Source organism: Nocardiopsis sp. NPDC057823, from assembly GCF_042797335.1.
GTDB lineage: Bacteria > Actinomycetota > Actinomycetes > Streptosporangiales > Streptosporangiaceae > Nocardiopsis > Nocardiopsis changdeensis.
The window spans coordinates 113,446-167,502 of the sequence record NZ_JBHVLR010000014.1 but is presented as its reverse complement, the minus strand read 5'-3'; the positions used below and the strand labels follow the sequence as shown (position 1 = coordinate 167,502).

Sequence of the window (54,057 nt, the reverse complement as noted above, 5' to 3'; positions counted from 1 at the left end):
ACCGTGTACAGCCAGGCCCGGACGGCGCCCTCCTCGCGCGCCATGACCTCGGGACGGCGCCAGGCGCGCAGCAGGGTCTCCTGGACCACGTCCTGGGTCAGGGGGACGTCGCCGGTCAGCCGCAGCACGTACCGGTGCAGCCTGTCGGCGTGCGCCGCGTGCAGCGCGGTGAGCAGGTCCTCCCGGGGACCCGCCCGCCCGCCGGGGCCGTGCGGGTCCATGGTCACGGATTCTGCACGAGGTCGAGCAGGAACTCGACCTCGCCGGCCTCCTCCACGGACACGAAGCCGAGGTCGGGGGCCTGGACGCCGAAGTCGGCGAAGGTGACGGGGACGCTCCCGGCGACCCGCGCCCCGGTCTCGGTGAGGCCGACCTCGGCATCGACGGTCACCGGCAGGGTGACCCCGTGGACGGTGAGGTCCCCGACCAGTGCCACGGACTCGGTGCCCGGCTCCACGGCCGCCGGCTCGGTCAGCGCGAACGTCGCGGTCGGGAACTCGTCGGTGTTCAGGGCGTTGTCGCGGAAGTACGCGTCGCGGGCGTCGCTGTCGGTGGCGACCGTGGCCATGTCCACGGTGATCTCGGCGGCGGTGACCGACCCGTCCGCGACGGAGACGGTGCCCGTCACGTCCGGGGTGCGGCCGGTGACGGTGACGTCCTCGCCCTGGAGCACCTCGTCCACCCGGTACCCGGCGTAGGACTCGCCCCCGGCCACGGTCCAGTCGCCGTCGAACTCGGACACATCGGTCACGTCGGCCACCCCGGGGGAGTCGACGGCGGGCTCCTCGGCGGCCCGGTCGGCGTTCATCCCCGCGTACAGGCCGGGGCCGAACACCAGGGCCGCCCCGCCCAGCACCACGACGGCCGCGCCCGCCCCGACCGCGATCTTCGTTCCGGTTCGCATGGTCCCCCTCGGGTTCGTGGATCACCGGTCGTCCGCACCCGGTGCGTCCGACTCCTCACCCCGGGAAACGGGGGAGGGGGTCCTCCGGTTCAACGCCGGGGGGTATGAACGGCGTCACTCGGCGGCGGGCTCCCTGCGCAGCAGGTCGCCGGGCTGGCAGTCGAGGGCCTCGCAGAGGGCGTCCAGGGTCGTGAAGCGCACGGCCTTGGCCCGGCCGTTCTTGAGGACGGCGAGGTTGGCTGGGGTGATGCCGACACGCTCGGCCAGCTCGCCCACGGACATCTTGCGCCGGGCCAGCATCACGTCGATGTCGACGACGATCGGCATCACACGACCTCTTTCGGTTCGGCCTGCGTCCGGGGGGCCTCGGCGCTGCCGACGATACCGAACACCGTCCCGGGAGCGGCGCACGGCGGCGCGGCCGGGTCTTCCATGGACTCCCCTCCATCGGACAACGATAGGAATCTATCGAAATTCGATAAGTAGGGCAAGGGGGGCGGGGCCTCGTACGTGCTCAGGGCCGGTCCGGGGCCGCGGCGAGGTCCTCCAGGAGGAGGTCCGCCGCGCGCTCGCCGATCATGAAGGTCGGGCCGGCGGTGTTGCCCGCCGGGGTGAACGGCATGACCGAGGCGTCCGCGACCCGCAGCCCCGCCACACCCCGCACCCGCAGCCGCGGGTCGACCACCGCGAGGGCGTCGGTCCCCATGCGCGCGGTGCCCACCTGGTGGTGCCCGGCGTCGGCCGCCGCGTGCACGTAGGCCCGCAGGTCCGCCTCGCCGGGGTGCACCTCGGCGGCCACGTGGGCGGCCAGCTCCGGACGGCGCACCAGCTCCCGCAGCACCGCGACCTCCTCGATCAGGGCCTCCACGTCCCTGGGGTCGGACAGCGTGGCGGGGTCGATCCGCGGCGGGTCGGCGGGATCGGCCGAGCGCAGCCGCACCGTGCCCGTGCTGTACGGGTGCAGCACGACCGCCACCGTCGTGAACCCCGAGTCCGGCAGGCCCTCCTGCACGGTCGAGTAGACGTAGGGGATGACGATGCCCTGCCGGTCCGGGCGGATCATCGAGTTCTCGGTGCCCTCGCGGACCAGCTGTGCCTGCACCCCCATGCCCGGGACCCCGGGCGCCGCGCCGGCCCGCTCCCAGACCACCGGGACGACCGCGTGGTCGCGCAGGTTCTCGCCGACCCCGGGCAGGTCGACGACCCGGGTGATGCCGTGCTCGTGCAGGTGCCCGGCGGGCCCCACCCCCGAGAGCAGGAGGATCTGCGGTGTGCCGAACACGCCCGCGGCCAGGACCACCTCGCGCCGGGCCCGCACGGTCCGGGCCTCCCCGTCCGGGCCGCGGTACTCCACGCCGACGGCGCGGCCGTCCTCGACCAGGACGCGGGTCACGTGCGCCTCGGTGACCACGGTCAGCAGCGGGGAGCCCAGGACCGGGGCCACGTAGGCGCGCCAGGCGGTGACCCGGCCGCCGTCCACGAGGGTGGCCTGGACGAGGCTCGCCCCGAGGGGGCCGCCGTCGTCGTTGTAGTCGTCGTTGCGCGGGTACCCCGCCCCCTCGGCCGCCGCGACGAACGCCGCGGCCACCGGGTCGGGGTCGTCGTTGCGCCGGACCGGCAGCGGCCCGCCGGTCCCGCGCCCGGCGCCCGGCCCGGGGCCGAAGTCCTCCAGCCTGCGGAAGTACGGTTCCACGTCCCGCCACGCCCAGCCGGCGGCCCCGGCGGCCTCCCAGGCGTCGAAGTCGGCGGCCGCGCCGCGGACGTAGGCCATCCCGTTGATCGCGCTGGTCCCGCCCAGGACCCTGCCGCGCGGCAGGTAGAGGGCGCGCCCGCCCAGGTGCTCCTGCGGCTCGGTGAGCAGACCCCAGTCGATCTCCGTGCCGAAGAGGGAGAACGCCGCGCGCGGGTCCTCGATGCCGGGCCGGGCGTCGGTGGGGCCCGCCTCCAGGACGGTCACCCGGTGCCCGGCGTCGATCAGCCGCCGGATCACCGGGGAGCCGCCCGGGCCCGTGCCGACCACGATGTAGTCGGCTCCCTCGCCGGTTCCGGTGCCGGTGTGAGTGGGGGTGTTCTCGTGGTGCATGGTCTCTTCCCAGTGGCCGGGGCGCCGCAGGGGAAACCCGGGGCGCCGGGAATGTACCCGATTCCGGGGAGGGTTCACCCCTCCCGGAGGTACGCGCGAGCCGGGAAAACGGCGGGCGGGGCGGCCGCACGGGGGAGTAACGTGCGGGCATGGTGCCTCCCGAACAACTCCTCGCCTTCGTCCCCGTCGCCCTTCTGCTGGTCCTCGTGCCCGGCCCCAGCGTCCTCTTCGTGGTCGGGCGCTCCCTCTCCCTCGGCCGCCGCGGCGGCCTGCTCAGCGTGCTCGGCAACGCCCTGGGCAACCTCCCCCTCATCGTCGCGGTCGCCTGCGGGGTCGGGGCGGTCGTCGCCGCCTCCGCGACGGCGTTCACCGTCCTGAAGCTGGCCGGGGCCGCCTACCTCGTCTGGCTCGGCGTCTCGGCGATCCGCCACCGCCACCGGGCGGCCGAGCCGGAGCCGGCGGACGGCACGGCCACCCGGCTGCTGGCCCAGGGCTTCGTCGTCGGGGCGACCAACCCCAAGACCCTGGTGTTCTTCGCGGCGGTCCTGCCGCAGTTCACGGACCCGGCCGCCGGCTCGGTGCCCGTGCAGATCCTCCTGCTCGGCGCGGTCTTCGTCGCCATCGCCCTGGTGTGCGACGCCCTGTGGGCGCTGGGGGCGGGGCGGGCCCGCCACTGGTTCGACCGCTCCCCGCGGCGCCTGGCCGACCTGTCCGCCGGCGGCGGCGTGGCGATGATCGGCCTGGGCGGCGTCGTCGCCCTGTCGGGCCGCCACGCCTGAGGGCTCCGGCCCCCGGCCGCCGCAGCGGTCGGGGGCCGGGCCCGTGTTCCCGTCGGGTCAGGCGAACATGCCGGGGCGGTAGCCGCCCGCGGGCTGGCGCGTCATGACGTTCAGGCGGTTGGCGGCGTTGATGACGGCGATGGCCGTCACCAGCGCCGTCAGCTCCTCCTCGTCGTAGTGCGCGGCGGCGTTGTCCCACACCTCGTCGGGCACGCCCCCGGCGGCGTCCGCGATGCGGGTGGCGTGCTCGGTCAGCTCCAGGGCGGCCCGCTCGGCGTCGGTGAACACCGTCGCCTCGCGCCAGGCCGAGACCAGGTGCAGGCGCGTGGAGGTCTCGCCCGCGTGCTCGGCGTCCTTGGTGTGCATGTCGACGCAGACACCGCAGCCGTTGATCTGGCTGGCCCGGAGCAGCACCAGCTCCCGGGTGACGCCGGACAGCGGCGATTCGTCGAGGGCCCGGCCGACCGCGGCGAGGTGCTTGAGGGCCTTCTCCGCGGCCGGGTTGCCGAGGAGCTTGAGACGGGCTTCCATGGAGGGCACTCCTTGTCATCGGTGGTGATGCACTGGTGCCCTTGAAGACACGGCGGACCCGCGTTCTGTGACACCTCCGGGAAAGGAGTCCGCCGATCAGCCCCGGACCAGGCAGAACGGGTGGCCGGCGGGGTCCAGCAGCACCCGCCACCGCTCCGCGTTCGGCTGCCCGGCGGGCGCGGTAGCGCCCAGGGCCAGGAGCTCGGCCTGCGCGGCGTCCGGGTCCCCGACCGCGAAGTCGAGGTGGATCTGCTGGGGGACCTCCTGCCCGGGCCAGCGCGGCGGCCGGTACCCGTCGACCCGCTGGAAGGCCAGGGCGATGCCGTCCCCGGGCTCCAGCGCGGCGAAGTCGGCGGTGGACCGCGGGTCCAGGGGCAGGCAGGTGGCCCGCGAGTAGAACGCGGCCAGCTCCAGGGGGTCGGCGCAGTCGAGGGTGACGGCGGTGGGGCGCATGCGCACGGGCACTCCGGTTTCCAATTCGGGGACCGTTCCCTTGTACACCACGGGACGACGGGGCGGGTCGCCCGACCGGCGTGTCCGTATTGATCTACATTGTCCAGGTGGTGCTTCCTTAGGTCCCGGACCTCGGCGGCCCGGTCCACTACGCACCCCGTTCCGGTGTCTCCGTCGGCTGCGGGGCCGTCCAACCAGTGAGGAGCCGCAGGGCCCGGGCGGTTTCGGAGCCGGGTTCGACGTTGTAGACGCACAGCGTCTGGTCCCTGTCACCGGGCACCTGGAACGACTCGTAGGAGAAGTGCAGGTCGCCGACGAGGGGGTGGTGGTAGTGCTTCGCGCCGTGGGTCCGGCGCAGCACCCGGTGGTCGTTCCACCACGCGGAGAACTCCGGTGACTTCAACGTGAGTTCGCCGACGAGGTCGGCGAGTCGGCGGTCCTGTGGGCTTCGGCCGGCTTCCAGACGGAGGATCGCGACGGTTTCGGCGGCGATCCGCTCCCAGTCGCCGACCCGTTCGCGGGCCTCGGGGTCCAGGAGGTAGTAGCGGGCCAGGTTCCGGCGGGGCGCGGGCAGGGCGTCGAAGTCGGTGAGGACCTCGCGGGCCAGGCGGTTGGAGGCCAGGACGTCGGTGCGCCGACCGAGGACGAACGCGGGAACGTGGTCGAGGGTCTGCAGCATCAGGTGCAGCCCGGGTCGCACGCGCTGGGGTGCGGCCGGGGCGCGGCGGGCCGGCGCGGGCCGTGCCAGGAGGTCGGTGAGGTGCTCTCGCTCGGAGGGGTCCAGCCGCAGGGCGACGGCGAGGGCTTCGACGACTTCGGGGGAGGGGTTCTGCGCCCGGCCCTGCTCGATGCGGGTGTAATACTCGGTGCTGACCCCGGACAGCCTGGCGACCTCGTCGCGGCGCAGGCCGGGCACGCGGCGGGCCCGGCCGTCGTCGGGCAGCCCCGCCTGGTCGGGGGTGACCCGGGCGCGGCGGGTGCGCAGGAAGTCGGCGAGTTCGTTGCCACGGTCGTCCATGTCCCCAGTGTGGCGGGCGGGAACGGGCCGCGCCCCGGCCCGGGTGGCACTGTCGGTACCTTCCTTGTGGATACCTGCCTGGTCAGGGCCTTTTCCGGCGCCCCGTGAGGCGTCCCGGGGTGGTGTTCTGGTGGAGGAGCCGGCGGCGACAGGCCGCGGCCCCGACCCCATCCCACCCACCCCGAAAGGTGTGCCCCATGACCACGCAGACCTCCGCCCGCCCCCTGACCGGCCGTGTCGCGGTCGTCACCGGCGCCTCCAGCGGTATCGGCGAGGCGTCGGCCGAGCACCTGGCGGGACTCGGCGCCCGCGTCGTCGTCCTGGCCCGGCGTGCGGACCGGTTGGAACGGCTGGCGGCCCGGATCGAGAAGGACGGCGGCCAGGCCCGCCCCCTGGCCCTGGACGTGACCGACGCGGCGGCGGTACGGGCGGCGGCAGACCGGGTCGCGGCCGAGTCCGGCGGGGCCGACCTGCTGTTCAACAACGCGGGCGTGATGCTGCCCGCCCCGATCGAGGAGCTGGCCACCGGCCAGTGGCGGCACCAGATCGACCTCAACATCACCGGCCTGATGAACGTCATCGGTGCGTTCACGCCGCAGCTGGTGAGGGCCGCCGAGGAGCGCGGTGTCGCCGACCTGGTCAACACGTCGTCGATCGCGGCGCAGAACATCTTCCCGGACTTCGCCGTCTACTCCGCGACGAAGGCGTACGTCACCCACCTCTCCCGGCACCTGCGGGCCGAGCTGGGGGCGAAGGGGGTGCGGGTCTCGGCGATCGAGCCCGGCATCGTCGGTACAGAGCTGCAGAGCCATGTCACCGACGAGGGCGCTCGCGCGTGGCTGGAGGGCTCCAAGGAGACCATGGAGTGGCTCACGCCCGAGGACATCGCGCGGAGCGTCGGGTTCCTCGCCTCTCTCCCGCCGCGGGTCAACCTCCAGCAGGTCACGATCATGCCGACCGGCCAGGCCGGCTGACCGCCGGAGACCGCGTCCCGCCGCGGTGCCGCGGTCAGCGGCGGGCGCGGCGGTCCAGCCAGGCGGTGACCAGCTCCAGGGTCCGCGCCCCGTCGATGTCGTGCAGGAGCTCGTGGTAGCCGCCCTCCACCGGGTGGAACTCCTTGTCCTCGACGGGCAGGGACTCCACGAACGCGCGGCTCTGCCCGGCGTCGGTGACGTTGTCCCCGGTGCCGTGCACCACCAGGCACGGGGTGCGCCAGTGCGGGACCCTGCGGCGGACGCCCGCGTTGACCTCCAGCACGCTCGCCGCAGTCCGCAGGGGCATGCGCCCCCGGAAGACCCGTGTGTCCCGCTCGCCCGCCTCGACGTACTCCGCGACGCGGGTGAGCCGGGCGGGTCCGCGCCGGGGGATCGGCGCGGGCAGCCGGGGGAACAGCAGCCCCGCCAGCTTCACGGCCTCGAGTACCGGTGGCGGCGGGAGCGGGATCAGGGCCGGGGAGGTCAGCACCACGCCCGCAACGTCCTGCGGGTCGACGGTGACCGAGCCCGCCGTCACCAGCCCGCCCAGGGAGTGCCCGAAGAGCAGGACCGGCAGGCCCCGTTCGCGCATGCGCCGCCGCGTCAGCACGTGGTCGACCACGGACCGGCGCACGTCCGGCGACCCGGGGCGGCCGGGGGAGTCGCCGTGTCCCTCCAGGTCCTGGGCCCACACCTCGAAGCCGAGTTCCACCAGGTGCGGGATGAGGCCGCCGTAGAGGGTGACGTACCGCTCGGAGTACTCGGAGTACCCGTGCTGGAGCTGGACCAGGGCCCGGGGCGGCCCGGCGGTCTCCCACACGTGGACGCCCTCGGGGGTGGTGGTGTGCGCGGTCACGGGTGCTCCTGTCGTTCGGGGAGGGCGCTGAGCCGGGACGCCTGCATGGCCCCCGGCCTGCGCACGAACAGGACGGTGGCCACGACGGTCGGGACGACCGGCAGGTGCAGGGCCATACTGCCCCAGACGGCCGGGGTGAACTCGGAGGTGTACGGCGGGCCGCTGTGGTCCCTCACGACCGGTTCCGCCCAGGGGAACCGGACGGGCCGTGCCCGAGGACGGCGGCGTGCAGGGACGGGTCGGCCACGATGATCGCAGAAACCGTGTCGGGACAGGGGGTCCATGCCGGTTCCGGCCACGACCGCCCCGCTCCGGACTCCCTCCGCCTGAGTGCCCCCTTCCCGTTCCCACGGGCGACGGGGGCCTCGGGTGTTCCCGGCAGCCCAGCTTTGTGGAACACGGGCGCGGCGGGCGGATGCCGACCGCCCTCCGCCGCGAGGACGGAGGGGCCGCCCGTGTGCGGTCGTCGCACACGGGCGGGGGAGGGCCCGTCAGGCCCGGGGCGGTCCCTGGATCATGGCGAGCGTCAGCACGTCACCGCCGATCCCCCAGCCGCCGTCGGCGACCTCCTCGACGAGGACCATGGTGTTGGGGCGGACCCGGTCGCCGTAGATCTCCGCGTACAGGTCCGTCGTGCGGTGGACGATGACCTCCTTCTGCTCCTCGGTCAGCGTGCCCGCGGGGACCTTGAAGTTGGCGTAGGGCATGGTCGTTCCTCCTGGTGATGCCGTGGTGCCGCCGGCGCTCATGGCCGGCCCCTCTTCGTGTCGGCACCAGACTCGCCGTGCCGGCGCCGCGGTTCCAGTGGCCGTTCACCCGGGGGGTGCCACCCCCTGGATCAGCGCACGCGCCTGCCGGAGACTTGGAAGATGAACCTGACCGAACTCGGTGTCTTCCTGAGGTCGCGGCGCGACCGGATCCGCCCGGCGGACGTCGGCCTGCCCGGCGGGCCCCGGCGGCGGGTGCCGGGGCTGCGCCGGGAGGAGGTGGCCCAGCTGGCCGGGGCGTCCGTCGACTACTACATCGAGCTCGAACGCGGTAGCGCGCAGCCCTCCGAGCAGATGGCGGTGGCGCTCGCCCGCGCACTACGCCTGGACGCGGACGAGCGGGACCACCTGTACCACCTGGCCGGACGCCCGGTCCCGCCCTCCGGAGGTCCGTCCTCGCACGTCCACCCCGGCATGCTGGACCTGCTCGACCGGTTGACCACCACACCCGCCCAGGTCATCACCGACCTGCACGTCACGCTCGTGCAGAACCGCCTCGCCGTCGCCCTGTTCGGGGCGGCCCCGCCCGCCACCGGCATGGGGGCGAGCTTCGTCCACCGGTGGTTCACCGACCCCTCGGCGCGGTCCCTCTACCCGGTGGAGGACCACCCGCGCCAGTCGTGGACGTTCGTCGCGGACCTGCGCGCGGCGATCGCCCGCCGCAGCGGTCGCGAACGGGAGGAGGCCGATGCCCTGGTGACCGACCTGCTGCGGCGCAGCGCCGAGTTCGCGGCCCTGTGGGAACGGCACGACATCGCCGTGCGCCGCGGTGACCGGAAGCGGATCCTGCATCCGCGCCTGGGCGCCGTCGATGTGAACTGTCTGACCTTGTTCGGTGAGGACGGCCGACAGCGGCTGCTGTGGTTCAGCCCGGTCATCGGCACCGGGGCGGCGGAGCAGCTGGACCTGCTCTCGGTCCTGGGCACCCAGGACCTCGGGCCGGACACCCGGCCCGGGAACGATCACGCCTTCTCGTAGCCCAGGGCGGTGATGCCCGGGGGCGGGGTGCGCGTCCGCCAGGTCGAACCGGGCGAACGCCCGGGGCGCAGCGGGCGAAGGGGCGCACCCACAGGGCAGGCCGCTCCGGCGGCCCGTGCTCCGGTATCACGGGGCACCCGGAGGCGCGGACAGCGCACGCCGACCACCTGGACCGGGTGCGGGGCCTTCGCCCGGCCGGAGTCGGCGGTGTCGTGCTCGGGGCACCCGGGGCGGCGCGGCCGTCGGCGGGGTGCTGCGGCGGGGTGTCGGGGCGGCGTCCTAGGCTCGGCCCATGGATCGTGAACCCCCCTTGGTGCGCGAGGTCCACCCGGAGCTGGTCGCCGAGCTCGCCGCCCTGCTGGAGGCGGAGGGCGAGCGGGACCTGGCGATCGTCGCCCACGACATCCGGCTGGTGCGTGCGTGCGAGTGCGTTGACGACTTCTGCCAGAGCTTCTACACGGCGGACCATCCCCGGGGGACGAAGTTCGGGGAGGGGCACCGGACGGTGGCGCTGCTGCCGGAGGTCGGCATGCTCAACCTGGACGTGGTGTTCGGCCGGATCGTGTACGTCGAGGTGCTGGGGCGGCCGCCGCTGCGGACCCGCTGAGCGGTGTCCCGGGCGTCCCCGGCGGCCGGGGCGCGGGCGGTTTTCTTCTTTTTCGACCGGACCGTGACGCGTCCCCCGGCGCGGGAACCCCGGTGGGGTCGGCGTTCTCGGGCACGGGGAGAGCCACATCCATCCGTGTTCGCTGTGCGAACCTTTGTGCGTTCTGCGAAACAGTGGCAATATGCGTGATTGTGTCGCGCTTCACGCAGTGGACCGCCCTGCGTCACATCCACGACACGTACGTCGAGGCGCCCCCGTGCGCCCGGAACGCCGAGGAGGCGCACCGTGAACCAGACCGCCCGCAGTGCCGGGTGGCTCATGCCCCTGTGCTGGACCGCCGTCATGCTCGACGGCTTCGACATGGTGGTGCTCGGCACCACGCTCCCCACCCTGCTCGACGAGGGCCAGTGGGGCATCACCCCCAACAGCGGATCCGCCGTGTCGACCGCGGGCCTGGCCGGGATGGCGATCGGCGCCCTGTCCATCGGCACCGTCACCGACGTCATCGGCCGCCGCAAGGTGCTGATCTTCGCCGTCGCGAGCTTCTCCCTCTTCACCGCGCTGTGCGCGGTGGCCCCCACCCTGTTCGTCTTCGGGCTGCTGCGCTTCCTGGCCGGCGTGGGCCTGGGCGGCTGCCTGCCCACCGCGATCGCCCTGGCCACCGAGTACGCCCGCAACGGCAAGGGCGGCAGCGCCACCACCACGCTGATGACCGGCTACCACGTGGGCGCCGTCCTCACCGCCCTGCTCGGCATCATCGTGCTGCCCTCCCTGGGGTGGCGGGCCATGTACGTCATCGGCGCGCTGCCCGCCCTGGTGCTGGTGCCGCTGATGATCCGCCACCTGCCCGAGTCGCAGTCCTTCGGGACCCCCACCGCCAGGACCGGGACCGGCGGTGTGGGCGCGGGCCTGGCCTCGGTGAAGTCGCTGTTCCAGAACGGGTTCGCGCGCTCCACCCTGGCGTTCTGGCTGGCGTCCTTCACCGGCCTGCTGCTGGTGTACGGCCTGAACACGTGGCTGCCGCAGATCATGCGCGAGGCCGGGTACGAGCTGGACGCGGCCCTGGGCCTGCTGCTGGCGCTGAACGCGGGCGCGGTCGCGGGCCTGCTGGTCGCCGGGTCCGTGGCCGACCGGGTCGGCCCGCGCCGGGCGGCGCTGGTGTGGTTCGGGGTCTCGGCGCTGATGCTGGCGGCGCTGAGCATCAAGCTGCCGGGCGTCGGCGCGTACGTGGCGGTGTTCCTGGCGGGCTGCTTCGTGTTCAGCTCCCAGGTGCTGGTCTACGCCTACATCGGCCGCATGTTCCCGCCCGCGAATCGGGCGACGGCGCTGGGCTGGTCGGCGGGCGTGGGGCGCCTGGGCGCGATCACCGGCCCGATCATCGGCGGCGTGCTGCTGACGGCGGGGCTGGCCTACCCGTGGGGGTTCTACATCTTCGCGGTGGTCGGCCTGGTCGGCGGGCTCGCGGTGTTCGCGGCCAAGCGCCCGGCCGCCGCGGGCGACCCGGCGGCCGGGACCGAGGCCGGAACCCGCGCCTGACCCCCGCCCGCACGGCCCGTCCCGGCCCCGCCGGGACGGGCCGTGCCCGGCCGCCCGGGCCTCCCCGGCCCGCGGGTCAGGGGAGGGGGCGGGACAGGGCCGTGAGGTCGGCGTCCAGGAGGGGGCGCAGGAAGGCGCGCAGCCGGTCGGCACGGTCGGCCGGGACGCCGCGGGTGGCGGGTTCGATGTACATGATCAGGTGCAGGTAGACCCGGTACAGGGCCAGGCGGCGCAGCAGGTCCGGGGTGAACTCCAGGGTCCCGCCGGCCTCGCGGTACCCGTCCAGGAACGCGGTGTCCTCCCGGATGTCCCCGAACAGGGCGAGGGAGACCAGGTCGGCGGCCGGGTCGCCGAAGAAGGCGCGCTCGGCGTCGATGATCCCGCTCAGCGCGGGCGCGTCGGGGGCCCCGTCCACGAGGATGTTGCCGTCCCACAGGTCGAAGTGCACCGGGACCGGGGTGTCCACCGCCCCCAGCAGGCCGCGGTGGTCGTCGACCGCGCCGCGGATGCGGTCCGGGCCCCAGGGGAGCGCCACCCCGGTGCGGTCGGCGTCGGCCAGCAGCGCCCCGACCATCGCCGCGAACGCGTCGGGCCAGGTGGCGGCCGCCAGGGCCGGGCGGTCCGGGTAGCCGAACCCGGTGCCGGTGAGCGTGTGCAGTTCGGCCAGGGCCCCGCCCAGCGCGCGGCGGACGGCGGCCAGACCGGCCGGGGACAGCCCTGCGCGCACCTCCTCCAGCGGGACTCCCGGCAGCCGGGTCAGGAGCAGCCGGTACCGCTCCGGTTCGCCGGGCAGGGATTCCAGGCGCAGGGGGTCGGGGAGCAGCGCTCCCAGCAGGGGCCGGGCCAGGGTGTAGAAGCGCGCCTCGGTGTGCAGCAGCCGGTGCTCGTAGGACAGGCGCGGCTGCGCGGCCGGCGGCTCGGTCTTGAGCACGGTCTCGGTGCCGTCGGTGTGGGCGAGCAGGTGCACCGTGTTGTAGGTGCCGCCCGACAGCGGGGTGCTCCGGTGGACGGGCGCGGTCATGAGATGCCGTACCTGTCGGGGACGCCGTGCGGGGTCGGCTCGCCCGGGGAGGTCTCCAGGCCCAGGGCCTTCTCGATCCCCTCCAGGGCGGCGGCCAGCCGCGGGGCGTTGCGGCGGTACACCTGCGGGTGGGGCCGGCCGGAGAAGTCGGCGCGCAGCCAGACGTCGTGCCGCACCCCCACGGTGACCTCCAGGAACCAGGGCGCCAGGTACACGGTGGCTTCCACCAGGCCGTGGGCGCGGCGCTCCTCGCCCGCGGCGTCGATCCAGATGCCCGGCCCCGCCAGGGTGAGCGCCTGGGGCTCGGCGTCCGGGATCCCCGCCGGGCGGCCCACCGGCACCCGTTCGGCCAGGTCGGCGGCGGTGGCCCCGGTCGCCGGGTCCAGGTCCATGAGCGAGGCGAAGCCGGAGTAGCCCTCGCCGGGGCGCAGCCAGGACACCCGCAGGGTGCGCGGGGCGCACAGGCCCTCGCCGGCCAGCACGTCGGCGGCGGTGTGCAGCCGGTCGCAGGCGTCGGCGAGGGTGAGGTCGTCGGTGTCGGAGGAGACCTCCCAGGACCAGGAGGCGATGGGCGCGGGTGCGGCGGGCAGCATCGGTGCTCTCGTGTCGGGCGGCGGCCCCGGACCGGGCCCGCCGCGGCGGGTCACAGCCCGCTGTCGGGCTCGAAACGCACCACCACCGACTTGGAGGTGGGCGTGTTGCTGATGTCGGCGGTGGAGTCCAGGGGCACCAGGACGTTGGTCTCGGGGAAGTAGGAGGCGGCGCAGCCGCGGGCGGTCGGGTAGTGGACCACCCGGAAGTGCGGCGCGCGGCGTTCGCGCCCGTCGGACCACTCGCCCACCAGGTCGGTGTAGGAGCCGTCGGCCAGGCCGAGCTCGGCGGCGTCCTCGGGGTTGACCAGGACCACGCGGCGCCCGTCGGTGATGCCCCGGTAGCGGTCGTCCAGGCCGTACACCGTGGTGTTGTACTGGTCGTGCGAGCGCAGGGTCTGCAGCAGCAGGCGCCCCTGCGGCACCCGGGGCGCGTAGGTGCCGTTGACGGTGAAGTTGGCCCTGCCGGTGGCGGTGGGGAAGCGCCGGTGGTCGCGCGGCGCGTGCGGCAGGGTGAACCCGTTGCGCTGCCGGGCCCTGGCGTTGAAGTCGTCGAAGCCGGGCACGACGGCGGCGATGTGGTCGCGGATCCGGTCGTAGTCGGCGAACGCGTCCCAGGCCACCGGGCTCTGGCCGAACAGGCGGGCGCCCAGGTCGCGGACGATGTCCACCTCCGAGCGCATGTCCTCCGACAGCGGCCGCAGCACGCCGTGCGAGGCGTGGACGCGGCTCATGGAGTCCTCGACGGTGACCCAGCGCTCCCGCCCGCCGTGGACGTCGCGGTCGCTGCGGGCCAGCGCGGGCAGGATGAGCGCGCGGGTGCCGGTGACCACGTGGGAGCGGTTGAGCTTGGTCGACACGTGGACGGTCAGCCCCACCCGGCGCATGGCGTCCTCGGTGACATGGGTGTCGGGGGTGGCGGCGACGAAGTTGCCGCCCATGGCGAAGAAGACGCGCACGTCGCCCCGGGCCATGGCGCGGATGGCGTTGACGGTGTCGTGGCCGTGCTCGCGGGGCGGCGAGAACCCGAACTCGGCGCCCAGGGCGTCCAGGAAGGCGTCGGAGGGCCGCTCGAAGATGCCCATGGTGCGGTCGCCCTGCACGTTGGAGTGGCCGCGCACCGGGCACACCCCGGCGCCGGGGCGGCCGACGTTGCCGCGCAGCAGCAGGAAGTTGACGACCTCGCGGATGGTGGGGACGGAGTGCTTGTGCTGGGTCAGGCCCATGGCCCAGCACACGACGGTGCGCTCGGAGGCGATGGCCATGGCGGCGATCTCCTCGATGAGCGGGCGCTCCAGGCCGGTGTCGCGCTCCACCCGGGCCCAGAAGGCGTCGGCGGGCTCGTCCAGGAGCTCCTTGGCGAACAGGTCGAAGCCGTGGGTGTGGGCGTCGATGAAGTCGTGGTCCAGGACGCGGGACCCGTCGCGGTCGGTCTCCAGCAGGATGCGGTTGACCGCGGAGAACAGGGCGAGGTCGCCGCCCAGGCGGATCTGCGCGAACACGTCGGTGAGCTGCGTTCCGCGGCCCAGCAGTCCGCCGGGGTGCTGGGGGTTGCGGAATTCGCGCATCCCGGCCTCGGGCAGGGGGTTGACCGTGACGATGCGGGCGCCGTTCCTCTTGGCGCGCTCCAGGGCGGTCAGCATGCGGGGGTGGTTGGTGCCGGGGTTCTGCCCGGCGACGATGATGAGGTCCGCCCGGTACAGGTCGTCCAGGGACACGCTGCCCTTGCCCACGCCCAGGGTCTCGGTGAGGGCGGACCCGGAGGACTCGTGGCACATGTTGGAGCAGTCGGGCAGGTTGTTGGTGCCCAGCTGGCGGGCCAGCAGCTGGTAGGCGAAGGCGGCCTCGTTGCTCGTGCGCCCGGAGGTGTAGAAAACGGCCTGGTCGGGGCCGTCCATGGCGCGCAGCTCGGCGGCGACGAGCTCCAGGGCGTCGTCCCAGCCGATGGGGGTGTAGTGGTCGGCGCCCTCGGCCAGGTGGAGGGGCTGCGTGAGGCGCCCCTGCTGACCCAGCCAGTACCCGGAGCGCTGCGCCAGGGCGCTCACGGAGTGCTCGGCGAAGAAGTCGGCGGTGAGGGGGCGGGTGGTGGCCTCCTCGGCGACGGCCTTGGCGCCGTTCTCGCAGAACTCCGCGCGGTGGCGCTTGTCGCCCTCGGGCCAGGCGCAGCCCGGGCAGTCGAAGCCGCGCTTCTGGTTGAGGGCGAGCATGGCGGGCAGTCCGCGCCGCACCCCGGCGTTCTCCCCGACCTGCCGGACGCTGTTGAGGACGGCGGGCAGTCCGGCGGCGGAGGTCTTGGGCGGGTCGATGCGCGGGGTGTCCTGCGCGGTGTCCGCGGGTACGGGGCGGTGGCGTCTCATGGCCGCATTGTCCCACCGTGCGGGGACGCGCTTCAAAGGCGCCCCGGGGCGGATCGTGCGCTCTTGTCCCGCCGGTCAAGGGATTGACCGTCGCGGCGGCGGATTCCCGTCGTGTATTCGGTTCCGCGATATCCCTTATGTTCCGCGGGCCCGCGGGATATCCCCTTTCGGCGGCGGCTCCGGGTCGCCTGGTGGGCGGGCGGCGGTGCGTGTGAGGTGGGAAGGCGGTGCCTTCTCCCGGCCGCCGGGCCGTGCCGCCCGAGGTTCTCGCGGCGCGCCCGCCCGTGGGCCGGGGCCGCGCGTCCGGTTTTCCCGGTCCGGCGGAGGGACATTTCGATCCGCCGTCAAAGGAGATCGACGCGGAGTCCGGCGCGGCCATTGTCGCCCCTGCCGCCCCGGTATTTCCGCGGCCCCGACGGTCGGCGGGGTCGCGCGCGCCCGCACGGGTCGAGGGGGCCTGCACACGCCGGCGTACCGGGCCGGCGGGTCGCGTGCGCGCGCGGGCCGAGGCTCCGCCAGGGCTCGGCCGCGGCTCATCCGGCGGGGTCGCGCGCCCGTGTGGGCCGCCGGCCCGTCCACCGGTGGGCGGGCCCGGCCGCGTCGGCCCGGGCCCGCGGGCGTCAGGACTGGTCGAACAGGGCGCTCACGGACTCGCCGTTGTGGATGCGGCGGATCGCCTCGGCCAGCGCCGGGGCGATCGACAGCGTCGTGAGCTTGGGCGTGACCTTCTCCGGGGCCATCGGCACCGTGTTGGTGCACACGATCTCGGTGACGTCGTCCATCGCGGTCAGCCGGTCCAGGGCGCCGTCGGTGAACAGGCCGTGGGTGCAGGCCACCCGGATGGAGCGGACCTTGTGCTCGCGCAGCCGCTCGATCAGCTCCACCACGGTGCTGCCCTTGGCGACCTCGTCGTCGAGGATGATCACGTCGCGGTCGGCGACGTCGCCGATGACCGAGGTGATGCTGACCTTGTCGTCGCTGAAGCGCTGCTTGGCCCCGGCGGCCACCGGGGTGTCCAGGCGGCGGGCGAACGCCGAGGCGGCCTTGGCGTTGCCGAAGTCGGGGGAGACGACCACGGTGTTGGACAGGTCGTCGCCGCGGAAGTGCGAGGCGAGCTCGCCCAGGGCGTGCAGGTGGTCGACGGGGACGCTGAAGAACCCGTGGACCTGGGGCGAGTGCATCGTCATGGTGAGCACGCGGTCGGCCCCCGCCGTGGCGAGCAGGTCCGCGACCAGGCGGGCGCCGATGGAGATGCGCGGCGCGTCCTTCTTGTCGGAGCGGGCGTAGGCGAAGTGCGGCATGACCACGGTGGTGCGGGCGGCGGAGGCCCCGCGGGCGGCGTCGAGCATCAGCAGCAGCTCCACCAGGTTCTCCTGGACCGGGGGCACGAGCGGCTGGATGATGAACACGTCGCGTTCGCGGCAGTTGTCCTGGAGCTGGACCTCCAGGCAGTCGTTGGCGAACCGCGAGACGCGGGTGGGGGAGAGCGGCTTGCCGAGGTCGGCACAGATCTCCTGGGCGATCTCCGGGTGGGCGCTGCCGGAGAAGATGACGATGTCGCGCACGGATGTCCCTGTTCGTGGGTGGGATGGGCCGCCACGAGGTTACTACCCGGGTTTTCGCAGGCCGCGGCGCGGGAGGCCGGTGAACGCCCCGGTCCCGCGGCCGGAGCGGGGACGCGGGCGCTAGAAGGGATAACGGGTTGCTGTTACCGCCGATACCCTGGGGTGCATGGGAGACAGGCAGGACACACGGCGGCGCGTGATCGACGCCGCGGCGGACATCCTCACCCGCCAAGGGCGCGAGGCCGTCACGACGCGTTCGGTGAGCGCCGCCGCCGGGGTGCAGCCGCCCACCCTCTACCGGCTGTTCGGGGACATGGCCGGGCTGTTCGACGCCGTGGCGGCCGACGGGTTCGACCGCTACCTGGCCGGGAAGCAGGCCCAGGTCGCCACCGGGGACCCGGTCCAGGACCTGCGCGCGGGCTGGGACCTGCACGTCCGCTTCGGGCTGGACAACCCCGCCCACTACGTGCTGATGTACGCGCCCGGCGCCTCCGGCGGCGGGGGAGGGGAGGCGGCGGCCCGGGCGCAGGAGATCCTGCGGGGGCTGGTCGGCCGGGTCGCCGAGGCCGGGCGGCTGGCGGTCGACGCCGAGACCGCGGCGGAGATGATCCACACCGCCGGCAGGGGTGTGGTGCTGCGCCTCATCGAGCGGGGCGCGGACGACCCGCGCCTGTCGGAGGCGGTGCGCGAGGCCGTGCTGGCCGCCGTGGTCACCGGCCCCGCGCGGGCGGAGGGCGCCGGCGACACCGGGGTGTCCGCCCACGCCAACGCGTTGCGGGTGCTGCTGTCCCGAGGCGGGGCCGAGGGGGTGTTGACCCCGGGCGAGGCGGCCCTGGTGGACGAGCTGCTGGTCCGGCTGGCGTCCCACCGGCCCCCGCCCGCCTGAGCCGCGGCGGCGGTCCCGGGTGGGGCGTGCACCGCCCACGGCACGCGGTGGCCCCGATGGATTCAGACCGGGGCGGTGAGCAGGCGGATGCGGCCGCCGCCCGCGGTGGCGTCCACGCGGTGTGCGCTGCCGGGGTCGGTGTCGACCTCGGTGACCACCTCGCCTTCGCCGGAGGAGGCGTCCACGGCGTAGGAGGCCTCGGGCAGTGTGATGTCGGCGTCGCCGTCGCCGGTGCGCACCGTCACGGCGTCGGGGACGGCGGTGAGCTCCAGGTCGACGTCGCCGTCGGCGGTGACGGCCTCCACCTCGTCCGAGGCGAGCCCCCGGCCGATGAGGTCGCCGCCGTCGCTGGCCATGGTGAGGGGACCGATGGTGTCGGAGACCGAGACGCGGCCGTCGCCGCTGGTCGCGGTCAGGGGTCGGACGAAGCCGAAGGCCGTGATGTCGCCGCTGTCGCTCACCACGGTGAGGGTGGTGCCCTCCGGGACGATCACCTCGTACTCGGCCTCGCAGTCGGTGAGGGCCCCGCAGCGCACGCGCAGCCGGAGGGTGTCGCCGGTGAGGCCCCAGTCGGCCTCGGGGGAGCCCAGCAGGGAGCTGGAGGAGATCCAGCGGGTCACCTCGACCTCGTCGACGTCGCCGGGGGAGACGCGCAGGTTGCCGTTGTCGGCGTCGATGGTGAGCAGGTCGGAGGAGGGGGCGAAGCCCGCCTGCTCCGGTTCGGGGGCCCGGTCCGGGGCGCAGGCCGTGGCGGCCAGGAGTACCAGGACGCCTACCGCGGTCGCCGCGGCGGGGCGGCGCAGGGCCGCGCGGACCCTCCGGGTGCGGCGGGACGGGACGCGGGCGTTGCTCATGCCGCGACGTTAGTGCGCCCGTCGGCAGCGGACCCCCACGTGCGGGCACGTGTCGGGTCAAGCGCGGCCCCGGCCGGAACGCCGGGGGCCCCGGGGCGTCCGCCCCGGGGCCCCCGCGCGCTCGCGGAGGACGTCACTCCCGGCCGAGCGCCTCGTGGATGAGGGGGACGATGCCCTCCAGGGCGTAGGAGACGCCCAGGGTGGAGCCGCTGGAGAAGGCGTTGGCCAGCTCCGGGTCGTCCAGGATGATGAGGCGCCCGTCCTGCGCGGAGCCGATGCCCTGCAGGACCGGGTCCTCCTTCAGCGTCTCGGCGACGTCGCCGATCGGGAAGACGATGGTCAGGTCGGCGTCCAGGACCTCCACCAGCTCCGGGCTGAGGTCGACGTAGAACGCGCCGTCGGCCATGTCGGTGATCTCGGACTTGTACTCGAAGCCCAGGTCCTGGAGTACGTCGACGCGGCTGTCGCCGGGCACGTAGGCGCCGTACTGGCCGTCGAAGTAGGCGCCCACGGCGATGGTGACGTCGGCGAAGTCCGGGTTCTCCTCGCGCAGGGCCTCGAACTCCCCCTCCAGCTCGGAGATCAGCTCCTCGCCGCGCTCCTCCTCGTTCAGGGCCAGCGCGACCTGGCGGGTCTGCTCCTGCCAGGTGGTGCCGTAGGTGACCTCCACGCCGGGCGGCGGGCCGATCACCGGGGCGACCGGGGAGAGCAGGTCGTAGCGCTCCCGGCTGTTGTCGGAGCGGGTGTCGAGGATGACGTCGGGCTCCAGGGCCGCGATCTCCTCCAGGTTCGGCTCCAGGGTGGCCAGCTGGGCGGGCTCGGAGTCGAACAGGTCGGCGGCCCAGGGGCCGACGCCGGGGGAGCCGTAGGCCTGCCAGTCGGCGACGCCGACCGGCTGTACGCCCAGGGCGAGCGCGGTCTCGGCGTCGGACCAGCCCATGGCCACCACGTTCTCGGGGCGGTCCTCGACGGTGACGTCCCCGAAGAGGGTCGGGACGGTGACGGGGTAGCCCTCGGCGGCCCCGCCGGAGGGGGAGTCGGGCTCCTCGGCCGCCCCGCCGCCGCAGGCGGCGAGCATCAGGACGGAGAGCGCGCCGGCGGCGATCGCGCCGCCGCGGGTCAGCGGGCCACGGTTCATGGAGCCTCATCATTCTCGGGAAGGTCACGGTCAGCTTAGGCTTGCCTAAGGTGAATCATAGTGATGGACTCCGGGGTGGGTGCAAACCGGGATGAACGGCGCGCCGCGGGGCCCGCGGCGCGGTGAGCCCCCACGCGCGGGCGGTTCCGGTGCGGCCGGTGCTCCGCGCGCCGGCGCGCGTGTGACGTGGGTCATGTCCGGCGGGGCCGCTGCGGGTCGATTCCGCGGAGCCCTCCCGTGCCCCGCGGGGGCGCGTTCGCGGCGGTGTCCGGGCCTGGCTAGCCTGTTCGCGGCACGACGACAGGGAATGGGACGATCGGATGACCACAGGTTCAAGGGCGGGCGTACGCCCCGGCCCGGACGGGACGGCCGCGTGAGCGCAACCGCCGACGCCCCCGCCGACGTGCGCACCCCCGACGGCGTCCCCGCCGACGTCCGCGCCCTGGGCCGGCGCACCCTGCGCCGCAACCGCCGCGACGCCGCCTGCGCCACCGCCCTGCACTCCCTGCACCAGCTCGCCGAGGCCCTGGTCCCCGTGGCCATCGGCGTCACCATCGACCGGGCCGTCTTCACCGGCGACGTCGGCGCCCTGGCCCTGTGCGTCCTGGGCATGGCCGCCCTGTTCACGGTGCTGGCCCTCGCCTACCGCATCGGCGCCCGGTTCTCCATGCGGGCCGCCGAGAACGAGGCCCACCTGCTGCGGGTGGAGGCCGCCCGCCGGGCCCTGGACCCGCGCGGGGAGCGCAGCGGACTGCGCGCCGGGGAGCTGCTGTCCGTGGCCACATCCGACGCCGAGCAGGCCTCCCAGTACGTGCGCGCCTGGATCGGGCTCATCGCCATGGGCAGCGCGATCACCGTCACCACCGTAGCCCTGCTGGCCATCGACGTCCCCCTGGGGATCGGCGTCCTGGTCGGGGTGCCGCTGATGATGCTGCTGCTGCGCTTCCCCGCCGCCCGCATCACCCGGCGCAGCGAGGCCAAGCAGGCCACCGCCGCCGGGGCCACCGCCCTGGCCACCGACCTGGTCGGCGGCCTGCGCGTGCTCATGGGCATGGGCGCCCGCCGCGCCGCCGCCGACCGCTACCGCCGGGCCAGCGGCGTCGCCCTCACCGCCTCGGTGTCGGCCGCGGCCAGCAACGGCGTGTACCGCGGCATGGTGTCGGCCGCGGGCGTGCTGTTCCTGGCGTGCGTGGCCGCGGTCGCCGGCTGGATGGCGCTGGAGGGGCGGCTGACCATCGGTGAGCTCATCACCGTGGTGGGCCTGGCCCAGTTCCTGGCCGAACCCGTCCAGGGCCTGGGCATGGTCGGCCAGCTCTTCGCCACCTCCCGCGCCTCGGCCCGCCGCCTGGTCCGGCTGCTGACCGCTCCCGCCGCCGTCACCCCCGGCGAGCGGCCGGTCCCGGCCGATCCCGTGGTGGAACTGGACGGGGTCGCCTACCGCACCCTGCGCGGAGTCGACCTGCGGCTGGCCCCGGGCGAGACCGTGGGTGTGCTGGCCACCGACCCGCGCGACGCCGAGGCGCTGCTGGAGCTGCTGTCGGGCCGGGCCGTCCCCGAGGACGTCGAGGAGGGCCGGGCCGCGGTGGGCGGGGTGCCCGTGCACGAGCTCGACCTGGCCGCGCTGCGCGCCGCCGTCCTGGTGGAGGAGCACGGGGCGACCCTGTTCGAGGGCACGCTGCGCACCAACCTGGCCACCGGCGGCGACCGCGACGAGGCGCACCTGCGCGAGGCGCTGCGCGCCGCCGGGGCCGAGGACCTGGTCACCGGGCACGCCCAGGGCCTGGACCGGCCCATCGCCGACCGGGCCGCGAACCTGTCCGGCGGGCAGCGCCAGCGCGCCGCCCTGGCTCGCGCCCTGGCCGCGGACCCGCCGGTGCTGGTCCTGCACGACCCCACCACCGCCGTGGACGCGGTCACCGAGGAGGCGATCGCCCGCGGACTGACCCGGGCCCGCGCCGACCGCGCCCCGGCGGGGGCCACCCTCGTGGTGGCCGCCAGCCCGGCGCTGCTCTCCCGCACCGACCGGGTGGTCGTCCTGGAGGAGGGGCGCGTCCGGACCGTGGGCACCCACGCCGAGCTGGTCGGCCGGGACCCCGCCTACGCCGAGGCGGTCCTGCGGTGACGCCCCCTCCCTCCCGCACGGCCGGGGGCTCCCCCCGCCGTGCGGCGACGTGCCGCCGCGGTCCGGCGGCACGGCCCGGCCGCGGCGTGACCCGGCGAGCGGCCGCACCACCCCGCGGTCCCGCCCTCCCGGGCACGGCGGCGGACGGCGGACCCGCCCGGGGCGGGGCACCGGGCACAGAGGCAGGTTCCCCGGGCGCGGGCGCGCCGGGCACGGAAAGGACGGTGACCGCGTGAGCGCGATCGACGAACGCGCGGACCTGCTGCCCACCGCGTCGGCCCGGCGCACCTGGGCGGTGCTCGGCGACGGGGTGCGGCGCAGCGGCTGGGGCACGCCCCTGTCCCTGGTCGTGGTGCTGGCGGGCAGCGCGGTCGGCCTGGTCGCCCCCTGGACGCTGGGCACCATGGTCGACGACATCTCCGGCGGCGCCGGACTGGACGCGGTGCTGCGCGCGGCCGGGATCATCGCCGCGGCGGCACTGCTCGGGGGCCTGCTCACCGGGGCGGGCGCCTGGCTGGTGACACGGGCCGGGGAGCGGATCCTGGCGCGGCTGCGCGAGCGGGTCATGGACCGGGTCCTGCACATGCCCGCCGCGCAGGTGGAGCGGGTGCGCATCGGCGACCTGCTGTCCCGGGTGGGCGACGACGTCGCCGTGGTCACCACCGGCATCGCCCGCAACGGCCCCGACGTGGTGATCGCGCTGGCCATGGTGCTGTCGACGGCGGCCGGGATGACCGCCCTGGACTGGCGGCTGGGCCTGGCCGGGCTGTGCGCCCTGCCGGTCTACGTGTGGGCGGCCCGCTGGTACCTGCCGCTCTCGGGCCCCTACTACGCCCGCGAGCGGATCGCGATGGGCGAGCGGTCGCACGCCATGATGGGCGCGCTGCGCGGGCGGTCGGCGGTGCGCGCCTACCGGCGCGAGGAGGAGCACGAGGGGCGGGTCTCCGACCGGTCCCTGGCGGCCATGGACATCACGCTGTCGGTGTTCCGGCTGCTCACCCGGTTCGGGTCGCGGCTCAACGGCGCCGAGTGCGTGGGGCTGACGGCGGTGCTGGTCGCGGGGTTCTGGCTGGTGCGCGGCGAACTCGTCACGGTGGGAGCGGTCACCGCCGCGGCGCTGTACTTCCACCGGCTGTTCGGCCCGATGATGTTCCTGGTCATGAACTTCAACGAGGTGCAGTCGGCCGGGGCGAGCCTGGCCCGGCTCGCCGGGGTGGTGGACCTGCCCGAGGCCCCCGAGCCGGAACGGCCGCGCGAGCCGCAGGACGCGTCGGTGCGGGTCAAGGAGGTCGCGCACCGGTACGGCCCCGACACCCCGCCCGCCCTGGACGGGGTGTCGCTGGAGATCGCCCCCGGGGAACGGGTGGCGCTGGTGGGCGCCAGCGGTGCGGGCAAGAGCACGCTGGCGGCGGTGATCACGGGCCTGCGCGTCCCCGACACGGGCGAGGTGTACCTGGGCGGGGTGCCGCTGGCCGACCTGGGCGAGCGCCTGCTGCGCGGGCACGTGTACCTGGTCAGCCAGGAGACCCACGTGTTCGCCGGGACCCTGCTGGAGGACCTGCGGCTGGCCCGCCCCGGGGCGGGCGCCGCCGAGGCGGAGGCCGCGCTGGAGCGGGTGGACGCGCTCGGCTGGGTGCGGGCGCTGCCCGAGGGGCTGGACACCGTGGTCGGCGAGGGCGGCCACCCGCTCACCGCCGAACAGGCCCAGCACCTGGCGCTGGCCCGGATGGTGCTGGCCGACCCGCCGGTCGCGGTGCTGGACGAGGCCACCGCGGAGGCGGGCAGCGCGGGTGCGCGCCGCCTGGAGCGGGCCTCGCTGGCGGCCACCGAGGGCCGCACCACCCTGGTGGTGGCGCACCGGCTGACCCAGGCGCAGGCCGCCGACCGGGTGGTGGTGATGGACCGCGGCCGCGTCGTCGAGCAGGGCCCGCACGCCGACCTGGTGGCGGCCGGCGGCCGCTACGCCGACCTGTGGCGCAGCTGGCAGGGCACCGCCTGAGCCCCGGCCCGGCGGGCACCGCGCCGGCCGGCCGTGCGGGGCGCGGGTTACGGCGGAGTCCGGGCCGGGCGGCGGGCGGACGGTGCGGTCCGCGGCGGCGGACCGTCCGCGACAGGCGTCGACGTGACGGACATCGACGCGAAGGACGTTGAAGGGTGGGTGTGAGATGACCGTTCCCGACACGGGGACGCCCTGGCTGCGCCGTTTCCACGCCAGGCCCGGGGCCCGGCTGACGGTGGTGCTCTTCCCGCACGCGGGCGGGACGGCCAACTTCTACCGGGAGTGGGCGGCCGGCCTGCCGGAGGAGTTCGCGTCGGCCGTCGTGCAGTACCCCGGCCGGGAGACCCGGTTCGGCGAGCCCCTGCCCGCGCGGCTGGAGGACCTGGCGGCGGGGGCCGCGGCGGCCCTGGAGGGCCACCTGACCGGCCCCTACGCGCTGTTCGGCCACAGCATGGGCTCGCTGGTCGCCTACGAGGCGGCCCGCCGCCTGGCGGGCGGTCCGCTGGGCCCGCCGGTGCGCCTGTTCGCGTCGGCGCGGCGCGCCCCCGGACGTGAGGAGCCCGCCTCCGGCGTCCACCTGCTGGACGACGACGGCCTGGTCGCCGTCCTCGAGAAGCTCGGCGGCACGCCCCCCGGCCTGCTGGACGACCCCGACCTGCGGTCCCTGGTACTGCCCCCGGTGCGCGGCGACTACCGGCTCGTCGACGCCTACCGGCCCGCCGCCCCCGAACCCCTGGACGTGCCGGTCACGGCGCTGGCCGGGGCCGACGACCCCTCCGTCTCACCCGCCGAGGTGGACCGCTGGGGCGATCTCACCACGCGCGGGCACGTCCTGGAGGTGCTGCCCGGCGGCCACTTCTTCCCCGTCCGGCACCGGGCCGAGGTGCTGCGCGTCCTCGTCCGCGACCTCGCCGGCGCGGTCTGACCGGGGCCGCCGACGGGAAGGCCGGACGGCCCTCCCGCCGCGGCCGCGCCCCCGGTCACGGGCGGGGAGCCGTCACAGGCGCGGGTCCACCGGGTCCGCCGCGGGCCCCTCGATCCGGTACCGGTCCAGCGCGGTCACGACGTAGGCGCCCTCCCCGTCGGAGCGGTCGGTCCAGGAGGTGGTGCCGGTGACCCCGAGCAGGGCGTCGGCGGTCAACGCCTCGCACACGTCCTCGATGTCCCCGGAGGCCACCGCCTCGGCCTGGTCGGCGCCGACGCGGTAGACCGCGTAGGAGCGGGCCCCGTCCAGCTCCCTCCAGGACAGCTCGGTGCCGTCTTCGCCGGTCTCGGCGCTCAGGCCGCGGACCTCCCCCACCTCGGGGTCGGTGTCGGGCGCCACGTCCGCCAGGGGCGGCAGCGCCGGGTCGGAGTAGTACTCCTCGCGCAGGTGGCCGAACGCCTCCGCGGCCTCCTCGGTGAGCGACGTGAAGGAGAAGTACACGTCGCCGCCCACCTGCTCGACACCGTCGGAGTAGTCGAGCTGGTCGGACAGGGCGCTCTCGCCGCGCCAGCCGGGCTCGCCCGCCCGGTAGGCGGCCTGGCCGATGTACAGGTCCACGCCGGTGCCCTCCACCTGGTCGGCCCACCAGTCGGTGAGGACCTCGTAGTCGGCCGCGGCGAACCCGCGCTCCCAGTACAGCTGCGGGACCACGTAGTCGATGGTGCCGTCCTGGATCCAGGTGCGGGTGTCGGCGTGCTGGGCGGCGTAGGACTCCAGGCCGTCGGTGTCCGACCCGGCGGGGTCGCTGCCCGCGTTGCGCCAGATCCCGAACGGGGAGATGCCGAACCGGACCCAGGGCTTCTCCTCCTCGATGCGCTCGTGGATCCCGGCGACGAACCGGTTGACGTTGTCGCGGCGCCAGTCGTCGCGGTCGTCGAAGTCCCCGCCGTGCGCCTCCCAGGAGGCGTCGTCGTCGAACTCCTCGCCGTCCTTGGGGTAGGGGTAGAAGAAGTCGTCGAAATGGACGCCGTCGATGTCGTAGCGGTCCACGACGTCCATGATCACGTCGGTGACCCAGGCCCGTACCTCGGGGTTGCCGGGGTCGAGGAACCCCTCGCCGCCGTAGCGGACCATCCAGTCGGGGTGCTCCTTGACGGGGTGGTCGTCGGCGAGGGTCTCCAGGTCGGAGGAGATGCCGACGCGGTAGGGGTTGAACCAGGCGTGCAGTTCCAGGCCGCGTTCGTGGGCCCCGGCGACGGCGTACTCCAGCGGGTCGTAGCCGGGGTCGCCGCCCTGCTCGCCGGTGAGGTAGCGCGACCAGGGCTCCAGGTCGGACTCGTAGACGGCGTCGGTGGTGGGGCGCACGTGCAGGAACACGGTGTTCAGGCCCAGCTCGGCGGCCTCGTCCAGGCGCGTGTCCAGCTCCGCCTGCTGCTCCTCGGCGGACAGGCCGGGCTCGGAGGGCCAGTCGATGTTGCCGACGGTGGTCAGCCAGGCGCCGCGCATCTCGCGCTTGTCGTCCGCGGCCCGGCACAGGGAGGCGCCGGGGCCGGGCGCGGGGGCGTCGGCGGCGCCCGCGACCGCGTAGCCGGCGGCGATCACCGCCGCGGCGGCGCCGAAGGCCGCCCACTTCCGGTAGGGGCGGGGAGCGGTGCGGGTGCTGTGTCGGCCGGATGCCACGTGACCTCCTCGGGGCCTGGCTGGGGGCGCCGTGCGGCGCACCAGGCATCAGAGTAGGTCATTACATAACATTTCAGACACACAGGAGCCTCGAAGAGAATAATTTTACCTTCGCCGGGTAAACCAGTGTGGCTCTGTGTGTCCGGTCAGTCGGTCACCGCCTGGCCGTACTTCCAGTAGCCGATGAAGGTGATGTCGTCCTTGGCCACGCCCCGCTCGCGCACCAGGTGGCGGCGCAGCTCGGTGGGCAGCGCGTTCTCCCCGGCGACGAAGCAGTACAGGCGCTCCTGCGGCAGCTCGGCGGCGCGCACCGCCTCCAGTGCCAGGCGGCCGGGCACCGCGTGCGGGTCGGTGCGGGGCAGCCAGTGCACCTCGACCCCCGGCAGCGACCGCAGCGGGCGGACGTCGTCGGCCGAGGGCACCTCCAGGTACACGCGGGCCCTGAGGGTCTCGGGCGCCTGCTCCAGGATCGACACCAGCGCCGGGAGCGCGCTCTCGTCGCCCACCAGCAGCTGGAACCCGGCGCCGGGGGAGGGCAGGTAGTAGACGCCGTCGGTGAGCAGGCCGATCTCGTTGCCGGGCCGCGCCGCCCGCGCCCACGCCGAGGCCGGGCCACCCTCGCCGTGGTCGACGAACTCGATGTCCATCTCCCGGGCCGGGGCGTCGAACCGGCGCACCGAGTAGTTGCGCACGTAGGGCTGGCGCTCCTTGGGCATGTCGTACAGCTGCGACACCCAGCGGCGGTCGGTGGCGGTGGGCAGGTGCAGGCGGTCCTGGCCGGGGCGGGTCAGGAACAGGCGCACGAACTGGTCGCGGCCCAGGAACTCGAAGTCCGCGAGCTCCTCCCCGCCCAGGGTGATGTTGATGAAGTGCTTGGTGACCCGCTCGGTGCGCACGACGCGGGCGCGCATGATCGCGCGGTGGGCGGGGTTCTCGACACGCACGGGGCACTCTTCTCGGATCGGACGAACGAGCACGAACGTCCCTGAGGTTAGCCTTACCAACCCGCCCCCGTCGACCCGGGCCCGCCGACCGGCCCCTCTAGAATCGCTTCTTCCGACCTTGGAGGCCCCATGCCCCCCGACGGCGGCCGCCGGGAGGTCGTCGCCCGGGCGGGGGCACTCCTGAGGCTCCGACGAGAGAAGGGGCGATGACACGGGTCGGCGGGTGAGGCCGCACCTCATGCCGCGGGACGCGCGGACCGGCCGGGCCGGAGCGGGTCAGGCGGGGCCGAGGCGGCGGTCGAGGATGCCGGCGAGCACGGCGCAGCCGCGCCGCAGCTGGGGTGAGGACGCCGAGCCGTAGCCCAGGACCAGGCCGTGCACGGTCGGCTCGCCGTGGCTGGTGCGGCCGGTGTCGTCGACCACCACGCCGCGGGCGGCGGCCTCGGCGACCACCGGGGCCACCTCGCGGGCGGGCAGCGGCAGCATCGCGTGCAGCCCCGCGGTGTCCCCGGTCAGGCGCGGCCCCAGGTACTCGATGAGCAGGGCGCGGCGGCGCGCGTACTCGGCGCGCATCCGCCGCAGGTGCCGGTCCAGGTCGCCGCGCTCCAGCAGCAGCGCCGTGGCGGCCTGCACCGGGCCCGGGGTGCGGTCGGTCAGGTTGCGGCGCACCCGCGCCAGGTGCTCCACCAGGTCGGGTTCGGCGACGATCCACCCGATGCCCAGGTCCGGGGTGAGGGTCTTGGACAGGGTCCCCAGCAGCACCACCCGCCCCGGGTCCATCCCGTACAGGGCGGGCAGCGGGGCCACGTCGTAGCGGAACTCGGCGTCGTAGTCGTCCTCGATGACCACCGCCCCCGTCGCCCGCGCCCACGAGATCAGCAGCTCGCGGCGGGGCACCGGCAGCCTGCCGCCCAGCGGGTACTGGTGGGCCGGGGTGGTGTACACCAGGCCCAGGCCGTCGGGGAGCGCGTCCACGACCAGCCCGTCGCGGTCCACCGGGCACGGGACGACGCGCGCCCCGCGGGCGGCCAGCACGGCGCGGGCCTTCCCGTACCCCGGCTCCTCCACCCCCACCCGGTCGCCCGGGGCGATCAGCGCCGCCCCCGCCAGGTCCAGCCCGTTGCCGGTGCCGCGGGTGACCAGGACGTTCTCCGGGCCCACGGCGATCCCGCGGTACCGGCGCAGGTGCTCGGCGAGCAGGGAGCGCAGCTCCGGCAGGCCGCGCGGGTCCGGGTCGTCGTCCTGGGGCAGGTCGGCGGCGGCGCGCCAGGCCCGCCGCCAGGCCGCCCGGTCCACCGACCCCACCCAGGGCGCGCCCGGGCGCAGGTCGATCAGGCCGCGTTCGCGCAGCTCGGCGCGGGTGGGCCGGTCCTCCGTCGCGGTGCGGCCGCTGCGGGCGGCGGCGGTGCGCCAGGCCGGTTCGATGGGCGTGGGCTCGGCGGGTGCGGGCGCGGCGCCCGGGGCGACGAAGGTGCCCGACCCGTGCCGGCCCTCCAGCCACCCCTCGGCGTACAGCTGCTGGTAGGCGTCGGTGACGACGGTGCGGCTGACCCCCAGTTGGGCGGCGAGGGTCCGGCTGGAGGGCAGGCGCTCGCCCGGGGTGAGGGACCCGCCGGTCACGGCCGCGCGCAGGGCGGCGGCCAGCTGGAGGGTGAGCGGCGCGTCGTCGGAGCGGTCCAGGCGCAGGGCCGGTTCGGCGTGCTGTCGGGGCACGGGCGCGGGCTTCCTAGAGTTCGAGGTGGTACAGGCCGACCGGCGCGGGCGGCGGCAGCGGCGGCGCGGAGCCGGGGTCGGTGCGGAAGGACCGCAGCAGGTGGCCGACCATGCGGCGGGCGGCGGCCAGCGCCGCCTCGGCCGTGTCGGCGCGGATGCCGTCGACGGCCATGAGGACCAGGGTGAGGTCGGTGCGCTCGAAGTCGGCGCGCAGGGCCCCGGCCTGTTTGGCGCGCAGGATCAGCCGCGCGAACCCCTCCTCGGCCCGCGCGCGGCGCTCCTCCAGTTCGGGTGAGAGGGGGGAGGCGCTCAGGAACGCGGCGCCGAACCCCCGGTCGGCGACCTGCATGGCGGCGATGCGGTACAGCGAGGACGCGAACCCGCGCCAGGGGTCGGGGTCGGCCAGGGCGTGGTCGACGAGGTCGGCGCAGGCGGAGGCCTGGTCGGCGAAGGCCGCGGCGACCAGGTCGTCGCGCGTGGGGAAGCGCCGGTACAGGGTGGCGGTGCCCACCCCGGCGCGGCGGGCGATGGTGGCCATGGGCACGTCGATGCCGTGGGAGGCGAACGCCTCGCGGGCGGCGCGCAGGATGCGCTCGCGGTTGCGCAGGGCGTCGGCGCGCAGCGCGGGTCCGGCCGACGCCATCTGAGACGGATCTCCGGGCATGTGTCTCACATTACCGCTAAGTGGACGATGCCCTCCGTTTCCCTGGTTACCGTTCACGGGGCACGGGCCGGACGGCGGTCCGCACGCCCCACCGTGAACGGAGGAGACGGGTGGCACAGGAGATGCGCGCGGCGCTGTTCGACCGGTACGGGCCGCCGGAGGTGATCTACCAGGGGCGCCTGCCGGTGCCCGACCACGGCGACGACCGCGTCCTAGTGCGGGTGCTGGCCACCAGCGTCAACGGCGGCGAGCTCTCGGGGCGCTCGGGCGCACTGGGCCCGCTGGGCGGCCTGGTCATGGGCGGGCCTCCCCGGCGGCTGGGCCTGGACTTCGTCGGCGACGTGGTCGCGGTGGGCGCGAACGTGCGCGGCGTCGGGGTCGGCGAACGCGTCTGGGGCCTGCTGCGCGCCTTCGGCGCCGCGGCCGAGTACGCGGCGGTGGCGCCGGACCGGATCGCCGCCGTCCCCCGGGGCATGGACCCGCTCCAGGCGGTGGCGATCCCGGTGGCCACCACCACCGTCACCGCCCTGCGCGACAAGGCGCGGCTGCGCCCGGGGGAGCGGCTGCTGGTGCGCGGCGCCACCGGCGGCGTCGGCGTGAGCGGGGTGCAGCTGGGCAGGGCCTACGGCGCGCACGTCACCGCCCTGGCCCGGGCCGAGCACCTGGACCTGGCCCGGGAGCTGGGCGCCGACGAGGCCTTCGACTACCGCACCACCGCCCCGGCCGACCTGGGCCGCTTCGACGTCGTCCTGGACACGGTGGGCACCGACCTGCCCGCCTACCGGGCCCTGCTGGCCCCGGGCGGGCGGATGGTCGCGGTGTCCTTCGACCTGGACCGCCCGCTCCGGTCCCTGGGGTACATCCTGGGCTCGGCGGTGCACGGCCGCGGCCGGGTGCGGTTCTTCAGCGGGAACCCGCGCCGGGACCTGCTGGAGGAGGTGGCCCGCCTGGTCGAGGCCGGCGACCTGCGGCCGGTGGTGGACCGGGTGTTCCCGCTCTCGGACCTGGCCGGGGCGCACCGTGCGCTGGAGGCGGGCGGCGTGCGCGGCAAGGTGGTCGTCGACACGACCGCCTGAGCACCGAAGTGGTCGTGCGTTTCGGGGCGGAAGTGGCCCTGTTCGGAGGGCCACCCGGCTCCTAACGTGAAGGCATGCACTCGACCACCGAAACCGTTCCCGGCCGGGGCCCGCAGGCCCCGGCCGCCCCGGACCCCGCGTCCGCGCCCCTGTCCGCCACCGACCGGACCCGGCTGCGCCGGGGCAGGCACAAGCAGCGCGAGGACCGCGCCGAGCTGTACGCCCTGCTCGACGAGGGCCTGTTCTGCCACCTGGGCGTGGTCGTGGACGGCGCCCCCCGCGTGATGCCCACCGCCTACGGCCGCATCGGCGACACCCTCTACCTGCACGGGTCCACCGGGGCGCGGTCGATGAACGCCGACGGCGAGGTGTGCGTGACGGTCACCCTCGTGGACGCCCTGGTGCTGGCCCGGTCGGCGTTCCACCACTCGGTGAACCACCGGTCGGCGATGGTCTACGGCCGCCCGCGGGTGGTGACCGACCCGGACGAGCGCACGGCCGGGCTGCGGGCCCTGACCGAGCAGATCGCCCCGGGCCGCTGGGAGGAGATCCGCGAGCCCGACCGCAAGGAGATGGCGGCCACCCGGGTGCTGGCGCTGTCCCTGGCCGAGGCGTCGGTGAAGGTCCGCACCGGGCCGCCGGGGGACGAGGAGGAGGACATGGACCTGGACGTGTGGGCCGGGATCGTCCCCGTCCGGCAGGTGTACGGCGAGCCGGAGCCGGACCCGCTGCTCAAGCCGGGCATCGGGGTCCCGCGCCACCTGCGGGAGCACCGCTCGCCCGCCTGACCCCGGGCGGGGCGGGAACCTCCCGGAATCCGTGCGAGTGGAGGACACCAAGTGGCCTCCACCCCCGCGAGAGTGGGGTCACCGAAGCGGAACGCGCGAGACGAGGGAGCGACATGACCGTTCTGGTGACCGGTGCGACGGGGACCGTGGGGCGCCACCTGGTGCGGTGGCTGGCCGACCGGGGGCACCCCGTCCGGGCGCTCACCCGCCGCCCCGACCGGACCGACCTCGGCCCCGGGGTGGAGGTGGCGGGCGGCGACCTCACCGACCCCGCCACGCTGAAGGACGCCTTCGCCGGGGTGGACGGCGTCCACCTCATCACCTTCGGCGGCGACGACGGGGCCGAGCTGGCCGAGGCCGTCGGCATCGTCGAGCTGGCCGTCGCCTCCGGGGTGCGGCGCGCCACCGTCCTGGGCGCCTTCGGCGGCAGCCCGATGGAGGACGCCGTGCGCACCGACCGCCTGGAGTGGACGGTGCTGGCCCCGATGGAGTTCATGTCCGGCGCCCTGGAGTGGGCCCCCGACGTGCGGGAGGCGGGCGCGGTGCGGACCCTGGCAGCCTGGCCCAGCGCCGTGGTCCACGAGGCCGACATCGCCGCCGTCGCGGGCGCGGCCCTGACCGAGGGCGGCCAGGGCGGCCGCGACCTGGTCCTGACCGGCCCGCAGGCGCTCACCCCCGCCGAGCGGGCGCGCGACCTGGGGGAGGCGCTGGGCACGGAGGTCGGCTGGGTGCACCTGACCGAGGACCAGGAGCGCGAGCGCCTGCGCTCCCAGGGCTTCCCCGAGGATTACGTCGAGTTCGGCGTCGCCCTGGCCCTGGGCCCGCCCGAGGCGGCGGCCCGGGTGCTGCCCACGGTGCGGGAGGTCACCGGGCGCCCCGCGCTCACCTTCGCGCAGTGGGCGCGCGAGAACGCCGACGCCTTCCGGGCCTGAGCCGGTGCCGGGCGGCCTCAGGGCCGCCCGGCCTCACACCGGGACGGCCTCGACCAGCGTGTTCCCCGAGGGTGCGGGCAGCGTGCGCACCGACTCCAGCGCGAACCCGGTCCGGGCGCACAGGGCCTCGAAGTCGGCCCGGGTGCGCTCCCGGCCGCCGGTGTTGACCAGCATGTTCAGGTCGCTCAGGAACGGCACCGGCGGACCGGCCGCGCCGGGGCCGTCCGGCAGCATCGGCTCCACCAGCAGCAGCCGGCCGCCGTCGGAGACCGCTTCCCGGCAGCGGGACAGGATCGTCGCCGCGCGCTCGTCGTCCCAGTCGTGGACGATGCTCTTGAGCAGCATCACGTCCCCGGCCGGCAGGGAGCGGAAGAAGTCCCCGGCCACCACCGAGCACCGGTCGGCGACCCCGGCCTTCTCCAGGACCGCCGGGGCGCGGGCGGCGCCGCCGGGCGCGTCGAACAGCACGCCGGCCAGGTGCGGGTGGCGGGCCAGCACCGCCGAGATCAGCGTGCCGTCGCCGCCGCCCACGTCCACCACCGTGGAGAAGGGCGCGAAGTCGTAGGCGTCGGGCAGCACCCGGGCGGTGCCGCGGGTGCCGTCGGCCATGGCCGCGTGGAACATCTCCGCCCGGTCGGGGTGCCCGTCCAGGTGCTCGAAGAACGACGTGCCGTGCACGCGCTCGAACGCCACCGAGCCGTCGCGCACGCTCTGCGGCAGCTCCCGCCAGGAGTCCAGCAGCAGCGCGTCGGTGTAGAACCGGGCGATGGCCGCCCGGGAGTCGGGGTGGTCGGTGCGCAGCAGGTGCCCGGCCGGGGTGAGGGCGTACCGGCCCGGGCCGGTCTCGGCCACCAGATCCACGGCCTCCAGCGCCCGCAGCAGGCGTTCGAGGGTGTCGGCGCGCGCGTCCAGGGCGCGGGCCAGCTCGGCCGCGGTCGCCTCCCCCTCGCCCAGGGCGTCGGGCAGGCCCAGGCGGACGGCGCCGCCCACGAGGTGGGCGACCATGCCGCCGAACAGCATCCCGCCCAGGGTGCGGTGGGCGCGGGCTTCCTCGCTCGTGTCACCCAACGGGTTCACTCCTCGCTTCCGGTGTGGTGGGGGAGCACCGCGACCGGGACGGTGGCGGTGTGCAGGACGCCCTGGCTGACCGAGCCCAGGAACATGCCCTGGACGCTGCCGCGACCCCGGGAGCCGACCACGATGAGGTCGGCCTGCGCCCCGGCCTCCACCAGGGCCTCCACCGGGTTCTTGCGGGTGCGCACCACGGACACGTCCACGTGCTCGACGGCCTCGTCCATGACCTCGGCCAGGACCCCGGCGACGATCTCCTCCGACTGCCGGTCCAGGAAGTCCTCGGGCGGGGTCCACCCCGAGGCGATCAGCGCCTGGGACGCGAACGGGGTGGGCGCCTCCCAGCTGTTGACCACGGTCACCTCGGAGTCCGCGATCCGGGCCGCCTCGTGCAGGGCGAAGTCCAGAGCGTGCTGGGAGTCCAGGGACCCGTCGACGCCGACCACGATGCGCCGGGGCTCCAGGGGCACCGGGCGGCCCTCGGCGGGCCGGGGCACCACCACGACCGGGCAGGCGGCGCGGGCGGCCAGGCGGACGCCCGCCGATCCGGCCAGGGCCGCGCGGACCGGGCCGAAGCCGCGCGAGCCCACCACGACCAGGTCGCCGGGGCCGGACCGGTGCAGCAGCGCCGCCGGGGGCTCCTCCAGGGCGAGGTCGGTGAGGACCTCCACCCCGGGGCGCAGCCCGCGGGCGTGGTCCGCCTCCTTCTCCAGGATGCGCCGGCCCTGCTCGGAGATCTCCTCGCTGGGAGGGAACCGGGTGCGCCCGGCGTAGACGCTCACCACGACCGGCATGGACAGGGCGTGCACCACCTTCAGCGGCCACCCTCTCCGCTCGGCCTCGGCGCAGGCCCACTCCAGGCCCGCCCGCGCCTCCGCGGAGCCGTCCACGCCCGTCACCACCGCCGGTGCGCGTCCCTGGTCGTCGGTCATCGCTGCCGCCTCCTTCGCCCCGGGCGCCCCGTTCCGCGCCCTGAGAGGAGTGTGCCCCACGGGCGGTACGGGAACCGGGACCGCGGCTGGTGTGGCGGAGAACTCGGGCGCCCTGGGGCGGGGCGCGGGTCAGCCGTGCGCGCGGTCCCCCGCCCCGGAGGTCCGGACCGCGTGCTCCTCGGCCCAGGCGACCAGCGGGACGAGCCGGGCGGTGACCTCGTGCCCGGCCTCGGTGAGGCTGTACTCCACGTGCGGCGGCACCACCGGGCGGGCGTCGCGCAGCACCAGGCCCTCGGCCTCGAAGGAGCGCAGGGTGCGGGCGAGCATCTTCTCGCTGACGCCGCCGATGCGGCGCAGCAGCTCGCTCCAGCGCAGCGGCCCCTCGCGCAGCGCCACCAGGACCAGGACGCCCCACTTGGAGGTGACCTCGCCCAGCAGGCGGCGGGACGGGCAGTCGGCGCTGAACACCTCGCCCTTGGGAAGACCTCCGGTCATGCTCACCCCGCCAACCTACCCGCAGGCGGCCCCGGGCGCGCGGGACGGACGGCGCGGGCAGACAACGGGGCCGGCGGCCGGGGCGCGCGCGAGCCCCGCGGACCCCGTGGGGCGGCTAGTGTCCGGTAGACGGGACGGGAACCGTCCCGGGCCCGGCAGGGCCAGCGAAGAGAAGGAAGCCCCGGCTTGCAGACGAACACCCCGGCCCCCCGGGACCCGAGCACCGATCAGCGGACCATGCCCCCGTGGCTGCCCCGCGCGGTCCTGATGGTCATGTGGACCGTCACGGCCTTCGGCGTGGCCCTGTGGCTGTTCCTGGAGCTGCAGGGGCTCATCGTCCTGCTGCTGATCTCCCTGTTCCTGGCGCTGGCGCTGGAACCGGCCGTCAACTGGCTGCACCGGCGCCACTGGCCCCGCGGCCCGGCCACCGGCGCGGTCATGCTGCTGGTGGTGCTGGCGACCGGGGTGTTCCTGAGCATGCTCGGCTCCATGCTGATCGGACAGGTCCTGTCCCTGGCGGCCGAGACGCCCCGGATGCTGCGCGCGACGCTGGTGTGGGCCAACGCCACCTTCGGCACCGACTACTCGCCGACCAACCTCATGGAGTCGGTGACCAGCGCCAGCGGGGTGGTCCAGCAGTACGCCTCCCGGATCGCCGACAACGCGCTGGGCGCGGGGTCGACCCTGCTGGGGCTGCTCTTCAACGGGCTGGCGGTCGCGCTGTTCACGTTCTACCTGTGCGCCGACGGCCCGCGCTTCCGCCGGGTGATCTGCTCGGTGCTGCCGCCGCGCACCCAGCGCGAGGTGCTGCGGGCCTGGGAGATCGCGATCGAGAAGACCGGCGGGTACCTGTACTCGCGGGCGCTGATGGCCCTGGTCTCGGCCATCGCGCACTACCTGGTCCTGGCGGCCCTGGACGTGCCGTTCGCGTTCGCGCTGGCGCTGTGGGTCGGGGTGCTGTCGCAGTTCATCCCCACGGTCGGCACCTACATCGGCGGGCTCGTCCCGGTGCTGGTGGCGCTGCCGCAGGGGCCCTGGACGGCGGTGTGGGTGCTGGTGTTCGTGGTCGTCTACCAGCAGTTCGAGAACTACGTGCTCCAGCCGCGCATCACCGCCAGGACGCTGGACATGCACCCCGCGGTGGCCTTCGGGTCGGTCCTGGCGGGCGTGGCGATCATGGGGGCGCCGGGCGCGCTGCTCGCCCTGCCGATGGGTGCCAGCCTCCAGGCGTTCCTGGGGTCCTACATCCGGCGCTACGAGGTGGAGGAGCACCCGCTGCTGAGCGCTTCGGAGGAGCCGGCGGAGACGGCGGACGGTGAGCGGGACGGAGCGCCGCCGGGCGGGGCGGAGGGGCCGGCGGAGGGCCCCGGCGGGGACGGCGGCGCTTCCGGGGCGACGGACGCCGCCTCGGGCCCGACACCCCACTGACGTCCTGACCTCCTGACTAACCTTGAGGTGGGTACCTGATAAAAAGGTGGGTACCGGAACCTTGGAATGTGCCTCCCACCTGCGCGGTTGTCCCAGGGCAGCGGCCGGGGACGTCCCGGCCCGGCAAGGGAAGGACCATCGCTCATGTCCGTCGTCATCGTGGGTGCCACCGGCCACCTGGGCCGCCTCACCGTGGAGGAGCTGCTGGAGCGGGGGACCCCGGCCGAGGGGATCGTCGCGGCGGGCCGCGACGCCGGGCGCCTGGCGTCGCTCGCCGAACGCGGGGTGCGCACGGCGCGCGTCGACCTGGACGACCCGGCCACCCTGGCGCCCGCCTTCGCCGGGGCCGACACCCTGCTGCTGATCTCCACCAGCGAGCCGGGCCGCCGGGTGCCCCAGCACCGGGCCGCGATCGAGGCGGCTGCCGCCGCCGGGATCGGGCACATCGTCTACACCAGCGCGCCCCGGGCCGACGACACGGTGCTGGTGCTGGCCCCCGACCACAGGGCCACCGAGGAGCTGCTCGCCGCCTCGGGGATCGCCCACACCGTCCTGCGCAACAACTGGTACCACGAGAACTACGTGCCGCAGCTGCACGCCGCCCGCGACCACGGGGAGTTCGGCGGCAGCGCGGGGCAGGGACGGGTGCCCAGCGCCGCCCGACGCGACTTCGCGGCGGCCGCCGCCGCGGTGCTCGCCGACCCGGCGGCCCACGCGGGCGCGGTGTACGAGCTGACCGGCGACACCGCCTGGACCTACGCCGAGCTGGCCGACACGCTCTCGGCCGTGCTGGGCACCGAGGTCGTCTACAAGGACCTGTCGACCGAGGAGCACGTGGCGTCCCTGGTCGGCGCCGGTCTCGACGAGGGGACGGCCTCCTTCGTGGCCGCCCTGGACGGCAACATCCGCGACGGTGCCCTGGGAGAGCCCACCGGCGACCTGCGCCGCCTCATCGGCCGCCCGTCCACCCCGATCGCCGAGACCCTGCGCGACCTGCTCTGACGGGTCGCGCGGCGGGGCCGGCCGGATTCCCGGCCGGCCCCTTCTGCCTCACCGCCGCTTCAGCAGGGCCCGCATGTGCTCCATGTACGCCTGGGCCTGCTCGCGGTCCGCGAACCGCGGCGGCGCCTCCGGGAGGTCCGGCCTGCGTTCCGCGGGCAGCAGGGCGTACGCCTCCACCAGGTCGGCGTGGATCCTGTCGCACTCGCGTTGCAGCGCCTCCAGCATGCGCTCCTCGGCCGCGGCGAGCTCCTGCCGGGTCCCGTAGGCCGGGGGCTCACCGCCGGACCTCTTCCCGAACCACCGTTTCAGTCCCATGGGCCGCCGCTCCCTTCCCGATGTCGCAGCGGCCCATTATTCACCCCTCGGCTCATTCACCCCTCGGCCAGGACGCGCTGGGCGATGCGGAACGCCGAGTTGGCGTCCGGGACGCCGCAGTAGATCGCGCTCTGCAGCACGACCTCCTTGATCTCCTGCTCGCTCAGCCCGTTGCGCAGGGCCGCGCGCACGTGCATGGCGAACTCCTCGTGGTGGCCGCGGGCGATGAGCGCGGTCAGGGTGATCATCGACCGGCTGCGCCGGTCCAGGCCCGGGCGGGTCCACACGGTGCCCCAGGCGTAGCGGGTGATGAACTCCTGGAAGTCGGCGGTGAAGTCCGTGGTCGCGGCGACCGCCCGGTCCACGTGGGCGTCGCCCAGCACCTCGCGGCGCACCGCCATGCCCGCCGCGCGCACCTGCTCCTGGGTCGGGGAGCCCGGATCGGTCGGGGCGGCGGAGGGTCCCGCGAAGTGTCCGCGCAGCAGGGCGGCGACCCGGTCCGGGGCCTCGGCCGGGGCCAGGTGGGCCACCCCGTCCAGGACCTCGACCCGGCCGCGGCGCACCCCATGGGCGAGGGCCTCCAGCGAGACGGGCGGGGTGGGGCCGTCCTCGGCGCCCGCGACCGCGAGCACCGGCGCGGTGACCTCCCCGAGCCGGTCGCGCACGTCGAACCCGGCCAGGGCCTCGCAGACCAGCGCGTAGCCCTCGGCGTCGGCGTCCTGGAGCACGTGCAGCAGCGAGGCGACGACCGCCGGCTCGCGCTCGGCGAACCCGGGGGCGAACCACCGCTTCGCCGACGCCTCCACCACGGCCGGGGTGCCCGAGGCGCGGACCGTCGCGGCCCGCTCGCGCCACCCCTCGGGCTCGCCGATGCGCGCCCCCGTGCACAGCAGCGCCGCCGAGCGCACCGCCTCGGGGGAGTCCAGTAGCAGGTGCAGGCCCACGGCCCCGCCCACGGAGTCGCCCGCGTAGCAGAAGGAGCGGTCGGCGTCCCCGCGCGCCGCGGTCACCCCCCGGGCGAACGCCAGCACCCCGTCGGCCAGTTCGGCCAGGGTGAACGGCGCGTCCGCGGCCGGGGCGCCGCCGTGCCCGGGCAGGTTCCAGCCCACCACGTGGAAGGCGTCGCCGAGCCGTTCGGCGGCCGCCGACCACAATGCCGCGGCCGAGGTGCCCAGCGAGGGGCCCACGAGCAGCAGCGGCCGGTCGGGCCCGCCGGCGAGTTCGACTCCGGTGATGTGCGGGATGGTCATGTGTCGGTCTCCATGAAGCGGTCGGCGCGGACCAGGACGGCGTCGACGAGTGCGTCGGCGGCGCCCGCCGTCCCCTCCGCGGGTTCGGTGCCGGCGCCGGCGAACGCGGCGACGGCGCGGGCCTCGGCGGCCAGCCCCTCGCGGGCCCCCTCGGCGGTGGCCGCCATCCGGTCGGCGTCCACCCGCAGGCCCGCCAGCAGCTCCCCGGTCTGGGAGGCCGCCACGGCGGTGCGCCGGGCCAGGGTGCGCAGGGCCGCCCACTCGGCGTGCCAGGCCCCGTCCGGGCGCTCGTCCACGGCCAGCGCCGAGGCCAGGTGCAGGGTCGAGGCCAGCGGGGGAGCGGCCAGGGCCGCCCGCCGGACGAGCACCGACAGCACCGGGTTGCGCTTGTGCGGCATGGTCGAGGAGCCGCCGCGCCCGTCGGCGGCGGGCTCGGCCACCTCGGCGATCTCGGGCCGGGACAGGGTGGCGACGTCGGCGGCCAGCCTCCCCCAGGCGTCGGTGCAGGCCACCAGGGCGTCGCCCAGGGCGGTGACGGTGCCGCGCGAGGTGTGCCAGGGCGGTGCGGGCTCCAGCCCCAGCCGCCGCGCGGTCGCGGCGGCCAGGTCCGTCGCCGCGGCCACCGGGTCGGCGGCGCCGCGCGCCCGGGCCAGGTCCACGACGGCCGAGAGGGTCCCGGCGGCGCCGCCGACCTGCACCGGGAACCGGAGCCGGTCCAGGGCGTCGGCGGCGTCCAGCACCCCGCCCAGCCACCCGGCGGCCTTGAGCCCGAAGGTGGTGGGCACCGCGTGCTGGGTGAGGGTGCGCCCCGCCATCACCGTGTCCCGGTGGGCGTCGGCCAGCCCGGCGAGGTGGCCGGCCTGGCGGCGCAGCTCCGAGCGCACCCGGGCGACGGTGTCCCGGGCGCACAGCACCAGCGCGGTGTCCACCACGTCCTGGCTGGTCAGCCCGCGGTGCACCCAGGCGGCGCCGGGGCCGTCGGCGCGTTCGCGCAGCAGCCGGACCAGGGCGATGACGGGGTTGCCGCCGCCCTCGGCGGCCCGGGCCAGGTCGGGCAGGTCGTCGGCGCCGACCAGGCCGGAGAGGTCGGCCGCGGCCGGGGCGATCCCCGCCCCGGCCAGCGAGTCCGCCCAGGCCTGCTCGACGGCGACCATGGCCGACAGCCAGGCGCGTTCGGTGAACAGGTCGCCCGCGCGCTCGTCCCCGGGCCAGAACAGGTCGGTCATGGCGTCCGCGTCCGGTACCCGGCCAGGTCCAGGAACACGGTCTCGCCCTCGCCCTGGAGGCGGATGTCGAACACCAGCCCCTGTGCGTCGCGGCGGGCGACCAGGGTGGCGCGGCGCTCGGCGGGCAGCGAGGCCAGCAGCCGGTCGGCGGCCAGCGCCGCGGCGTCGTCGGGCAGGTAGGCGCGGGTGAACAGCCGGTCCGTCAGCCCGCGCGCGAACACGGTGACCGCGAAGAACGCCGCCGCCCCGGGTTCGGCGGGCCCCGGCTCCAGGGTGCTGAACGTGTACCGCCCGTCGCTGCCGGTCGAGGCGCGCCCGAACCCGGTGAAGGTCCACCCGTCCCGGCGCAGCGACCCCGGCTCGCGCGGCACGGAGCCGTCCGGCCGGGCCTGCCAGACCTCCACCAGGGCGTCGGGGACCGCGTTCCCGGCGCCGTCGGTGACGAGCCCGGTCAGCCGGACCGCCCCGGCCGAGCCCGGCGGCACGAGGTCGCGGTCGCCGTCGTAGGGCAGGCCGTAGTGGAAGAACGGGCCGACCGTCTGTCCCGGGGTGGCGCGCAGCCGCGCCCCCTCGCCGGTGGTGCTCACGCGTCGTCCCCTTCCTCTTGCTCCATGAGCGTGCCGTGCGCGCCGCCCAGGACGATGTCCCACCGGTACCCGGTCGCCCACTCGTGCGTGGTCAGGTCGTGGTCGTAGGCCGCCACGAGCATCTCCCGGTCCCTCGGGTCGGTGACCGACTGCAGGATCGGGTCCAGCGCGAACAGCGGGTCGCCCGGGAAGTACATCTGGGTGACCAGCCGCTGGGCGAACTCCGTCCCGAACAGCGAGAAGTGGATGTGCGCGGGGCGCCAGGCGTTGTGGTGGTTGCGCCACGGGTAGGGCCCCGGTTTGATCGTCTGGAACCGGTAGTACCCGTCGTCGTCGGTCAGGCACCGTCCCGCGCCGGTGAAGTTGGGGTCCAGCGGGGCCGGGTGCCGGTCGCGCTTGTGCACGTAGCGGCCGCCCGCGTTGGCCTGCCAGATCTCCACCAGCTGGCGGCGCACCGGCCGCCCGCGGTCGTCGGTGACCCGGCCGGCGACGACCATGCGCTCGCCGATCGGCTCTCCCGACCCGCCGATGGTCAGGTCGGCCTCCAGCGGGTCCACGTCGCGCTCGCCGAAGCAGGGGGCCCAGCGCTCGATGGTCTCGGGGTCGGTGTGGTGCGGGTCCTTGGTGGGGTGGCGCAGCGCGCTGCTGCGGTAGGGCGGGTAGTCCAGGGCCGGCTGGGGCGCGGCGCCGCGGGCGCGGGCCTCCTCGATGGCGGCGATCTCCTCGCTGACCACCGACTGGGGCTCCAGGCCGGACGCCGTGACGGGGGTGCTGTTCATGGCGGGAGGCTACGGCCGGTGGCGGGGTGGCGTGGCTCTCCTTTCCGCTCAGTGGAAGAATGTCCCCCATGGCGGGGAACACCGGTACGCCCGGGGCGACCGTGGCCGGAAGGGTCATGGCGGTCCTGGGCGCCTTCGACGAGCACCACCGGCGGCTGTCGCTGTCGGCCATCGCCCGGCGCGCGGGGCTGCCGCCGCCCACCGCGCACCGGCTGGTCGGGGAGCTGGTGCGCCACGGGGCGCTGGCCCGCGAGGAGGGCTCCTACGTGGTGGGCCGCCGCCTGTGGGACATCGGACTGCTGGCGCCGGTGCAGACCACGCTGCGCGAGGCGGCCTCGCCGTTCCTGCACGACGTGTACGCGACCACCCTGGCCACCGTGCACCTGGCGGTGCGCGACGGCGACGAGGTGCTGTACCTGGAGCGGATGGCGGGCCGGGCGTCGGTGCCGGTGGTCAGCAGCGTGGGCTCCACCCTGCCGATGCACTGCACCGGGGTCGGCAAGGTGCTGCTGGCGTACGCCCCCGAGGACGTGCGCGCCCGGGTGCTGGGGTCGCTGCGCCGGGTCACGCCGTACACCGTCACCCAGCCCGGGGTGCTGCTGCGGCAGCTGGAGCGGGTCCGCCGCGAGGGGTACGCCACCACGGTGGAGGAGATGACCCTGGGGGCGTGCTCGGTGGCGGTGCCGGTGCGGCGGGGCGAGGAGGTGGCGGCGGCGATCGCGGTCGTGGTGCCCGCGCTCAAACGCGACCGGGGGAGGCTGGTCACGGCCCTCCAGGTGGCAGCGCAGGGCATCTCCCGCAGGCTGTGACCTTTCACCTGCGGTTTTTCACTGAGCGGAAGGAAGGGTTCCGCATTCGGTGCTGTGACACGGTCCAATGGCGGTCATGACCCAGATCACCACCACCGACGTGGCCATCATCGGCGCCGGCCCCGCCGGCATGCTGCTCTCCCACCTGCTCGCCGCCCAAGGGGTGGAGTCCGTCGTCATCGAGGCGCGCTCGCAGGAGTACGTGGCCTCCCGCATCCGCGCCGGGGTGCTGGAGCACTCCACCGTCGAGCTGCTGCGCTCGGTGGGCCTGGCCGACCGCCTGGAGGCCGAGGGCGACGAGCACCGCGGCATCCACCTGCAGTGGCCGGGGGAGCGCCACCACCTCGACTTCGTCGACCTCACCGGCCGCAGCGTGTGGATCTACGGGCAGACCGAACTGCAGAAGGACCTCATCGCCGCCCGCACCGCCGCCGGGCAGCAGGTGCACTACGAGGCCGCCGACGTCGCCCTGCACGACCTGCGCACCGAGGCCCCCTCGGTCACCTTCGCCGACCCCTCCGGGGCGCCGCACCGGGTGCGGGCGCGCGCGGTGGCGGGCTGTGACGGGTCCTTCGGGCCCAGCCGGGGCGCCGTCGGCGCCGACCTGCGCAGGACCTGGGAGCGGGTCTACCCGTACTCGTGGCTGGGCGTGCTGGCCGACGTCGCCCCCTCCACCGACGAGCTCATCTACGCCTGGCACCCCGACGGGTTCGCTCTGCACTCCATGCGCTCGTCCACCGTCAGCCGCTTCTACCTCCAGGTCCCCAACGGCACCTCCGCCGACGAGTGGAGCCACGACCGCATCTGGGACGCGCTGGCCGCCCGGCTCGGCCACGGCCAGGACGGCTGGGAGCTCGAACCCGGGACGATCACCGACACGAGCGTGCTGCCGATGCGCTCCTACGTGCAGACGCCGATGCGCGACGGCCGCCTGTTCCTGGCGGGCGACGCCGCCCACATCGTCCCGCCGACCGGCGCCAAGGGCCTGAACCTGGCGGTCGCCGACGTGGCCCTGCTCGCCCCCGCCCTGGCCGACCTGGTGCGCGGCGACAGCCGACAGGCCGACGCCTACTCCGACACGGCGCTGCGCCGGGTCTGGCGGTGCACCCACTTCTCCTGGTGGATGACCACCATGCTGCACACGGGCACCGACCCCTTCGACACCCAGCTGCAGCTGTCCCAGCTCCGCTGGGTCGCCACCAGCGAGGCGGGCGCCACGGGACTGGCCGAGAACTACGCGGGCCTGCCCCTCGGCTTCTGACCCGGGCCCGGTGGTCCCGAGTGCCGCGTGACCGCACCCGGTGGGCGTCCTCCGGTCGGCGGGGCGCGGACACCGGGCGGGCCCGCCCATCGGCGTCGAACGCGTTCTCGAACCGGCTCACCACCCGGCGGCACGGTGGTTCGGGGACGCGCTCGCCGCCGGCGGCGCGCCCGGTCCCGACCGGCCGTGCCGGGGACCGGCGCCGGGCACCGGCGTTCGACGGGCGGTGCGGCCATGCGGTCGGCCGGGCCCCGAGGCCGCCGGCCGGACCGGCGATCACGAGCGCCGCGGGCGCGGGTGCAGTAGGGTCGGGGCAACGCGATGACGGAGACGAGTAACCGCGGGACCGCGTGGACCCAGAGAGCCGCCGGCGGCTGGGAAGGCGGCTTCACGCCCCGGGGTGAAGACCCTCCCGAGTGCGGGGAGGAACGGTCCGGCCACCGGGCCCGATGCCCCGCCGGCCGGCCCCCGTGACCGGGCCCGAACGAGGCCGCCGCTCCGTCGGCGGCGAAGGCGTGGTGGCACCGCGAGTTCCCTTATCGCCCACGCCCCCAAGGGATCATTCCGAGGTCCTCGGAGGACTTGAGATGATCCGTTCCACGAGCCGTACCCTGGTCCGCGACCTGCGGCGACATCTCGGCGAGACGGTGTCGGTCCGCGGCTGGGCGACCACCCTGCGGCGACAGAGCCGGATGCAGTTCGTCGTCGTGCGCGACCACACCGGCACGGCCCAGATCACCCACCGGCGCCGCGGCGCAGGCGACGCCGTCGAGGCCGCACTGGAGTCCCTGACCGCCGAGTCCGCTGTGCGGATCACCGGCACGGTGGTCGACAACCCTGTCGTCAAGCTCGGCGGCCTGGAGCTGGTGCCCCACGAGGTGGAGGTGCTCAACAGGGCCGAGGCGCCGCTGCCGATCGACGACCGGACGGGGATCGAGCAGCGCCTCGACCGGCGCTTCCTCGACGTCCGGCGCCGCCCTGAGGCGGGACTGCTGTTCGCCGTGCAGACGACCCTGGAGCAGGGCATGCGCGAGTTCGCGTACGCCGCCGGGGCCACGGAGATGCACACGCCCAAGCTGATGGGCGCCGCCTCCGAGTCGGGGGCCGACGTCTTCGCGCTCGACTACTTCGGCCGTTCCGCGTACTTGGCGCAGTCGCCCCAGTTCTTCAAGCAGATGGCGATCGCGGCGGGGATCGACAAGGTCTTCGAGGTCGGACCGGTGTTCCGCGCGGAGCCGTCCTTCACCTCCCGGCACGCCACCGAGTTCACGGGCGTGGACGTGGAACTGGCGTGGATCGACGGGGTCGAGGACGTGATGTCCTTCGAGGAGCGGATGCTCGCCCACGCGCTGGCGAAGGTCGCCGAGGCGCACGGCGACGCGGTCGCCGAGCGCTTCGGCACCGACGTCGCGGTGCCGGAGACCCCCTTCCCCCGGATGACGATGGCCGAGGCGCAGGAGGTCCTGCGGCGCGGCGGCTGGGACCCGGAGGGCGCCAAGGAGGACCTGGACCCGGAGGGCGAACGGCGCCTGGCCGCGCACGTCGAGGAGGAGACGGGGCACGAGTTCGTGTTCGTCACGCACTACCCCGCGGCGATCCGGCCGTTCTACCACATGCGCTCCGCCGAGCGCCCCGACCTGACGCTCGGCTTCGACCTGCTCTGGAAGGGGCTGGAGATCACCACCGGCGCCCAGCGCGAACACCGCCACGACGTGCTGCTGGAGCAGGCGGCGGAGAAGGGGCTGGGCACCGGACCGCTGCGCGACTACCTCGACTGCTTCCGTTACGGCTGCCCGCCCCACGGGGGGTTCGGCATGGGGCTGGCCCGTGTGCTGATGGTCCTGCTCGGCCTGGACTCCATCCGGGAGGCGGTCTTCCTGTTCCGGGGACCCCACCGCCTCACCCCGTGACCCGCGCCGTCCCCGCCCGCGGCCCCGCGGGCGGGGACGGCGTCCTCCGCTGTGGAAGCGCCCGCCCCCGCCGCGGGGACGGCCGCGCACCGGGCCGACCGGGGGCCGCGGCCTCGTACAGTGGTGGTTTCACCCCGGGCGCGCAGGACCTTCCGCGCCCCGTGACCGAACACGAGCCCCGCACCGGCGGGGACACCCGGAGGGAACCCCTTGTACCTGGCCCGCATCAACCTCGACCCCGCGCGCAGCAGCGGCATGGACCAGTGGGCGGCCATGGGCCAGGCCGTGCGCAGGGCCGTCGACCCCGACCCCGCGTCCGAGGCCCGCGTGCTGTGGGCGCGCACCTCGCCGGGCACGCTGGTGATCAGCTCCGACACCGCGCCCGCCTGGGGCAAGGTCCCCGGCGCGACCTCCGCCGCGATCCACCCGCTGTCGCGGCACCCCGAGGGCGAGAGCGTCCGCTGGGAGCTCATCTCGGCGCCCACCGCCCGGCGCGGCAAGCGGGTCCCGCTGGCCGAGGACGAGTTCGAGGACTGGCTGTCCGGCAAGTTCGCGGGCGCGCTGGACCTCACCTCGGCGAAGTGGAAGCGCCTGGGCGGCAGGCCCGCCCGGTACCACTTCACGGGGGAGGCCGTGGTGCGGGACAGCGACGCGCTCCAGGAGCTGTGCCTGAACGGGATCGGCGCGGGCACGGCCACGGGCGCCGGGCTGCTCCTGGTCAGTCCGCTGGCACCGCAGTAGGCGGCCGCCCGGACCGCCCCGCCGAGGGGCGCGGGCCGGGCGGTCAGTGGGCCCGGCCGGCGAAGACGACGGAACGGGAGCCGGTCCCGCCCGTGCGGTCCTCCAGGGTGAGCGTGTACACCCACCACCGGCCCGACTCCGGTGACGGGCAGGAGTCCGCGACGCTCGTCGCGAGGAGTGCGGGGAGCCCGACCTCCTCACCGCCCCGCTCCGCCAGGGCGGAGGGGCCGGACTCCTCCCAGGGCGACGCGGCGTGGCGGCAGGTCGAGGAGACGCTCAGGTCCAGCGGCCCGCCCGTCCCGTTGATGACCTCCACTCCCCAGGTGACCCGCTCCTCCCCGCCGACGTCCTCGTGGGAGATGCCCAGCAGCTGGATCCGGATCCCGTCGCCGTACTCGAAGGGCCGGTTCGCCGGTACGAGCACGGACCTGGCACCCAGGACGAGGGTGACGAAGAGGATCACGAGCACGAGCGCGATCCACGGAGCGAATCTCCGCAAGGCGTCCTCCGGGGGGTCGGGGAGGCGGGGCACCGGGGAAGCGTACACACCGCGGCCCGTAGGCTCCTCCGCGCCTCCGGGCCGGGCGGTCAGGGGGTCTCGCCGCTGAGGACCCGGGCCACGGGCCGGCGGGCCGCCAGGCGCGCGGGCAGGGCCGTGAGCGCCACCGTCGCCGCGAGGGTCGCCAGCGCCGCGCCGAACAGCCAGGGTGTGGGGGCCTCGACCGCGTTCCGGGCGGCGAAGAGCGAGAGCACGCCGTCGCCGATGAAGAGGCCGACGGCGGCGCCGGGCAGGCCGGGCAGGAGCTGGGCGACCGCCAGGCCCGCGGTGATCTGCCCGGGGGTGGCGCCCAGCGCCCGCGCGACGGCCATGCTCACCCGGGCCTCCAGGGCCGTGGTCCACGTGGACGCGACGGTGTTCACGACGGCGAGCACGACGAGCAGGACGGTGACCACCGTCAGCAGGCGGTGGTCGTGGACGTCCCGGAGGTTGGCCAGGTCCGAGGAGCCGTACACGCCGTAGCTCCGCACGGTCTGGACGGAGAGGGTCAGCGAGGCGGTGAGGGCGATGACCGTGGTGGCCGTGGAGCACGCCTGCAGCACGGCGCGGCCCGGCCGGCGGGCGGTGATCCGCAGCCCCAGCATGAGCGGCGCGGGCAGCAGCGCGGACAGCGCCGTCAGCCGGGAGCGGTCCTGCGGCCGCCGCGCGGTGTCCGCCAGGACGGCGGCGGTCGAGGCGCGCAGGGTCCGCAGCGCGGGACGCACGGTGGCCAGCGCCGCCACGGCCACGGAGAGCACGACCGTCACGGCCACGGCCGTGAAACCGGGCCCGGCGGCCTCCCCGATCCGGCTGGCGGTGGGTGCGGCGACCGCCGGGAGGGCCAGGCGGGCGATCACCAGCCCCAGCGCGTTCGCCAGCAGCGCCAGGGCCAGGAACTCGGTGAACAGCACGGCGGCGACCAGGCCGGGCGTGGCGCCGACGGCCTTGAGCACCCCCGCCCGGCGCGTCTGCTCGACGATGCGCCCCGCGGCCAGCACCGCCACCCCGGTGACGGCCAGGAAGCCCAGCAGCCAGCCGCCGACGGTCAGGATCGGCCGGACGTTGCGGAGCAGGACGGCGTCCTGTTCGGCCATGGACCGCCAGCTGCGGTACGCCACCCCGGGGACGGGGGAGGCGTTGGCCTCGATGAACTCCTCGGCCAGGTCCGGGTCGCGCAACCGCAGGTGCAGGGCCGTGGCCACGGGGAGGTCCCGGGCGGCCAGCTCCCGGGCGTCGGCCTCGGTCAGCCAGGCCAGGCCGCTGTAGTCCGTGGGTCCGCCGCCGGGGCCGACCTGTGCCGCCCAGGGGTAGACACCGGTCGCCGCGGTCACGGCGATCCCCACGACCGGGTACGAGCGGTCGGCGATGGTCACGCGGTCGCCGACGCCCGCGCCCAGGGCGGTGGCGAAGCCCCGCTCCAGCACCACCCCTCCGGGGCTCACCCAGTCACCCGACGTCAGTAGCGGGCGGCCGACCTCGCCCGGGGTCTCGTCGGCCCCGTGCACCACCACCCGCGAGTCGTACCCGCGCGCCGTGAGGGTGGCGTAGACGACGGGGAAGGGCCCGTTGTGGGCGACGACCTCGGGCTCCCGCGCCAGCGGGGACAGGTCCGGGGCCGGGGCGAGGTCGGTCTCGGCCGCGAGCACCACAACGTCCGGTCCGGCCGTGGCCTCCCGGGTCTGCATGTACAGGGACTCGGTCTCTCCGCGCAGGGACAGCCCGGTCGCCGCGGCGGCCGTGGCCACGGTCATCGCGAGCACCAGGATCACCGCCTGGGCCCGGTGCCGGCGGATCCCGGCCCAGGCGAGCCGGGCGACGAGTACGACGCGCCCCATCAGTCCTCCAGTCCGACCAGGCCGCCGAGCCACCCGGTGCCCGTGCCCGCCAGCCGGGTGTCGTCGACGAACATGCCGTCGCGCATCGAGACCACCCGGTCGGCGACGGCCGCGACCCGCTCGTCGTGTGTGACGATCACCAGGGTCTGCCCCGCGGCGCGCAGCTCCTGGAAGATCCGCAGCACCTCCAGCGTCGCCGCGCTGTCGAGGTTGCCGGTCGGCTCGTCGGCCAGGACGGCCAGGGGCTCGTTGACCAGCGCACGGGCGATGGCGACCCGCTGGCGCTGCCCGCCGGACAGCTGCGCGGGCAGGTGCCCCGCCCGGTCCGCGAGTCCGACCCGCTCCAGCAGGCGGCCCGCGCGGCGACGGGCCTCGCGCCGGGAGCGCCCCGCCAGCAGGGCGGGCAGCTCCACGTTCTCCGCCGCCGACAGCTCCTCCACCAGGTGGAAGGCCTGGAAGACGAAGCCCGCGGACCGGCACCGCAGCCGGGCCAGGGCCCGCTCGTTCAGGGTGTCGATGCGCCGCCCGGCGAACCACACCTCCCCGTCCGTGGGCCGTTCCAGTCCGCCCAGCAGGTGGAGCAGCGTGGACTTCCCGCAGCCGCTGGGCCCGGTGACGGCCAGCATCTGCCCCTCGGGCACGTCCAGGTCGACCCCGTCGACGGCACGGAACCCGCCCTGTCCCTGACCGTGGCGCTTCACCAGGCCCCGGGCCCGGATCACGGCACTCGACACGTTCATCTGTCCTCGGATTCGTCGTCGGTTTTCGACCAGGCCCGCTCGCAGGCGGCCAACCAGCGCAGGTCCGCCTGCAACCGCAGGACGACCCCCTCCAGCAGCAGGACGCCGGGGGAGTCCGCGGGCTCGGCCAGCGCCGCCTGCTGCACCTCGTGCAGGCGGCGCAGCAGTTCGCGGCGCTGCGCCGCCACGAGTTCGACCGGGTCGGCCAGCCGGGCCGCTGCGGCCGCGACGAGCTTCAGGTGGAACTCCGCGAGGTCGGGCTTGGGCCAGCTCACCTCGGCCAGCCAGGCGGCCACGCGCTGCTGCCCGGCCGGCGTGAGGGCGTAGACCTTGCGGTCCGACCGCTCGGGGAGGCCGTCGTCCGCCTGCTCGCAGACCACGAGCCCGGCCTTCTCCAGCCGGCCCAGGGTCACGTAGATCTGGCCGGGGTTCATCGACGCGCCCAGCGGTCCCAGGCTCTGCTGGAGCCGGGCGCGCAGTCGGTACCCGTGCGACGGCTCCTTGGCGAGCATCGCCAGTACTGCGTCCTGCACTCTGCCCCCTAACGGTTAGCCAATAGATAGCGGTTATCCGATCCGGGTGTCAAAACGTCCCGGTCGTACGGGTCCGTCCGCGGGGGAGGGGGGAGAGGGGAGGGGAGGCCCGGAGGCCGGGGCCGGGCGGCCCGCTCCCCGGCCCGGCACACGACGGCGCCCGCGCCCGGAGCCTGTCGGCAACGGGCGCGGGCGCCGGGCCCGCCGCCGCGCCGGGGGAGCCCCCGGGCGGCGCGGTCGTTCTACCGCCGGACCACCGGGTGGCCGCTGGCGATCGAGATGCGGTTGAACGCGTTGATGAGCGTGGTCGTCCACTCCACCGCGGAGATCTGGGCGGTGCTCAGGTGGGCGGCCGCGCGGGCGTTGACGGCCTGCCGGTCGACGGTCGGGTCGAGCACCGTCAGGGACTCCGCCAGCTCGAACGCGGCCCTCTGCGCGTCGGTGAACAGGGTGGTCTCGCGCCAGGCCGGCAGCACGTCCAGCGTGCTCTGCTCGACACCGGCCTTGCGCGCCTTCGCGGCGTGGATGCTCAGACAGGTCGGGCACCCGTTGATCTGGGACACCCGGATGTTGATCATCTCGATGAGGTCGTCGCCCAGCCCGGCCTCGTTCGCCGCGGTCCGGGAGGCGGCGGCCGCCTTGACCATCGCCCGGTAGACCTCGGGGTGCTCCTTGTCGATGTAGGGGCGTTCCGCGCTCACGCGTCGCCCCCGCCCCTGACGGTCTCCTCGACCAGGGCCAGGTCGGCCGGTCTGGGCCGGCGGAACCGCCCGCCCCCGGCCGTGTACTCCTCGCCGTGCTTCTTCAGGTGCGCGGCGAAGAGCGGGCACACGGGCACGACGGTGAGGTTCCCGCGGACCGCGTCGGCCAGGGCCTCGCGGACGAGCAGCCTGGCCAGGCCGCGGCCGCCGAACTCCGGGGCGACCTCGGTGTGGAAGAAGACGCGCTCGCCGGGGGCACCGGGCGGGTCGACGAAGTCCGCGCGCCCGGCGAGGGCGCCGTCCTGCGTGCTCACGGTGTAGGCGCTGACGGCGCGCGTCCGGTCCAGGGCTATGGACACGGGGGCGCCCGTCCTGTCGGTGTGCTGTTCGGTCATCTCGGCTGCCTCTCTGCGGGGACGGTGCCCGGCCGGGTCGGTGGTGGGGACGGCGGGAGTGGTGGGTGCGGTGGTCGCGTTGGTTCGTGCGCCCGTGCGGGGCGGGTGGCGGCCGGGCCGGCGGGACCGGCACGGCCGACGGGACAGGCGGCGCCGGTCAGCCGTTGAGCTGCGCGTGGGGCGGCGGGTTCTTGCGCGGCCGCATCCGGACCGGGGGCAGCTCCGGGGCGGGGATCCTGGACATCCCCTCGCGGTTCCTGCCCGGGCCGCCGTGACCCACGTACCCCTCGACGCGGCCGAACCGCTCGCCCTGGGCCTCCCACTCCTCGCGGTACCGGCTGATCTCCTCCGTCGTCCGGCCCAGGAAGTTCCACCACATGACGACCTCCTCGCCGAAGGGGGCGCCGCCCAGGAGCACGAGCCGGGCCGGCTCGGAGCCCCCGTTGGCGACGCGCAGCGTCCGGGCGCCGATGCCGGTGTAGCCCAGGGCGTCCTTGGGGACGTGCACCCCTTCGAGGGTGACGCTCCCGCCCGTGTCCACCAGGAGCCCGTGCTCGAACCCGGGGTCGACGGAGAGGGTGAGCTCCGCGCCGGGGTCGAGGCGCAGCTCGGCGCCCACCAGCGGCGTGTACGTGGCCACCGGCGACCGCGAGCCCAGCAGCGAGCCGAGGAAGACCAGCGCGGAGCCCCCGGGGAACCCGACGGGTTCGGGGACGAAGTGCTCGAACCCGCGCTCCGGGCTGTGCCTGGCCTCCTCCGGCAGGGCGACCCAGAGCTGGACCCCGTGGAGTCGGCCGGAGTCCGCGGTGGAGGTCTCGGAGTGGCAGATGCCCGCCCCCGCCGTCATCAGGTTGACCTCCCCGGGGAGGACGTCCGCGCTGTGGCCGCCGGAGTCGATGTGGGCGATGGCCCCCTCGAACAGCCAGCTGACCGTCTGCAGCCCCGTGTGCGGGTGCGGTGCCACGTCCATGCCGCCGGTGGCCGCCACGTCGTCGGGGCCGTAGTGGTCGATGAAGCACCACGCCCCGATCAGCGAGCGCTGGCGCTGCGGCAGGGTGCGGCGCACGTTCATCGCGCGCGGCCCGCCCAGGGGCACGTCGCGGGCGGTGATGATCTCGACCGGCACTCCGTCCTCGCGTGCGGCCAGCGGCCCGGGCAGGCCGCCGTCGGCGCACACGTGCGTGTCCGGCCGGGTCTCTTGGTTGGTCATCGCGCTCTTCCTTCTGGTCGGCGGGCACGGACTCGGTGTGCACGGAGACGGTTCCGTGCTCCCTCCGCCCCGGGCGGTGTGAGGTCCCCTTCGGTGCACCGCGGTGGGGGACGGGACGGGCCGGACGCCCCGCGCCGACGGCCCCGTCTCCCCTGACGGTGCCGCGCGGAGTCCGGGACGGCCCGTGCCGGGCGTACACCCTCCCCGTCCCCTCCAGGCGGGATCCCCGCCGTGGTGTTCGGTCAGTCCGGCTGCTCGGCCATGTGGTCCGAGACGCGCCTGGTGAGCCGGGCGAAGGTGCTGAGCTGGTGCGGCGTCAGGGCGTCGATGAACAGGCGGCGAACGTGCTCGACGTGCTGGGGCGCGGCGTCCTCGATCGCCTCGTACCCCTCCGGGGTGACGACGACGAACGCGCCGCGGGCGTCGTCGGGGCAGTCCTCCTTGGCCACCAGCCCGCGCTTCGCCATCCGGGAGACCTGGTGGGACATGCGGCTCTTCTCCCAGTGCACCAGCCTGGCCAGTTCCAGGAAGCGCATCCGCCCGCCCGCCTCCGTGAGGTTGGCGAGCACGATGTAGTCGGAGGCGGACATCCCCGAGTCGGCCTGGAGGAGCCTGCCCAGGCGCCCCAGCAGCGTCTCCTGCATCCGGATGAAGCCGTCCCAGGCCGCCTTCTCGTCCGGGGCCAGCCAGCGCGGCGTCGCGTTCATGGGCGCAGTGTAACGAAGTGGTTGACACCTCATCCACTTGAACCCGATCGGCGCCGGTGCGCCCCCGGTGGGGAGGCGCCCGCCGACCCGCCCGCCGACCCGCCCGCCGGGCCCCGCTCCGGTGCGCGGGCCGGCAGGCCGCGGCGGTCCCGCCGCCGAGGCCCGGCGGGCGGCCCCGGTCAGCCCTCGCCGTTCGCCCGGGGCGCCGCCTCCTCCCGCCACCGCAGGGGGTCGTCCTCCAGCGCGGTGCGGTCCCAGCGCCCGAGGTCCGCGGCGGCCTCGTAGGTGGCGCGCAGGAACTCCGCGACCGCGCGGTCGGGGTCGGGCGCGGAGCGGGCGGCCTCGTAGGGGAACAGGAACTGTTGGTACTCGGTGCTGTAGTACGCGCCCTCGGGGCCGACCGGGTGGTCGGCGAAGCCCTCGGGTGCGGGGTAGGCGTAGGAGTAGAAGGCGCCCTCCTCGCCGCCGCCGGGCCAGAACCCGCAGCTGGACAGCTCCCGCGAGTACCCCTCGACCATGACCCAGTCCCCGCAGTTGGGGGCCCCGCCCGGGTGCGGCGGCGCCGACCGCCCGGAGAAGCGGGTGCAGGCGAGGTCCATGGCCCCCCAGAAGAAGTGCACCGGGCTGACCTTGCCGACGAAGTGCGACCGGAACTCGCCCATCACCCGGTTCGCCTGGAGCAGCTGGCGCCAGAACAGGGCGGCCGCCTCGCCGTCGTAGGAGGCGTGCTCGTGGTCCTCGGCGAAGGGGATGGCCGGGTCGACCTCGTTGGGCCGCGGCCGGATCGGCGCCTCGATCCCGAGCCGGTCGAGCATGTCCAGGACGCGGGCGTAGAACTCGGCGACCGCCATC

The 54,057-nt window shown here is 75.3% G+C and carries 55 protein-coding genes (2 of these 55 cut by a window edge); 18 read left to right on the top strand and 37 right to left on the bottom strand.

What is annotated here, in order from left to right; translation table 11 throughout:
* The 4 genes from ACFVNO_RS22005 to ACFVNO_RS21990 form a co-directional block, all read right to left on the bottom strand.
* Window positions 1–221, bottom strand: the 5' portion of a protein-coding gene (locus ACFVNO_RS22005) for a sigma-70 family RNA polymerase sigma factor (RefSeq protein WP_220561928.1). 310 nt of this gene lie to the left of the window's left edge; 221 of the gene's 531 nt are visible here — the first part of the coding sequence; its start codon is at window positions 219–221; the stop codon falls past the left edge of the window.
* Window positions 222–223: 2 nt separating this feature from the next.
* A complete protein-coding gene (locus ACFVNO_RS22000; RefSeq protein ID WP_378895389.1) occupies window positions 224–904 on the bottom strand; it encodes a YceI family protein in 681 nt (226 codons plus the stop codon).
* 114 nt (window positions 905–1,018) lie between these two features.
* The gene (locus ACFVNO_RS21995) at window positions 1,019–1,231 is read right to left on the bottom strand and encodes a helix-turn-helix transcriptional regulator (protein WP_220561926.1); all 213 of its coding nucleotides are present in this window, start codon (window positions 1,229–1,231) and stop codon (window positions 1,019–1,021) included.
* Between the two features lie 187 nt (window positions 1,232–1,418).
* Window positions 1,419–2,987, bottom strand: coding sequence for a GMC family oxidoreductase (locus ACFVNO_RS21990; RefSeq protein ID WP_378895386.1), 1,569 nt, complete (start codon window positions 2,985–2,987; stop codon window positions 1,419–1,421).
* A 149-nt stretch (window positions 2,988–3,136) separates the two neighbouring features.
* On the opposite strand from ACFVNO_RS21990, the gene ACFVNO_RS21985 reads away from it, so the two are divergent.
* The gene (locus ACFVNO_RS21985) at window positions 3,137–3,766 is read left to right on the top strand and encodes a LysE family translocator (RefSeq protein WP_355264669.1); all 630 of its coding nucleotides are present in this window, start codon (window positions 3,137–3,139) and stop codon (window positions 3,764–3,766) included.
* Window positions 3,767–3,823: 57 nt separating this feature from the next.
* Here the strand turns inward: ACFVNO_RS21985 and ACFVNO_RS21980 are convergent, their stop codons facing one another.
* The 3 genes from ACFVNO_RS21980 to ACFVNO_RS21970 all read right to left on the bottom strand — a co-directional run bounded on the left by ACFVNO_RS21980 (window position 3,824) and on the right by ACFVNO_RS21970 (window position 5,768).
* A complete protein-coding gene (locus tag ACFVNO_RS21980; protein WP_355264666.1) occupies window positions 3,824–4,297 on the bottom strand; it encodes a carboxymuconolactone decarboxylase family protein in 474 nt (157 codons plus the stop codon).
* 96 nt (window positions 4,298–4,393) lie between these two features.
* Window positions 4,394–4,762: a VOC family protein gene (locus ACFVNO_RS21975; protein ID WP_378895381.1), complete on the bottom strand. Its 369-nt coding sequence runs from the start codon at window positions 4,760–4,762 to the stop codon at window positions 4,394–4,396.
* Between the two features lie 136 nt (window positions 4,763–4,898).
* Window positions 4,899–5,768 (bottom strand): helix-turn-helix transcriptional regulator, encoded by an 870-nt coding sequence (locus tag ACFVNO_RS21970; protein WP_378895378.1) that lies wholly within the window; start codon window positions 5,766–5,768, stop codon window positions 4,899–4,901.
* A 197-nt stretch (window positions 5,769–5,965) separates the two neighbouring features.
* Here ACFVNO_RS21970 and ACFVNO_RS21965 point away from each other — a divergent pair, with 197 nt between their 5' ends.
* Entirely contained in the window at window positions 5,966–6,742 is a 777-nt protein-coding gene (locus tag ACFVNO_RS21965) for an SDR family oxidoreductase (protein ID WP_355264658.1), read from the top strand.
* Between the two features lie 34 nt (window positions 6,743–6,776).
* Here the strand turns inward: ACFVNO_RS21965 and ACFVNO_RS21960 are convergent, their stop codons facing one another.
* The 3 genes from ACFVNO_RS21960 to ACFVNO_RS21950 all read right to left on the bottom strand — a co-directional run bounded on the left by ACFVNO_RS21960 (window position 6,777) and on the right by ACFVNO_RS21950 (window position 8,305).
* Window positions 6,777–7,598, bottom strand: a complete 822-nt coding sequence (locus ACFVNO_RS21960; RefSeq protein ID WP_378895375.1) for an alpha/beta fold hydrolase — start codon at window positions 7,596–7,598, stop codon at window positions 6,777–6,779.
* Entirely contained in the window at window positions 7,595–7,774 is a 180-nt protein-coding gene (locus ACFVNO_RS21955) for a hypothetical protein (protein WP_378895372.1), read from the bottom strand. The genes ACFVNO_RS21960 and ACFVNO_RS21955 overlap by 4 nt, the downstream gene beginning before the upstream one ends.
* Window positions 7,775–8,089: 315 nt before the next feature.
* Window positions 8,090–8,305: a 4-oxalocrotonate tautomerase family protein gene (locus ACFVNO_RS21950; protein WP_355264650.1), complete on the bottom strand. Its 216-nt coding sequence runs from the start codon at window positions 8,303–8,305 to the stop codon at window positions 8,090–8,092.
* 162 nt (window positions 8,306–8,467) lie between these two features.
* Here ACFVNO_RS21950 and ACFVNO_RS21945 point away from each other — a divergent pair, with 162 nt between their 5' ends.
* The 3 genes from ACFVNO_RS21945 to ACFVNO_RS21935 all read left to right on the top strand — a co-directional run bounded on the left by ACFVNO_RS21945 (window position 8,468) and on the right by ACFVNO_RS21935 (window position 11,486).
* On the top strand, window positions 8,468–9,343 hold the full coding sequence (locus ACFVNO_RS21945; RefSeq protein WP_378895368.1) for a helix-turn-helix domain-containing protein: 876 nt from the start codon (window positions 8,468–8,470) through the stop codon (window positions 9,341–9,343).
* A 292-nt stretch (window positions 9,344–9,635) separates the two neighbouring features.
* Complete coding sequence (locus ACFVNO_RS21940; protein ID WP_378895365.1) at window positions 9,636–9,950, top strand: hypothetical protein; 315 nt, start codon at window positions 9,636–9,638, stop codon at window positions 9,948–9,950.
* Window positions 9,951–10,235: 285 nt separating this feature from the next.
* Entirely contained in the window at window positions 10,236–11,486 is a 1,251-nt protein-coding gene (locus ACFVNO_RS21935; protein ID WP_378895362.1) for an MFS transporter, read from the top strand.
* 76 nt (window positions 11,487–11,562) lie between these two features.
* On the opposite strand, the gene ACFVNO_RS21930 is transcribed toward ACFVNO_RS21935, so the two are convergent.
* The 4 genes from ACFVNO_RS21930 to ACFVNO_RS21915 form a co-directional block, all read right to left on the bottom strand.
* Window positions 11,563–12,507 carry a phosphotransferase family protein gene (locus ACFVNO_RS21930; RefSeq protein ID WP_378895360.1) on the bottom strand — a complete coding sequence of 315 codons (945 nt, stop codon included), beginning with the start codon at window positions 12,505–12,507 and terminating at the stop codon, window positions 11,563–11,565.
* Window positions 12,504–13,100 carry a hypothetical protein gene (locus ACFVNO_RS21925; protein WP_378895357.1) on the bottom strand — a complete coding sequence of 199 codons (597 nt, stop codon included), beginning with the start codon at window positions 13,098–13,100 and terminating at the stop codon, window positions 12,504–12,506. Before ACFVNO_RS21925 ends, ACFVNO_RS21930 begins: the two co-directional genes overlap by 4 nt.
* Window positions 13,101–13,150: 50 nt before the next feature.
* Window positions 13,151–15,454, bottom strand: coding sequence for an FdhF/YdeP family oxidoreductase (locus ACFVNO_RS21920; RefSeq protein WP_378895352.1), 2,304 nt, complete (start codon window positions 15,452–15,454; stop codon window positions 13,151–13,153).
* 620 nt (window positions 15,455–16,074) lie between these two features.
* Window positions 16,075–17,019 carry a ribose-phosphate pyrophosphokinase gene (locus ACFVNO_RS21915; protein WP_220561911.1) on the bottom strand — a complete coding sequence of 315 codons (945 nt, stop codon included), beginning with the start codon at window positions 17,017–17,019 and terminating at the stop codon, window positions 16,075–16,077.
* Between the two features lie 166 nt (window positions 17,020–17,185).
* On the opposite strand from ACFVNO_RS21915, the gene ACFVNO_RS21910 reads away from it, so the two are divergent.
* A complete protein-coding gene (locus ACFVNO_RS21910; RefSeq protein WP_378895349.1) occupies window positions 17,186–17,905 on the top strand; it encodes a TetR/AcrR family transcriptional regulator in 720 nt (239 codons plus the stop codon).
* Between the two features lie 62 nt (window positions 17,906–17,967).
* On the opposite strand, the gene ACFVNO_RS21905 is transcribed toward ACFVNO_RS21910, so the two are convergent.
* Together ACFVNO_RS21905 and ACFVNO_RS21900 are read right to left on the bottom strand one after the other, a co-directional pair.
* Complete coding sequence (locus tag ACFVNO_RS21905; protein WP_378895346.1) at window positions 17,968–18,759, bottom strand: DUF4097 family beta strand repeat-containing protein; 792 nt, start codon at window positions 18,757–18,759, stop codon at window positions 17,968–17,970.
* A gap of 133 nt (window positions 18,760–18,892) precedes the next feature.
* On the bottom strand, window positions 18,893–19,897 hold the full coding sequence (locus ACFVNO_RS21900) for an ABC transporter substrate-binding protein (protein ID WP_378895343.1): 1,005 nt from the start codon (window positions 19,895–19,897) through the stop codon (window positions 18,893–18,895).
* A gap of 373 nt (window positions 19,898–20,270) precedes the next feature.
* On the opposite strand from ACFVNO_RS21900, the gene ACFVNO_RS21895 reads away from it, so the two are divergent.
* The 3 genes from ACFVNO_RS21895 (at window position 20,271) to ACFVNO_RS21885 (ending at window position 24,943) form a co-directional block, all read left to right on the top strand.
* Complete coding sequence (locus ACFVNO_RS21895; protein WP_378895340.1) at window positions 20,271–22,019, top strand: ABC transporter ATP-binding protein; 1,749 nt, start codon at window positions 20,271–20,273, stop codon at window positions 22,017–22,019.
* A gap of 232 nt (window positions 22,020–22,251) precedes the next feature.
* On the top strand, window positions 22,252–24,018 hold the full coding sequence (locus ACFVNO_RS21890; protein ID WP_378895337.1) for an ABC transporter ATP-binding protein: 1,767 nt from the start codon (window positions 22,252–22,254) through the stop codon (window positions 24,016–24,018).
* A gap of 166 nt (window positions 24,019–24,184) precedes the next feature.
* Entirely contained in the window at window positions 24,185–24,943 is a 759-nt protein-coding gene (locus tag ACFVNO_RS21885) for a thioesterase II family protein (RefSeq protein ID WP_378895334.1), read from the top strand.
* A 72-nt stretch (window positions 24,944–25,015) separates the two neighbouring features.
* On the opposite strand, the gene ACFVNO_RS21880 is transcribed toward ACFVNO_RS21885, so the two are convergent.
* The 4 genes from ACFVNO_RS21880 to ACFVNO_RS21865 form a co-directional block, all read right to left on the bottom strand.
* Window positions 25,016–26,623 (bottom strand): glycoside hydrolase family 10 protein, encoded by a 1,608-nt coding sequence (locus tag ACFVNO_RS21880; protein ID WP_378895331.1) that lies wholly within the window; start codon window positions 26,621–26,623, stop codon window positions 25,016–25,018.
* Window positions 26,624–26,769: 146 nt separating this feature from the next.
* Complete coding sequence (locus ACFVNO_RS21875) at window positions 26,770–27,567, bottom strand: siderophore-interacting protein (protein WP_378895328.1); 798 nt, start codon at window positions 27,565–27,567, stop codon at window positions 26,770–26,772.
* 276 nt (window positions 27,568–27,843) lie between these two features.
* Window positions 27,844–29,280 carry a PLP-dependent aminotransferase family protein gene (locus tag ACFVNO_RS21870; protein WP_378895325.1) on the bottom strand — a complete coding sequence of 479 codons (1,437 nt, stop codon included), beginning with the start codon at window positions 29,278–29,280 and terminating at the stop codon, window positions 27,844–27,846.
* A gap of 13 nt (window positions 29,281–29,293) precedes the next feature.
* On the bottom strand, window positions 29,294–29,944 hold the full coding sequence (locus tag ACFVNO_RS21865) for a helix-turn-helix domain-containing protein (protein ID WP_355258820.1): 651 nt from the start codon (window positions 29,942–29,944) through the stop codon (window positions 29,294–29,296).
* A gap of 122 nt (window positions 29,945–30,066) precedes the next feature.
* On the opposite strand from ACFVNO_RS21865, the gene ACFVNO_RS21860 reads away from it, so the two are divergent.
* From ACFVNO_RS21860 to ACFVNO_RS21850, 3 genes are all read left to right on the top strand, one after another.
* Complete coding sequence (locus ACFVNO_RS21860; protein ID WP_355259579.1) at window positions 30,067–31,020, top strand: NAD(P)-dependent alcohol dehydrogenase; 954 nt, start codon at window positions 30,067–30,069, stop codon at window positions 31,018–31,020.
* A gap of 74 nt (window positions 31,021–31,094) precedes the next feature.
* A complete protein-coding gene (locus ACFVNO_RS21855) occupies window positions 31,095–31,808 on the top strand; it encodes a pyridoxamine 5'-phosphate oxidase family protein (RefSeq protein ID WP_355258823.1) in 714 nt (237 codons plus the stop codon).
* Between the two features lie 113 nt (window positions 31,809–31,921).
* Entirely contained in the window at window positions 31,922–32,740 is an 819-nt protein-coding gene (locus tag ACFVNO_RS21850; protein ID WP_378895320.1) for an NAD(P)H-binding protein, read from the top strand.
* A gap of 33 nt (window positions 32,741–32,773) precedes the next feature.
* Here the strand turns inward: ACFVNO_RS21850 and ACFVNO_RS21845 are convergent, their stop codons facing one another.
* The 3 genes from ACFVNO_RS21845 to ACFVNO_RS21835 form a co-directional block, all read right to left on the bottom strand.
* Window positions 32,774–33,808 carry a methyltransferase gene (locus ACFVNO_RS21845; RefSeq protein ID WP_378895317.1) on the bottom strand — a complete coding sequence of 345 codons (1,035 nt, stop codon included), beginning with the start codon at window positions 33,806–33,808 and terminating at the stop codon, window positions 32,774–32,776.
* A 5-nt stretch (window positions 33,809–33,813) separates the two neighbouring features.
* Entirely contained in the window at window positions 33,814–34,743 is a 930-nt protein-coding gene (locus ACFVNO_RS21840; RefSeq protein ID WP_378895314.1) for a universal stress protein, read from the bottom strand.
* 129 nt (window positions 34,744–34,872) lie between these two features.
* Entirely contained in the window at window positions 34,873–35,238 is a 366-nt protein-coding gene (locus ACFVNO_RS21835) for a helix-turn-helix domain-containing protein (RefSeq protein WP_220565855.1), read from the bottom strand.
* Between the two features lie 237 nt (window positions 35,239–35,475).
* Here ACFVNO_RS21835 and ACFVNO_RS21830 point away from each other — a divergent pair, with 237 nt between their 5' ends.
* The gene (locus ACFVNO_RS21830) at window positions 35,476–36,666 is read left to right on the top strand and encodes an AI-2E family transporter (RefSeq protein ID WP_355258835.1); all 1,191 of its coding nucleotides are present in this window, start codon (window positions 35,476–35,478) and stop codon (window positions 36,664–36,666) included.
* Window positions 36,667–36,810: 144 nt separating this feature from the next.
* Window positions 36,811–37,668, top strand: coding sequence for an NAD(P)H-binding protein (locus ACFVNO_RS21825; protein ID WP_378895311.1), 858 nt, complete (start codon window positions 36,811–36,813; stop codon window positions 37,666–37,668).
* A gap of 48 nt (window positions 37,669–37,716) precedes the next feature.
* On the opposite strand, the gene ACFVNO_RS21820 is transcribed toward ACFVNO_RS21825, so the two are convergent.
* Genes ACFVNO_RS21820 through pcaH form a run of 5 tightly spaced genes read right to left on the bottom strand, consistent with a single transcriptional unit; the run spans window position 37,717 to window position 41,825 of the window.
* On the bottom strand, window positions 37,717–37,983 hold the full coding sequence (locus ACFVNO_RS21820) for a hypothetical protein (RefSeq protein WP_355258841.1): 267 nt from the start codon (window positions 37,981–37,983) through the stop codon (window positions 37,717–37,719).
* Window positions 37,984–38,039: 56 nt separating this feature from the next.
* Complete coding sequence (gene pcaC, locus ACFVNO_RS21815) at window positions 38,040–39,233, bottom strand: 4-carboxymuconolactone decarboxylase (protein ID WP_378895308.1); 1,194 nt, start codon at window positions 39,231–39,233, stop codon at window positions 38,040–38,042.
* On the bottom strand, window positions 39,230–40,459 hold the full coding sequence (locus ACFVNO_RS21810) for a lyase family protein (protein ID WP_378895305.1): 1,230 nt from the start codon (window positions 40,457–40,459) through the stop codon (window positions 39,230–39,232). Before ACFVNO_RS21810 ends, pcaC begins: the two co-directional genes overlap by 4 nt.
* Window positions 40,456–41,046 (bottom strand): protocatechuate 3,4-dioxygenase subunit alpha, encoded by a 591-nt coding sequence (gene pcaG / locus ACFVNO_RS21805; protein ID WP_378895302.1) that lies wholly within the window; start codon window positions 41,044–41,046, stop codon window positions 40,456–40,458. The genes ACFVNO_RS21810 and pcaG overlap by 4 nt, the downstream gene beginning before the upstream one ends.
* Entirely contained in the window at window positions 41,043–41,825 is a 783-nt protein-coding gene (gene pcaH / locus ACFVNO_RS21800) for a protocatechuate 3,4-dioxygenase subunit beta (protein ID WP_355258853.1), read from the bottom strand. Before pcaH ends, pcaG begins: the two co-directional genes overlap by 4 nt.
* Window positions 41,826–41,893: 68 nt before the next feature.
* Here pcaH and ACFVNO_RS21795 point away from each other — a divergent pair, with 68 nt between their 5' ends.
* The 4 genes from ACFVNO_RS21795 to ACFVNO_RS21780 all read left to right on the top strand — a co-directional run bounded on the left by ACFVNO_RS21795 (window position 41,894) and on the right by ACFVNO_RS21780 (window position 46,546).
* Window positions 41,894–42,634 carry an IclR family transcriptional regulator gene (locus ACFVNO_RS21795; protein WP_255646673.1) on the top strand — a complete coding sequence of 247 codons (741 nt, stop codon included), beginning with the start codon at window positions 41,894–41,896 and terminating at the stop codon, window positions 42,632–42,634.
* 76 nt (window positions 42,635–42,710) lie between these two features.
* Window positions 42,711–43,895: a 4-hydroxybenzoate 3-monooxygenase gene (locus tag ACFVNO_RS21790; RefSeq protein ID WP_378895298.1), complete on the top strand. Its 1,185-nt coding sequence runs from the start codon at window positions 42,711–42,713 to the stop codon at window positions 43,893–43,895.
* Window positions 43,896–44,482: 587 nt separating this feature from the next.
* Entirely contained in the window at window positions 44,483–45,805 is a 1,323-nt protein-coding gene (gene aspS / locus ACFVNO_RS21785; RefSeq protein WP_378895295.1) for an aspartate--tRNA(Asn) ligase, read from the top strand.
* Window positions 45,806–46,015: 210 nt separating this feature from the next.
* Window positions 46,016–46,546, top strand: a complete 531-nt coding sequence (locus ACFVNO_RS21780) for a type I-E CRISPR-associated protein Cas6/Cse3/CasE (protein WP_220561874.1) — start codon at window positions 46,016–46,018, stop codon at window positions 46,544–46,546.
* Between the two features lie 43 nt (window positions 46,547–46,589).
* Here the strand turns inward: ACFVNO_RS21780 and ACFVNO_RS21775 are convergent, their stop codons facing one another.
* From ACFVNO_RS21775 to ACFVNO_RS21735, 9 genes are all read right to left on the bottom strand, one after another.
* Complete coding sequence (locus tag ACFVNO_RS21775) at window positions 46,590–47,045, bottom strand: hypothetical protein (RefSeq protein WP_355258866.1); 456 nt, start codon at window positions 47,043–47,045, stop codon at window positions 46,590–46,592.
* 89 nt (window positions 47,046–47,134) lie between these two features.
* Window positions 47,135–48,919: an ABC transporter permease gene (locus ACFVNO_RS21770; protein ID WP_378895290.1), complete on the bottom strand. Its 1,785-nt coding sequence runs from the start codon at window positions 48,917–48,919 to the stop codon at window positions 47,135–47,137.
* Window positions 48,919–49,659, bottom strand: a complete 741-nt coding sequence (locus tag ACFVNO_RS21765) for an ABC transporter ATP-binding protein (protein WP_220561870.1) — start codon at window positions 49,657–49,659, stop codon at window positions 48,919–48,921. The genes ACFVNO_RS21770 and ACFVNO_RS21765 overlap by 1 nt, the downstream gene beginning before the upstream one ends.
* A complete protein-coding gene (locus tag ACFVNO_RS21760; RefSeq protein WP_378895287.1) occupies window positions 49,656–50,192 on the bottom strand; it encodes a PadR family transcriptional regulator in 537 nt (178 codons plus the stop codon). The genes ACFVNO_RS21765 and ACFVNO_RS21760 overlap by 4 nt, the downstream gene beginning before the upstream one ends.
* A 242-nt stretch (window positions 50,193–50,434) precedes the next feature.
* The gene (locus ACFVNO_RS21755; RefSeq protein WP_378895284.1) at window positions 50,435–50,893 is read right to left on the bottom strand and encodes a carboxymuconolactone decarboxylase family protein; all 459 of its coding nucleotides are present in this window, start codon (window positions 50,891–50,893) and stop codon (window positions 50,435–50,437) included.
* Complete coding sequence (locus ACFVNO_RS21750; RefSeq protein WP_378895281.1) at window positions 50,890–51,288, bottom strand: GNAT family N-acetyltransferase; 399 nt, start codon at window positions 51,286–51,288, stop codon at window positions 50,890–50,892. Before ACFVNO_RS21750 ends, ACFVNO_RS21755 begins: the two co-directional genes overlap by 4 nt.
* Before the next feature lie 157 nt (window positions 51,289–51,445).
* Window positions 51,446–52,498 (bottom strand): pirin family protein, encoded by a 1,053-nt coding sequence (locus tag ACFVNO_RS21745; RefSeq protein ID WP_220561866.1) that lies wholly within the window; start codon window positions 52,496–52,498, stop codon window positions 51,446–51,448.
* A 242-nt stretch (window positions 52,499–52,740) separates the two neighbouring features.
* Window positions 52,741–53,205: a MarR family winged helix-turn-helix transcriptional regulator gene (locus ACFVNO_RS21740; protein WP_220561865.1), complete on the bottom strand. Its 465-nt coding sequence runs from the start codon at window positions 53,203–53,205 to the stop codon at window positions 52,741–52,743.
* Window positions 53,206–53,384: 179 nt separating this feature from the next.
* Window positions 53,385–54,057: the 3' portion of a DUF5996 family protein gene (locus ACFVNO_RS21735; protein WP_378895276.1), read on the bottom strand. It continues 287 nt past the right edge of the window; the window shows 673 of its 960 coding nt (coding positions 288–960); its start codon lies off the right edge, out of view; its stop codon occupies window positions 53,385–53,387.

Bases quoted from the DNA above. Each gene is read 5' to 3' on its own strand.
- ACFVNO_RS22000 (WP_378895389.1), bottom strand. From the start codon at position 904: ATGCGAACCGGAACGAAGATCGCGGTCGGGGCGGGCGCGGCCGTCGTG.
- ACFVNO_RS21995 (WP_220561926.1), bottom strand. From the start codon at position 1,231: ATGCCGATCGTCGTCGACATCGACGTGATGCTGGCCCGGCGCAAGATG.
- ACFVNO_RS21990 (WP_378895386.1), bottom strand. From the start codon at position 2,987: ATGCACCACGAGAACACCCCCACTCACACCGGCACCGGAACCGGCGAG.
- ACFVNO_RS21985 (WP_355264669.1), top strand. From the start codon at position 3,137: ATGGTGCCTCCCGAACAACTCCTCGCCTTCGTCCCCGTCGCCCTTCTG.
- ACFVNO_RS21980 (WP_355264666.1), bottom strand. From the start codon at position 4,297: ATGGAAGCCCGTCTCAAGCTCCTCGGCAACCCGGCCGCGGAGAAGGCC.
- ACFVNO_RS21970 (WP_378895378.1), bottom strand. From the start codon at position 5,768: ATGGACGACCGTGGCAACGAACTCGCCGACTTCCTGCGCACCCGCCGC.
- ACFVNO_RS21965 (WP_355264658.1), top strand. From the start codon at position 5,966: ATGACCACGCAGACCTCCGCCCGCCCCCTGACCGGCCGTGTCGCGGTC.
- ACFVNO_RS21950 (WP_355264650.1), bottom strand. From the start codon at position 8,305: ATGCCCTACGCCAACTTCAAGGTCCCCGCGGGCACGCTGACCGAGGAG.
- ACFVNO_RS21945 (WP_378895368.1), top strand. From the start codon at position 8,468: ATGAACCTGACCGAACTCGGTGTCTTCCTGAGGTCGCGGCGCGACCGG.
- ACFVNO_RS21940 (WP_378895365.1), top strand. From the start codon at position 9,636: ATGGATCGTGAACCCCCCTTGGTGCGCGAGGTCCACCCGGAGCTGGTC.
- ACFVNO_RS21930 (WP_378895360.1), bottom strand. From the start codon at position 12,507: ATGACCGCGCCCGTCCACCGGAGCACCCCGCTGTCGGGCGGCACCTAC.
- ACFVNO_RS21925 (WP_378895357.1), bottom strand. From the start codon at position 13,100: ATGCTGCCCGCCGCACCCGCGCCCATCGCCTCCTGGTCCTGGGAGGTC.
- ACFVNO_RS21920 (WP_378895352.1), bottom strand. From the start codon at position 15,454: ATGAGACGCCACCGCCCCGTACCCGCGGACACCGCGCAGGACACCCCG.
- ACFVNO_RS21910 (WP_378895349.1), top strand. From the start codon at position 17,186: ATGGGAGACAGGCAGGACACACGGCGGCGCGTGATCGACGCCGCGGCG.
- ACFVNO_RS21905 (WP_378895346.1), bottom strand. From the start codon at position 18,759: ATGAGCAACGCCCGCGTCCCGTCCCGCCGCACCCGGAGGGTCCGCGCG.
- ACFVNO_RS21900 (WP_378895343.1), bottom strand. From the start codon at position 19,897: ATGAACCGTGGCCCGCTGACCCGCGGCGGCGCGATCGCCGCCGGCGCG.
- ACFVNO_RS21885 (WP_378895334.1), top strand. From the start codon at position 24,185: ATGACCGTTCCCGACACGGGGACGCCCTGGCTGCGCCGTTTCCACGCC.
- ACFVNO_RS21865 (WP_355258820.1), bottom strand. From the start codon at position 29,944: ATGCCCGGAGATCCGTCTCAGATGGCGTCGGCCGGACCCGCGCTGCGC.
- ACFVNO_RS21860 (WP_355259579.1), top strand. From the start codon at position 30,067: ATGCGCGCGGCGCTGTTCGACCGGTACGGGCCGCCGGAGGTGATCTAC.
- ACFVNO_RS21855 (WP_355258823.1), top strand. From the start codon at position 31,095: ATGCACTCGACCACCGAAACCGTTCCCGGCCGGGGCCCGCAGGCCCCG.
- ACFVNO_RS21850 (WP_378895320.1), top strand. From the start codon at position 31,922: ATGACCGTTCTGGTGACCGGTGCGACGGGGACCGTGGGGCGCCACCTG.
- ACFVNO_RS21840 (WP_378895314.1), bottom strand. From the start codon at position 34,743: ATGACCGACGACCAGGGACGCGCACCGGCGGTGGTGACGGGCGTGGAC.
- ACFVNO_RS21835 (WP_220565855.1), bottom strand. From the start codon at position 35,238: ATGACCGGAGGTCTTCCCAAGGGCGAGGTGTTCAGCGCCGACTGCCCG.
- ACFVNO_RS21830 (WP_355258835.1), top strand. From the start codon at position 35,476: ATGCCCCCGTGGCTGCCCCGCGCGGTCCTGATGGTCATGTGGACCGTC.
- ACFVNO_RS21825 (WP_378895311.1), top strand. From the start codon at position 36,811: ATGTCCGTCGTCATCGTGGGTGCCACCGGCCACCTGGGCCGCCTCACC.
- ACFVNO_RS21820 (WP_355258841.1), bottom strand. From the start codon at position 37,983: ATGGGACTGAAACGGTGGTTCGGGAAGAGGTCCGGCGGTGAGCCCCCG.
- pcaC (WP_378895308.1), bottom strand. From the start codon at position 39,233: ATGACCATCCCGCACATCACCGGAGTCGAACTCGCCGGCGGGCCCGAC.
- ACFVNO_RS21810 (WP_378895305.1), bottom strand. From the start codon at position 40,459: ATGACCGACCTGTTCTGGCCCGGGGACGAGCGCGCGGGCGACCTGTTC.
- pcaH (WP_355258853.1), bottom strand. From the start codon at position 41,825: ATGAACAGCACCCCCGTCACGGCGTCCGGCCTGGAGCCCCAGTCGGTG.
- ACFVNO_RS21795 (WP_255646673.1), top strand. From the start codon at position 41,894: ATGGCGGGGAACACCGGTACGCCCGGGGCGACCGTGGCCGGAAGGGTC.
- ACFVNO_RS21790 (WP_378895298.1), top strand. From the start codon at position 42,711: ATGACCCAGATCACCACCACCGACGTGGCCATCATCGGCGCCGGCCCC.
- aspS (WP_378895295.1), top strand. From the start codon at position 44,483: ATGATCCGTTCCACGAGCCGTACCCTGGTCCGCGACCTGCGGCGACAT.
- ACFVNO_RS21770 (WP_378895290.1), bottom strand. From the start codon at position 48,919: ATGGGGCGCGTCGTACTCGTCGCCCGGCTCGCCTGGGCCGGGATCCGC.
- ACFVNO_RS21765 (WP_220561870.1), bottom strand. From the start codon at position 49,659: ATGAACGTGTCGAGTGCCGTGATCCGGGCCCGGGGCCTGGTGAAGCGC.
- ACFVNO_RS21750 (WP_378895281.1), bottom strand. From the start codon at position 51,288: ATGACCGAACAGCACACCGACAGGACGGGCGCCCCCGTGTCCATAGCC.
- ACFVNO_RS21745 (WP_220561866.1), bottom strand. From the start codon at position 52,498: ATGACCAACCAAGAGACCCGGCCGGACACGCACGTGTGCGCCGACGGC.
- ACFVNO_RS21740 (WP_220561865.1), bottom strand. From the start codon at position 53,205: ATGAACGCGACGCCGCGCTGGCTGGCCCCGGACGAGAAGGCGGCCTGG.